Here is a 56,290-nt window from a genome sequence, read left to right on the forward strand (position 1 = left end):
ACCGCACCCGACATGCTCGGGGCGGACAACAGAACACACGCATGACGTGTGACCCAGATTTGACCACCACCACGCTTCCGAGCGGGTGGATGTGTCTGAAAGGGTTACGGCGGCCATAGCGAGAGGGAAACGCCCGGTCACATTCCGAACCCGGAAGCTAAGACTCTCAGCGCCGATGGTACTGCAGGGGGGACCCTGTGGGAGAGTAGGACACCGCCGGACACCATTTGCCGATGGCCACCCAGATTCTGGGTGGCCATCGCTGTTTAACGCGCGGTTTTCCAGGAGAGCCGGCCCACCAGCCGCGAGACGCGGCGCCGTGAGGAGTGACGATGTCCGAGGACCGCGCATCCGAAGGCGAGCGCATCGAACTCGCTGATCGCCTCGACGAGATCGAGCAGGCGCCGCTGGGCTCCCGTGCGTCGGCGTACGCCGAGGTGCAGGAGCAGCTCCGCGTCCGTCTCGAGGGCGGGGACGCAGCGCGATGAGCGACTCCGAGGATCAGCGGCTCGACACCGCACTCGCAGTGAGGGGCATCGCCCGCTCTCGAGTGCACGCGGCTCGGCTCATCGCCGACGGCGTCGTCACCGTCGACGGTGCGCCGGCCCTCAAGCCCTCCATCAGAGTGCGGGAGGAGCAGGAGATCGGCGTCGCCACGCTCGACCACTACGTCAGCAGGGCGGCCCACAAGCTGATCGCCGCTCTCGACGCCTTCGACGGCGTGGCAGTGGAGGGCGCTCACGCCCTCGACGTCGGCGCCTCGACCGGCGGCTTCTCCCAGGTGCTCCTGGAGCGCGGAGTCGCGTCGGTCATCGCGCTCGACGTCGGGCACGGACAGCTCGCGCCGCGGATCCGCTCCGACGAGCGGGTGAGCGTCGTGGAGGGCTTCAACGCCCGCGACATGACGGCGTCCACCCTCGCGGCGGCGGCGAAGACCAGCGTCGTGCCCGACCTCGTCGTAGCGGACGTGTCGTTCATCTCGCTGTCGATGGTGCTGCCGGCGGTCGCCGCCTCCGTCGCGCCGACCGCCGACTTCGTCGTGCTGGTCAAGCCGCAGTTCGAGGTCGGCCGGACCGGCATCAAGGAGGGGATCGTCCGTGATCCCGAGCTCCGCAGGGAGGCTCTGTCGGACGCCCTCTGGTCCGCCTGGGACGCGGGGCTCGGGGTGGCCGGGCTGATCGCCTCGCCCCTGCCCGGCGGCGCTGGGAATCAGGAGTATCTGGTGCACCTCCACCGCGACCGCGGAACGATTCCGACAGAATGGAGAGACGCGGTCACCGCGCTCGCCCTCGGGTGACGCGATCGTGTCCGCCGCCGTCGATCGACCCGAAGGACACCCACTCGATGCAGTCCCCTCCTGGCGAGCGCAACATCCTCGTCATCGCCCACACCGGACGGGCGGACTCCCTCGACGCGGCGATCCTCGTGGTCGGACGTCTCCGCGGGTCCGGAGCCCGGCCCGTGCTCTGCGCGGACGACAAGGGCGACATCGTCCGCGCCGCACCCGAGCTGAGCGACGTCTCGGTGCTCGGTGCCGACGTCCCGCTGGCGGAGATCGAGCTGGTCTTCGTCCTCGGGGGCGATGGCACCATCCTGCGCGCGGCGGAGATCGTCCGCAGCCGCACCGCGCCGCTGCTCGGGGTCAACCTCGGTCATGTCGGCTTCCTCGCCGAGAGCGAGCGCGACGATCTGGACGACGCCGTGGCCCGTGCCCTCGACGGCGACTACGCGGTCGAGGAGCGGATGACGCTCCAGGTCCGGGTGAAGATCGACGATGCGGTCGTCTACGAGACCTGGGCCCTCAACGAGGCGACCGTCGAGAAGGGCAGCCGCGAGCGGATGCTCGAGGTGATGGTCGGCGTCGACGGTCGCCCGCTCTCCAGCTTCGGCTGCGACGGCATCGTGGTGTCGACGCCCACCGGCTCGACCGCCTACGCGTTCTCCGGCGGCGGCCCCGTCGTCTGGCCGACGCTCGAGGCGATGCTGCTCGTGCCGCTCAGCGCCCACGCCCTCTTCGCCCGGCCGCTCGTGGTCGGACCCGAGTCCAGCCTCGCCGTCGAGGTGAAGGAGCGCACCGACGGAGTGGGCGTCCTCTGGGCCGACGGCCGGCGCACCTACGAGCTGCCACCCGGTGCTCGCGTCGTCTACCGCCGCTCACCCGTGCCCGTGCGCTTCGCGCGACTGCACGACGCCCCGTTCACCGATCGCCTCGTGCAGAAGTTCGGTCTCCCCATCCGCGGATGGCGGGGGTCGGCGGAGACGGAGTAGCCGCATGCTCGAAGAGCTGCAGATCCGCGACCTCGGCGTCATCGCCGAGGCGACCCTCCCGCTCGGACCGGGGTTCACCGCCGTCACCGGCGAGACCGGCGCGGGCAAGACCATGGTCGTGACGGCGCTGGGCCTCGTGCTCGGCGCGCGCTCGGACGCGTCCGCCGTCCGGTCCGGCAGCAAGCAGGCCTGGGTCTCGGGCCGCTGGCTCGTCCCTGAGGAGGGCGCGATCGCCGACCGCGTCCGCGACGCCGGCGGCGACCTGGACGGACCCGAGCTGCTGCTCGCCCGCTCGGTCTCCGCGGAGGGACGCGGCCGGGCCGTCGTCGGCGGGCGCAGCGCCCCCGTCAGCGTGCTCAGCGAGCTCGCCGACCAGCTCGTGGTCGTGCACGGGCAGTCCGATCAGATCCGGCTGCGCTCGGCGGCCGCCCAGCGGAACGCCCTCGACCGGTTCGGCGGTCCCGAGCTGGCCGAGGCGCTGCGCGACTACGGAAGCGCCTTCGAGCGCTGGCGTGCCAACCGGGAGGAGCTGGACGAGCTCACCGAGGCGCGCGAGGCGCGGGCCCGGGAGGCGGAGCGGCTCCGCAGCGCCCTGGCCGAGATCGAGGTCGTCGCTCCGCAGCGGGGCGAGGACGTCGAGCTTTCTGCGCAGTCCGAGCGGCTCGGCAGCATCGAGCAGCTCCGCATCGCCGCAGGGGAGGCCCGCGAGGCGGTGTCCTCCGAGGACCTCGACGGCCGGGACGCCCTCGGTCTCGTCGAGACCGCCCGGCGCGTGCTCGAGCGGGCAGCGGAGCACGACGCCGCGCTCGAGCCGATGACGCAGACGCTCACCGAGGCGTCGGTCCTGCTCGGCGACGTGGCGGCCGGCCTCTCCTCCTACCTCGCCGAGCTCGATCTCGACGGAGCGCACGACCTGGAGCTGATCGAGAACCGCCGGGCGGAGCTCTCCGCCCTCGCGCGCACCTATGGACCGACCCTGGACGACGTCCTCGACCTGGTCGACTCCTCCGGTCTCCGGCTGCTCGAGCTCGACGGCGACGACGAGCGGATCGCCGCCCTGGAGGCCGACACCGCGGCCGACGCGGATCTCGTCGAGCGCCTCGCCGACCGGCTGACGGAGCTGCGCACCGCCGCGGCTGCGGAGCTGGGGGAGCGGGTCAGCGACGAGCTGACCGCGCTGGCCATGGCCGACGCGCGGCTGCACGTCCAGGTCGGCAGCGAGGGCGAGCCGACGGCCCACGGTCGCGACACCGTCGAGATGCTGCTCCAGCCGCACACCGGCGCCACCCCGCGCGCCCTCGCGAAGGGCGCCTCCGGAGGCGAGCTCTCGCGGGTGATGCTCGCGATCGAGGTCGTGGTGGCGGCGAACGATCCGGTCCCGACGTTCGTCTTCGACGAGGTGGACGCCGGGGTCGGCGGCGCGGCGGCCATCGAGATCGGGCGCCGACTCGCCCGGCTCGCGGAGACGTCGCAGGTCATCGTGGTCACGCACCTCGCCCAGGTCGCGGCCTTCGCGACCAACCACCTCCGCGTGGAGAAGGGCTCCGACGGCTCCGTCACCTCGAGCGCGGTCACCCAGCTGGCCGCGGAGGAGCGGGTCTCGGAGATGGCGCGCCTGCTCTCGGGTCTCACCGACTCCGAGAACGCCCTGGCGCACGCGCGGGAGCTGCTTGAGACGAGCCGCCGGCCCTGAGACGGGTCGGCGCGCCGCCCCCGGACCGGTGGCAAATCGGCGGAGGCGGCGCCCGGACCCGGTTCTGCTGTTACGGTGGAACCCCGTGGTGGACAATTCGAACTCGGGCCTTTCCTCTTCTTCTTCCGACACCTCTGCGGCCGGGCGCGACACCGCCCCCGCGAAGGTCACGAAGCACATCTTCGTCACGGGCGGGGTCGTCTCCTCGCTCGGCAAGGGCCTGACGGCCGCCAGCCTCGGCAACCTGCTCACCGCGCGCGGACTGCGCGTCGTGATGCAGAAGCTCGACCCGTACCTCAACGTGGACCCGGGCACGATGAATCCGTTCCAGCACGGCGAGGTCTTCGTGACCGACGACGGCGCGGAGACGGACCTCGACATCGGGCACTACGAGCGCTTCCTCGACATCAATCTGAACCAGGCGGCGAACGTCACCACAGGTCAGATCTACTCCCGCGTGATCGCACGCGAGCGGGCCGGCGAGTACCTCGGCGACACGGTGCAGGTCATCCCGCACATCACCGACGAGATCAAGCGCCGCATGCGCCTGCAGGCCGAGGACGACCCTCAGCCCGACGTGATCATCACCGAGATCGGCGGCACGGTCGGCGACATCGAGTCGCAGCCCTTCATCGAGTCGGCGCGCCAGGTGCGCCACGAGCTCGGCCGTCGCAACGTCTTCTTCGTGCACGTGTCGCTCGTGCCGTTCATGGGCGCGTCCGGTGAGCAGAAGACCAAGCCGACCCAGCACTCCGTCGCGGCGCTGCGCTCGATCGGCATCCAGCCCGACGCGCTCGTGCTGCGCAGCGACCGGCCGGTGTCGGAGTCGAACAAGCGCAAGATCGCGCTGATGTGCGATGTCGACGAGCAGGCCGTCGTGAACGCGAAGGACGTCGCCTCGATCTACGAGATCCCCTCGATGCTCAACGAGCAGGGGCTCGACTCCTACATCATCGACCAGCTCGACCTGTCGGCCGGCGAGGTCGTCTGGGACGGCTGGTCGCAGCTGCTCGAGGCGGTCCACGAGCCCAAGCACGAGGTCACCATCGGCCTGGTCGGCAAGTACATCGATCTGCCCGACGCCTACCTCTCGGTCACCGAGGCGCTGCGCGCCGGCGGCTTCGCCCAGCAGACCAAGGTCGTCCTCCGCTGGATCGCGTCCGACGGACTCGAGGACCCGGACGCGGCCGCGAAGGCGCTCTCGGACCTCGACGGCATCTGCGTGCCCGGCGGCTTCGGCATCCGCGGGATCGAGGGCAAGCTCGGCGCACTGCGCTTCGCCCGTGAGAACGGCATCCCCACCCTCGGCCTGTGCCTCGGCCTGCAGTGCATGGTGATCGAGTACGCGCGCCACGAGGCCGGACTCGAGGGCGCCTCCTCGTCCGAGTTCGACCCGGACACCGAGTTCCCCGTGATCGCCACGATGGCGGAGCAGGTCGAGATCCTCGCCGCCGGCGACATGGGCGGCACGATGCGACTCGGGCTGTACACGGCCGATCTGGCCGAGGGCTCGATCGTCGCGGAGGTCTACGGAGCACCGCAGGCCGCCGAGCGCCACCGGCACCGCTACGAGGTGAACAACGGCTACCGCGATCGCATCGCCGAGGCCGGCCTGTGGTTCTCGGGGACGTCGCCCGACGGCAGCCTCGTCGAGTACGTCGAGCTCCCGCGGGACAAGCACCCGTTCTACGTCGGCACGCAGGCGCACCCGGAGCTGCGCTCGCGGCCGAACAACGCCCACCCGCTCTTCCGCGGTCTGGTCACCGCGGCGCTCGAGCGCCAGGAGGCCTCGCGCCTGTTCCCGGCCTCGGAGGCCGGCGCCGATGAGTGACGCGGTCGGTTCGGCCTCGGGCGAGCTGCTGTCCGATGAGCTCGTCGAGCCGGAGATCCTGACGAGCGAGCGCGTCTTCGACGGGATGGTCTGGGGTGTCCGCGCCGAGACGTTCCGCTACGGCGACGGCGAGCTGCGCCGGGAGTTCCTCGACCACACGGGCGCCGTCGCGGTGCTCGCCCTCGACGACGAGGACCGGGTCGCGCTGATCAAGCAGTACCGCCACCCGGTGCGCACCCGCGAGTGGGAGATCCCGGCCGGCCTCCTCGACATCGAGGGGGAGGACGCGCTCGTCGCCGCGCAGCGCGAGCTGGGTGAGGAGACCGATCTGCGGGCCGGCCGCTGGGACCTGCTCTCGGAGTTCGCGACGTCGCCCGGGGGGAGCGACGAGGTGATCCGCATCTACCTGGCGCGCGATCTCTCGGCGACCGACGCGGCCTTCGAGCGCGAGGCGGAGGAGGCCGACATGGAGCTGCGCTGGGTCGCCCTCGACGACGCCCTCGACGCCGTGCTCGCTCGGCGGGTGCAGAACCCGTCGCTGTGCATCGCGGTGCTCGCGGCGCACGCCTTCCGAGCGCGCGGCTGGGCGGGGCTCGGCGACGCCTCGGCGCCGTGGACGCGGCACCCGCGGGTCCGCCGGGGGTGACTCCGGCCGCGATCGCTGACGCCTTCCTCCGGCAGGCGAGCGTCGAGCGCGGACTCTCGGCGCACACGATCGCCGCCTACCGGCGCGATCTCGGGCTGTACCTCGGCTGGCTCGAGGAGCGGGGGACGGCCGACCTCGCGGAGCTGCGGCGCTCGGACGTGGGCGCGTTCGCCTCCTGGCTGGCCGCTCGCACCGAGCGGCCGCTCGCCGCGAGTTCACGGGCGCGCATCCTGTCGAGCGTGCGCGGGCTGCACCGCTTCGCTCTCGAGGAGGGGCACGTCGCCGACGACGTCGCCCACGACGTGGTGCCGCCCAAGCTGCCGATGACGCTGCCGAAGGCGATCACGGTCGAGCAGATGAGCGCGCTGCTGGAGGCGGCCCGCGGCGAGGAGCTGTCGGAGCTGCGCGATCGGGCGCTGCTCGAGTTGCTCTACGCCACAGGGGCTCGCATCTCGGAGGCGGTCGATCTGAGCGTCGACGACGTGTTCGACTCCGAGGTGGTGCGGCTGACCGGCAAGGGCTCGAAGCAGCGGATGGTGCCGCTGGGCAGCTTCGCGCGCGAGGCGGTCGAGGATTACCTGGTGCGGGCGCGCCCCGAGCTGTCGCGGCGCGGGCGGGCGACGCCGGCGCTGTTCCTCGGGGTGCGGGGGAGCCGGCTGTCGCGCCAGAGCGCGTGGCTGGTGATCCGCGCGGTCGCCGAGAAGGCGGGGCTCGACCGCGAGATCTCGCCGCACACGTTCCGGCATTCGTTCGCGACGCACCTGCTCGCCGGCGGGGCGGACGTGCGGGTGGTGCAGGAGCTGCTGGGGCACGCGTCGGTGGCGACGACGCAGATCTACACGCTGGTGACGGCGGACACGCTGCGCGACGTCTACACGACGGCGCATCCGCGGGCGCGGCGGTGAGGGGGGTCTCGATACGCCGCTGCGCGGCTACTCGACCAGCATGGAGGGGCCGCTTCGCGAATGCTCGACCAGCATGCGAGGAAGACTCTTCGCCGCTCCGCGACTGGCGGGGGCGCGGCGGGGCGCCGCGAGGAGGGGCGGGGCCGCCGGTACACTCGACGGAGGCCGCGCGGGAGCGCACGCCGACACGGGAAGCGAGGCGACGCAGGTGACACGCAAGACGGACGACAAGGCCGAGCTCACCGGTCTCGAAGCCCCGACGCTCGGCCCGACCGGCCGGCCCCTGCGAGACTTCCCCCTCCCGGTCGAGCTGACCGGCCACGGGCCCGCGCGGATCATCTCCCTCTGCAACCAGAAGGGCGGCGTCGGCAAGACGACGACCACCATCAACCTGGGTGCGACGCTCGCCGAGTACGGCCGCCGCGTGCTGGCCATCGACTTCGACCCGCAGGGCGCGCTGTCCGCCGGTCTCGGCGTCGCGACCTACGACGCGATCACGATCTACGATCTGCTGCTCGGCACCGTCAAGGACCCGAGCGAGGCGATCCGCCCCACCCGCGTCCCCGGGCTCGACATCATCCCGGCCAACATCGATCTGTCCGCCGCGGAGGTGCACCTCGTCAACGAGGTCGCCCGCGAGACGATCCTCGCCCGCGTGCTGCGCAAGGTCAGCGCCGACTACGACGTCATCCTGATCGACTGCCAGCCCTCGCTCGGCCTGCTCACCGTCAACGCGCTGACCGCGAGCCACGGCGTGCTCATCCCGCTCGAGTGCGAGTTCTTCGCCCTGCGCGGCGTCGCGCTGCTGATCGAGACGATCGACAAGGTCCGCGACCGCCTCAACCCGGTGATCGAGCTCGACGGCATCCTGCCCACCATGTACGACTCGCGCACGCTGCACTCGCGCGAGGTGCTCGACCGGGTGGTCGACGCCTTCGGCGACAGCGTGCTCGAGACGGTGATCGGCCGCACGGTGAAGTTCCCCGACGCGAGCGTGTCGGGGGTGCCGATCACGACGTTCGCACCGGAGCACAATGCGGCGAAGGCGTACCGCAAGCTCGCCAGGGAGCTGATCTCGCGTGGCGCGGTCGCCTGAGGCGCTCCTGCTCGACCAGGAGGCGGACACCGCCCCCGTCTCCCGCGGCTTCACCGTCGCGCTGTCGAACTTCGAGGGCCCCTTCGACCTCCTGCTGAGCCTGATCGCGAAGCAGCAGGTCGACATCACCGAGATCGCGCTGAGCGCGGTGACGGACGAGTTCCTCTCCTATCTGCACGGCATCGACACGGCCGAGGGCCTCGATCGCGCCTCGGAGTTCCTGGTCGTCGCGGCGACCCTGCTCGACCTCAAGATCGCCGGGCTCCTGCCTCAGGGCGAGCTGGTCGACGCGGAGGACGCGGCGATGCTCGAGGCGCGCGATCTGCTGTTCGCCCGACTCCTGCAGTACCGCGCCTTCAAGCAGGTGTCGGCGTGGTTCGCCGAGCGGATCGACGCCGAGACCGGCCGGCACGTGCGTGCGGTGCCGCTGGAGGAGGAGTTCCGCGCGAAGAAGCCGGAGCTCGTCTGGACGCTCTCGCCCGAGGACTTCGCGGCGCTCGCCGCCTTCGCGCTCGCCCCCCGCGAGATCCCCACCGTGGGGCTCGACCACCTGCACGCGCCGCTGATCAGCATCCGCGAGCAGGCGGCGTACATCGTCGGCGTCCTGCGCGAGCGCACCACCGCGACCTTCCGCGAGCTCATCGCCGATGCGGACGAGAAGGGCATGATCGTGGCGCGCTTCATCGCCGTGCTCGAGCTCTACCGGCACGCGGCGATCGCGTTCGAGCAGCCGGAGCCGCTCGGCGAGCTGACCCTGCAGTGGGTGGCGGAGAACTGGTCCGACGCGAGCCTCGCTCACCTGGGGGCCGACTATGACCAGTGAGCCCACGACCGTCGGCGCAGGCATCGACTCCGCCTCAGTCGACGGCGCCGTCGCGGGCCCCGGGACCGTCGCGTTCGAGATCGACCGCGCCGTCGAGGCGATCCTGATGGTCGCGGACGAGCCGCAGTCGCTCGCCGCGCTCGCCACGGCGCTCTCGCGGCCGATCCCCGTCGTCCGGCAGTCCGTCGAGCGTCTCGTCGCGGACTTCGACGGCGCGAACGGCGGGATCCGGCGCGGCTTCGAGCTGCGCGAGGTCGGCGGCGGCTGGCGGGTCTACGTGCGCCGCGAGTACGACTCCGTCGTCTCGGACTTCGTGCTGACGCAGAATCCGACGAAGCTGTCGCAGGCCGCCCTCGAGACGCTCGCGGTCATCGCCTACAAGCAGCCCATCTCGCGCGGCCAGGTCGCGCAGATCCGCGCGGTCAACGTCGACTCCGTCGCGCGCACCCTCCTCGGCCGCGGCCTGATCGCGGAGGTCGGCAGCGACCCCGAGACCGGCGCGGTCCTCTACGGCACCACCGAGCAGCTGCTCGTCCATCTCGGCCTCGCCTCGCTCGACGAGCTGCCGAAGATCTCCCCCCTACTGAGCGACGGACGGAACGGATTCGATGAGCGCGGCTGACCTGCCCGAGGGCGAACGACTGCAGAAGGTCCTCGCGGCCGCGGGGGTCGCCTCCCGCCGCGTCGTCGAGGAGATGATCGTCGCGCGGCGCATCCGGGTGAACGGCGAGGTGGCGAGCGAGCTCGGCCGCCGGATCGACCCGGAGAACGACCGGATCGAGGTCGACGGTGTCGCCGTGCAGCTGGACACCTCGCGGCGCTACGTGATGCTGAACAAGCCGGTCGGCGTCGTCAGCTCGCTGTCGGACGAGAACGGCCGTCCGGACCTCCGCACCTACACGCAGAACTTCGAGGAGCGGCTGTTCAACGTCGGCCGCCTCGACTCCGAGACCTCCGGGCTCCTCGTGCTGACGAACGACGGCGAGCTGGCGCACGTGCTCGCGCACCCGTCGTTCGGCGTGACGAAGACCTACATCGCGAAGGTGCACGGACAGGTGCTGCCGCAGACGATCGCGGCGCTGACCGCCGGCGTCGAGCTGGAGGACGGCACGGTCGCCGCCGACAAGGCGCGACTGCTGGGTCGCCCGGAGGGGCGCTCGAACGCGTCGCTCGTCGAGATCACGCTGCACTCGGGGCGCAACCGCGTCGTCCGGCGGATGATGGCGGCCGTCGGGCACCCGGTGCTCGAGCTGGTGCGCCGGCAGTTCGGCCCGCTGCACCTGGGCTCGCTCCGCTCGGGCGATCTGCGCGACCTGACCCGCGACGAGCTCGGCGCGCTGCTGACCATCTCGCGTCAGGGCGGCGAGACGCCGGTGGAGAAGCCGGAGCCGACGCGCCAGGCGAGTGCGGGCGCGCGGCGTCCGCGACCGCAGACAGCGGACGACCGGGGGACCGAGGGACGCGGGGAGCGGCGGACCGAGGAGCGCTCGGTGCGGCGATCGGAGGAGCGTCCTGTGCGGAGGTCGGAGGAGCGGCCCGAGCGTCGGTCCGACGACCGGCCCGCCCGTCGATCGGACGACCGCCCGGTGCGGCGCTCGGACGACCGGTCTGAGCGTCGATCGGAGGAGCGCCCCGTGCGTCGCTCGGACGATAGGTCTGTGCGTCGGGCGGACGATCGCCCGGTGCGGCGCTCGGAGGAGCGTCCTGAGCGCAGATCCGACGACCGCCCGGTGCGGCGGTCGGAGGAGCGTCCCGAGCGTCGATCCGACGACCGTGGCGATCGCCGCTCCGATGACCGCCGTCGCGACGAGCGACCGCGCGAGCGTCCCTCCGACGCGCTGCGGGCCGACGACCGGGCGACCCCGCCGCAGGATCGGCGACGCCCCTCCGCGGGCGGAGCGGAGCGGCCCGACTCCGGCGTGCGACGCAGCGGGCAGGACAAGCGCCGTCGGCCTGATCGGTAGGCTGTCGGGGTGAACGAGCTCCTGCACCCCGCCCCGCCCGCGATGCGGACGACGGGGACGGTGCGGGTGGTCGGATCGGGACTGCTCGGTGCGTCGATCGGCCTCGGCCTCGCCTCGCGCGGGGTCGACGTCGTGCTCGACGACGCCTCGCCGGCCAGCCTCTCGCTGGCGATCGACTACGGGGCCGGCCGCGCCGCCTCCGCCGAGGACCGCCCCGTGCTGGTCGTCGTCTGCGTGCCGCCGGACGTCGTCGCCGGCGTGGTCGAGCGCGAGCTCGCCGCCTTCCCCGAGGCGGTCGTCACCGACGTCGCGAGCGTCAAGATGCAGCCGCTGCGCGAGCTCCGCGCCCGGGGCCTCGACCTCAGCCGCTACATCGGCTCGCACCCGATGGCCGGTCGCGAGCGCGGCGGCCCGGTCGCGGCGCGCGGCGACCTCTTCGTCGGCCGCCCCTGGGTGATCTGCCGCGACGGCGAGACCCCGCCCGAGGCGCTCGCCCGGGTCGAGGCCCTCGCGCTCGATCTCGGCGGCTCGATCATCGAGATGGGCCCGGAGGAGCACGACCGCTCGGTCGGCCTCGTCTCGCACGCTCCGCAGGTGATCTCGTCCCTGCTCGGCCAGCGACTCGTCGACGCGCCCAACGATGCCCTGCGGCTCGCGGGTCAGGGAGTGCGCGACGTCTCGCGCCTCGCCGCCTCCGCTCCGGAGCTGTGGGTGCAGATCCTGGGCGCGAACCGCGAGCACGTCGTCGCCGTGCTCGACGCCTTCCGCGACGACGTCGCCGCGGTCGCCGACGCGCTGCGCGACCTCGACGCTCCGGGCGCCCGCCGCCTGCTCGCCGAGCACCTGGCGGCCGGCAACGCGGGCGTCGCCCGCCTGCCCGGCAAGCACGGCCAGGACCAGCGCTTCTCCACCCTGATCGTCCTCGTCGACGACACGCCGGGGACGCTCGCGCGCCTCCTCGTCGAGATCGGCGAGGCCGGAGTGAACCTGGAGGACGTGCGCCTCGAGCATGCGGAGGGGCGCCGCGTGGGCCTCACCGAGATCTCGGTGGTGCCGGAGGCCGTCGGCCCCCTGACCGAGGAACTGACCGCACGCGGCTGGAGGATCGCCGGATGAGCACGGAGCAGAACAGGCAGGAGGGCGGCCTGAACCGCATGACGCCCGCCCGTCGCGCCCAGCAGAGCATCCCGGAGGACGGGGGAGCCGCTCCCGAGCGCGCCGGCGGTGCGCGCCTCGACGACGCGCCCTCCTTCGGCGACGCGGTCGTCGTCGCCATCGACGGACCGGCCGGCAGCGGCAAGTCGAGCGTCTCGCGCGAGGCCGCCCGCCGCCTCGACTTCGAGTTCCTCGACACCGGCGCCGCCTACCGGGCGCTCGCCTGGCACGGCCTCGAGATCGGGCTCGACTTCTCCGACGAGAACGCGATCGTCGACGCGCTCGACGGCTTCGACTACTCCATCGGCACCGACCCCGAGTCGTACTCGGTCTGGGTGGGCCGCACCGAGGTGACCGCCGCGATCCGCGAGCCGCGCGTGACCGGCCAGGTGTCGGCGGTGGCGAAGGTCCCGGAGGTGCGTCGGCGCATCACACTGCTGTTCCGCCGCATCATCGGCGAGACGCGCAAGGCGGGCATCATCGTCGAGGGGCGCGACATCACCACGGTCGTCGCACCGACCGCCGGGGTGCGGATCCTCCTGACCGCGAGCGAAGAGGCTAGGATGGCGAGGCGTTCGCGCGAGGTCACCACGCAATCCGCTGAGGCGACGGGTCAGGCACTGCGGTCGAGGGACCGCGCCGACTCCCAGGTGGTGGACTTCATGAACGCCGCAGACGGAGTCACTCTTCTCGACTCCACTCACCTCGACTTCGAGCAGACCGTCGATGCGGTCATCGCCGAGGTCCGAACTTCGAGAGCAAGGGCCGATCATGGCACAGGACACGCGCGTCGGTGACGACGAGCTGAACTTCGGAGACGACGACCTCGTCGAGCGCCTCGGCGACCTCGACGAGCAGCTCGCCTCCTCGCGCGCCCAGGCGCTGCGCAGCGGACTCGAGGACTACGACCTCGACGAGGAGGACCGCGACCTCCTCGAGTACGCGAGCGAGGACCCGGACGAGGTCCGCTACCTCCCCGCGCTGCCGGTCGTGGCGATCGTCGGCCGCCCGAACGTCGGCAAGTCGGCGCTGGTGAACCGCATCCTCGGCCGCCGCGAGGCCGTCGTCGAGGACACCCCGGGCGTCACCCGGGACCGCGTCTCGTACAAGGCGGACTGGCTCGACCGCCAGTTCACCGTCGTCGACACCGGCGGCTGGGAGCCCGACGCCCGCGGCATCGACGCCTCCGTCGCGATGCAGGCCGAGATCGCGATCGACCTCGCCGACGCCGTCATCTTCGTCGTCGACGCGAACGTCGGCGCGACCGCGACCGACGAGCACGTCGTGAAGCTGCTCCGCAAGACCAAGAAGCCCGTGTTCCTCGCGGCCAACAAGGTCGACGACGTGCGCCAGGAGCCGAACGCCGCGTCGCTGTGGTCGCTCGGCCTCGGCGAGCCGTACCCGGTCTCGGCCGTGCACGGCCGCGGCGTCGCGGACCTGCTCGACACGGTGCTGGAGAAGCTGCCGCTCGAGTCGCTCGTCGCCAAGCGCGAGGTCGGCGGCCCGCGCCGTGTCGCGATCCTCGGCCGCCCGAACGTCGGCAAGTCGAGCCTGCTCAACAAGGCCGCGGGGGAGGAGCGGGTCGTCGTCAACGAGTTGGCCGGCACCACCCGCGACCCGGTCGACGAGCAGGTCGAGATCGCCGGCAAGATCTGGCGCTTCGTCGACACCGCCGGCATCCGCCGCCGCGTGCACCTGCAGCAGGGCGCCGACTTCTACGCGTCGCTGCGCACCTCGACCGCGCTCGAGAAGGCGGAGGTCGCGGTCGTCGTGATCGACGTGTCCGAGCCGATCTCGGAGCAGGACGTCCGCATCATCGACCTGGTGCTCGAGTCGGGCCGCGCGCTCGTGCTCGCCTTCAACAAGTGGGACCTCCTCGACGACGAGCGCCGCCGCTACCTCGAGCGCGAGATCGAGAAGGACCTGGCGCACGTCGCCTGGGCACCGCGCGTGAACATCTCGGCGAAGACCGGACGCCACCTCGAGAAGCTCGTGCCCGCGCTCGAGCTCGCCCTCGAGTCGTGGGACACCCGCATCCCGACCGGCAAGTTCAACGCGTTCCTCGCCGAGCTCACCGCGGCGCACCCGCACCCCTTGCGCGGCGGCAAGCAGCCCCGCGTGCTGTTCGGCACCCAGGCGTCCTCGCGCCCGCCGACATTCGTGCTCTTCACGACCGGCTTCCTCGACCCGGGCTACCGCCGCTACATCGCGCGCCGACTGCGCGAGATCTACGGCTTCCAGGGCTCGCCGGTGAACGTCAACATGCGCGTGCGGGAGAAGCGCGCGCGCTGAGGCACGTCCTCTTCGGCGGCTTCGGCTCGTCGTTCCGCGTCCGGCTCGCGGGGATCCACAGATCCCGCGAGCCGGACGCGTTTCTGCGTGCCGGAGGTTGCGTGGCGGGTGAGCTTCGGCTCGCGATTCCGGCTCGGGCTCGCCGGAATCGCCGGTTTCGGCGTGCCGGAGGCGCTTCTGCGTGCCGGAGGTCTGCTGCCGGAGGTGCCGACGACGGGTGGTCTCGATACGCCCCTTCGGGGCTACTCGACCAGCAAGACGGGGGCCGCCCTGCGAGCTGCTCGACCAGCGTGGTGGGGCCGCCCCGCGAGCTGCTCGACCAACGTGGGGCCGAGGCTGCTCGACCAGCGTGAGGGATGCCCCTACGGGGCTGGTCGGCCAGCGTGGAGGCCGAGCAGTCGGCGCACCATGCTGATCGAGTAGCCCGCGCAGCGGGCGTATCGAGATCCACCCGCCCGTGCCTCCGGAGATTGATCCGTCAGGAACGGTCGTGCTCCGCGCGCCGATCCGACCACGCGTGACGGATGGAGGCTCGCGGCCCTCAGTCCTGGGTCGCGAAGGGCCACCAGGACGGCAGCAGGCGGCGGTAGGCCGAGAGGTAGATGTCGGGAGTGCGCGGCGCGGGAAGCCGCAGCCACGCCTCCATCAGTCCGGTCGATCCGGCGGCGAGGAACGAGGCGGTGCCGTCCGCGAGGAACGGGCTGATGTCGTCGCCGTCGGGCAGCTGGAGTGTCCCCGTCTCGAGCGTGGCGAGCACCGCGGCGCGGAAGTGCAGGGCGAGCATCGCGCGGAGACCGGAGTCGCCGCCCGGCGAGTCGAACGCGCGCAGGTACAGCTCGCGGCGGGTCTCGAGGTGCGCGAGGATGCGCGCGGTGCCCTGGCGGATGGTCGCGTCGGTCGCGGCCCCGGCGCGGAGGGTCTCGAGATACTCGTCGCGGATCGCGTCGAGCTCGGCGGCGAGTGCCGCACAGAGCAGCTCGGCGGCGGACGTGGCGTGCGCGTAGAAGGTGGAGCGGTTGACGCCGGCGCGGTCGGTGATCTCGGAGACGGTGAGGCTGGAGACGTCCCTGGCAGTCGCCAGATCGATGATGGCTCGGTGCAGGGCCACCTGCGATCGCTTCTGCCGCGCGTCCACTGCTGCTGCCTCCTGTGACGGGTCGTGCCGACCGGTCCACCCGGCGGCCACCGCCCCCGAGATTCTACGGGCGTGGGGCGACGCCCGTTTTCACTCTCGGCCTCGTGATCCGCTAAGGTAGTCGAGTTGCCCGGGCCTCGGTCCGGACTGCCACGGGCTGTGGCGCAGCTTGGTAGCGCACTTGACTGGGGGTCAAGGGGTCGCAGGTTCAAATCCTGTCAGCCCGACGGAAAGCCCTGATGAGACCACGTTCTCGTCAGGGCTTCGTCGTTTCCGGGGGCGTCTCGCGGGCGTCGCCGAGCCGCTCAGCGCAGGATCGCGGCGACCTCGGCGAAGGCCGCCTCGCGTCGAGCCGCTCGCGCCGCCCGCTCGGCGGGGTCCTTCGCGAAGAGGGCCTGCGGTGACGGATGGAACGTGCGCACAACGGCCAGGCCGCGCTCGCGCTCGATGCCCGGGTGCAGCCGGAGCAGACGACGCCAGCCGTGGTCGGCATCCGCGCCCTGGAGCAGGACGACCTCGATGCGCGGCGCCAGGTCGAGCAGGTGCAGGACCGTCGGGATGCCGGCGTCGAGCTGCTCCGCGGTCGGTGCCCTGTTGATGTACCAGGGGTACGCGTTCCAGGGCAGAAGATCGAACGGGGAGAGTCCGACGTCGGTGAGCAGGCGCGACATCAGCTCGGCCGAGCCGTCGTCGTTCTCCGTGCAGAGGAAGCCGCTGCCCGCGCCGTCGCGGGTGCCCGGGCCGGGATCGCGGAGGATGCTCAGCACCCGCGCCTCGGTGCCGCCGTGCAGGGGTGCGACGTAGGGGAGCCAGCCGCGGCCGTACGGGTTCCGCAGCTCGTCGATCCAGCGGTTGATCGGGGCGATGTGGGGCGCGTAGCGCTGCTCCCACTGCTGCCGGCGGAAGTCGAGGTCGGCCATGGAGCGGGGCATGCCTGCACTCTAGGGCGGACCACCGACTCCACGGCTCGCGCCGGTGCGCAGAGACGGTATCGGGCGGCTTCACGATCCGCCTCCTCAGGCCCGGGTCCCGCCCCCGACGCGCGAGGCCGGCCGGGTGGACTGCAGGGCGGCCCAGGCGAGTCCGCTGTAGAGCAGGCAGGTGATCAGCAGCGCGCCGGTGAGCGTGAGCAGCGTCCGCGGAGCGTCGTCTCCGCCCTCGTACAGCGCAGCGATGACGACGGCGCTGACCACCGGGAGCAGGGTCAGCAGCACTGTCGCGACGACTCGGCCGAGGAGCACACCCGAGAGGGTCCGCGAGCCGATGCCCGCCAGTGCGGCGCTCGCGCAGCAGAGCGCGAGCGGAACGACCGCGAGGAGACCGTGACCGATGCTCCAGAAGTGGACGGACGCCCAGAGCACGACCGCCGGGAGCGCCATGGCCAGGGAGACGAGGGCGTGCAGGGCCATGCCCGCGAAGCCGACTCGACCGATCGAGACGTCGGCGAGCGGCAGGTGCTGGTGGTCGAGATCCTCCCCGATGGGCTGCGAGGGTCCGGGCAGAGCGAGGATCACCACGATGAGGATCGCGGTCAGCGGCATCGGCACGGTCTCGCGGAGAAGGGCGGAGAGGGCGGCCAGGGCCAGGAGGGCGATCGCGGTGCCCGGGTCCTGCAGGCGCCGGCGGCGGGTCTGCGCGAGGTGGCTCGCGAGAACGGCGCCCACGGCCGACTTTGGCCACCGCGTCCATGAGGGGACGCCGCCGGCGAATCCCCGTCCGCTCAGCCCGCTCCTCCCGTCGCCCGAGACGGCTCGAGCCAGCTGGCGAGCGAGGATGCTCTCCTCCACCGCGGGCTCGACGAAGGCATCCGCTCGGCGGACGAGCACGCCGACCGCGACGCTCGAGAGCACTGAGATCGCGAGGACGGCGGTGGCGTGAGCGGGTCCGCTCGTCATCGGCGCGAGGACCACCTCGAAGGGGAGGCCGGCGATCCCCGGGGCGGTCGATCCGATGGTCTCCCCTCCTTCGAGGAGCGACTGGGCGAAGGCACCGATCCACGCCGCTCCGGCCGCGAGGACACCGACGAGCGCATACCGACGACGACCCGGTCGGATCCGCCGGCCGAGAAGGTGGCTCATCAGGGACGTCGTCCGCACGAGGAGAAGGACACCGCCCATCGAGCACCCGGAGAGAGCGGCCCACAGGACCGGCTCGCCGCGCAGCAGCAACGCCGTCGCCGACGCCGCAGTGGTCCCGAGGAACGCGATCGGCGCGCTCCCGATCGAGTGCACGAGCAGGACGATCCGCGGTCCGCTCGCACTCTGCAGCACCCAGGAGACGTCAGCCGGCTGCAGCCGGAGTGGCGAGCCTCGCTGCGCGGTCAGCATCACCACGAGAAGGACGAGGCCGAGGACGAACCCCGCGATGCGTGCGGCGGCCGCACCCGGGTGCTCGACGGCGGCGTCGCCCCGGGTCGACAGAACCTGGACCGAGAACGATCCGGCGATCAGCAGCGCGATGATCGCGAGCGGATGGGTGAGGAGAGCCGTCAGGGTCCTCGCCCGGAGACGGACGTACGTCGCGGCGAGAGCGAGAGCGCCCCCGACGAGGACGTGCCGCCGGATCTCAGTCGCCGTCATCGCCGAGAGCTCCCACGATCCGCAGATAGACGTCTTCCAGCGGCGGCTGATCGGCTCGGTGCTCCGGTCGGAGGGAGGCGGTATGCGCGATCCTTCCCGCGTACAGGATCAGCGCCCGATCGGCGATCCGCTCGAGCTCGCCCAGCCCGTGCATCGAGAGCAGGACGCCGCAGCCGTCGTCGGCCAGCCGGCGGATCTCCCCGCGGAGCTCGCGAGTGGACACCGGATCGAGACCGTTGAACGGCTCGTCCAGCAGGAGCAGTCCGGCACCCTTGAGCAGCGCCAGCACCAGAGCGAGCTTGCGGCGCATGCCCTGCGAGAGCTGATGGGGCAGGAGGTCCTGCTTGTCGATGAGCCCGTAGCGCGCGAGGAGCGAGGTCGCGGCCGCCGGCTCCGGACGCGAGGAGCTCAGCCGCTCGATCAGGCGGACGTGCTCGAGGACGCTCAGACCCGGATACAGATCCGGTTCCTCCGGCATGAGGCTGAGGGCCGCACGCGCTTCCGAGGACCCGACGTGTCGACCATGGAAGACCGCGCTGCCGCGGGACGGCTCGTACAGTCCCGCGAGGATGCGCATCAGAGTCGTCTTGCCGGCGCCGTTCGGCCCGACCAGCCCGACCACCTCTCCGGCGCCGATCGTGAACGAGACGTCGTCGAGGACGTCGAGCGCGCCCATCCTCTTCCCGAGGGACCGGACGTCGAGCAGCGCGGGGTCGGCGGCGTCCTCAGGCATCAGCGGCGAGCCAGCGGGTGAGACTGCCACCGGCCTGATCGACCGGTCCGCGCAGTGCATCGAGGCCGCCCTCCGCCAGCATCACCGCGAGCATCGCCCGGATGTCCGGAGAGCCGTTCGTCGCCGCCCTCTCGACCGCGCGGCGGACGGCGGGGTCGTACTGCACCGGTCGGCGGCGGAGGATCCGATCGAGCAGGGACACCGGCGGAGCCGCACCCCAGCCGCGCTCGTCGCCGTACTTCCGGATCGCGCGGGCAGTGCTGTCGCTCGGCACGGAGATCGACGCGCGAGCGAAGGCGACATGCAGCGCCGAGACCGGCTCGTCCTGCTGGCGAGCCGCCTGCCCGGCGATCGTCATGATCCTGCGGAACTGCGCGGTGCCGTCCATGCCCTGCCTCCTCGACGTCATCGAGGAGCGTAGATTCGCGTCGCTCCTGAGACAAGAGGGATCCTCGGGTTGACGCGCGAGGCGGCGGGCCGAGCCGGGTGGGGACCCGGCCTCGGCCGCCCTACTTCGTGAGCTTTCCGAGCTTCGCGTGCGAGCGGGAGTAGGCGAAGTAGATGGCGAAGCCGATGGCCAGCCAGATCAGGAAGCGCAGCCACGTCTCGAGGCTGAGGTTGAGCATCAGGTAGGTGCAGATCAGGGCGGAGAGGCCGGGGAGCCAGGGATTGAGCGGGACGCGGAAGCCGCGCTTGAGCTCGGGGCGCTTGCGGCGGAGGACGATGACGCCGACGGAGACGAGGACGAAGGCGGAGAGGGTGCCGATGTTGACCATCTCCTCCAGGACGCCGATCGGGGTGAAGCCGGCGAGCAGCGCGACGATGGCCGTCACGACGACCGAGGTGACCCACGGGGTGCGCAGGCGCGGGTGCACGGTGGCGAGGCGCTGGGGGAGGAGGCCGTCGCGCGACATCGCGAAGATGATGCGGGTCGCGCCGATCAGCAGGGTCAGCACGACGGTGGTGAGACCGGCGACGGCGCCGGCCGAGATGACCGTCGCCATCCAGGTCTGACCGTGGTACGCGAAGGCGTTCGCGAGGGCGGCGGACGGGTCGAGCTCGCGGTAGGGGACCATGCCGGTGACGACGAGGGCGACGGCGCAGTAGAGCACGGTGCAGATGATCAGCGAGGCGATGATGCCGATGGGCAGGTCGCGCTGCGGGTTGCGGGTCTCCTCCGCGGTGGTCGCGACGACGTCGAAGCCGATGTAGGCGAAGAAGACGAGCGAGGCGCCGGCGATGATGCCGCCGACTCCGAAGGTGGCCGGCTCGATGCCCGAGAGGAACTGCAGCAGCGGCTGGGCGAGGCCGGAGGCGGCCTGGGACGCCTCGGCCGGGGGGATGAACGGGGAGTAGTTGCCGCCGTCGATGAACTGCAGCCCGGCGATGATGACGAACAGGACGATGAAGAGCTTCACGGCGACGAGCACCAGGTTCACGCGCAGCGACTCCTTGATGCCGAAGGTCATCAGGCCGCCGAGCACCAGCACGAGCAGGATCGCGGGGAGGTCGACGACGCCGCCGTAGGAGAGCGCCTCGGGCAGGACGATGCCGAGCTGCCCGAGGAAGGAGCCGAGGTAGGCGCTCCAGCCCTGGGCGACCACGCTCGCGCCGAGGAACAGCTCGAGGATGAGGTCCCAGCCGATGATCCAGGCGAACAGCTCGCCGAGCGACGCGTAGGAGAACGTGTAGGCCGAGCCCGACACGGGCACCGTGGAGGCGAACTCGGCGTAGCACATGGCCGCGAGCGCGCAGGCGAAGGCGGCGACGACGAAGCTCAGGACGATCGCCGGGCCGGCGATGTCGTGCGCGGCGCGACCGGTGAGCGTGAAGATGCCGGCGCCGATCACCACTCCGACGCCGAAGACGGTGAGGTCGAGGGCGCTCAGCGACTTCTTGAGGCGGAACTCGGGCTCGTCGGTGTCGGCGATGGACTGCTCGACGGACTTGGTGCGGAGAAGGCTCACGGTGGTTCTCTCTGGTGAGGTGACGCGGTGTGCAGCGATTCGCGACGCGACGGCACTCCGGGAGGATAGCGGCGCGGCGGGCATCGGCGGTGCGGCGTGCCGATCGCGGCCGCCGAGCCCTGGAGGAGGGCCCGGACGGAGGGCTACCCTTCCACGCATGCACAGGATCTTCTCGACGAGCGTCGCCTCCGTGTATCCGCACTACGTGGCCAAGGCCGAGCGCAAAGGGCGGACGCGGGAGGAGGTCGACGAGGTCATCGGCTGGCTGACCGGCTTCTCCGAGGCGGAGCTGCGCGGCCACCTCGATGCCGGCACGACGTTCGAGGACTTCTTCGCCGCTGCCCCGATGAATCCGAGCGCGGTCCTGATCACGGGGGTGGTCTGCGGCGTGCGCGTCGAGAGCATCGAGGACCCGCTGATGCAGAGGATCCGCTGGCTGGACAAGCTCGTCGACGAACTGGCGAAGGGCAAGGCGATGACGAAGGTGCTGCGCGCCTGACCCTCGTGCCCGACGGCTAGCGGTCGGGCCCGGGCGGTGAGGTCTCCGCGCAGGCGTCGAGGAGCCGCCCGAGGTGCTCGCCCCAGCCCGCCTCGTGCTCGAGTCGGAGCGCGTCCGGCGTGCCCAGCCGGCGGAACCCCTGCTCCGTCACGGTCACCGTCGATCCCTCCGGCGCCGGGCTGACGCTCACCGAGACCGTCAGGACGTCGTCCCAGCCCGGCTCGGTCCACTCGAAGGACAGGTGGGACGGCGCGTCGACGGCGAGGACCTGTCCGGTCGCCTCGAGGGTTCTGCCGCCCTCCGTCCAGGTCTCCCGGAGCGGCGCGCCGGCTCGCGGGTCGAACTCGAGCTCGGGCCACCACGACGAGCGATCGACCAGGAGTCGCCACACCTCTGGAGGAGTCGCCGGAACGGTGACCGCGGCCCGGGCGACGTCGTCTCCGGCCGGGGAGTCATCCATCGGAGCCCGTGCTCCCGCCGGCGCCCTCGCGCGCAGCCGTGCCGGACCGGTCGGCCGTCGCACGCGCCTCGGGGGGCCCGCGGCGGCGGCGGATCGTCACGACGACGAGGGCGATCACGGTGGCGACGAGGAGCCAGGGGAGAAGGAACCCGATGCCGATGAGCGCGCCGTTCCCGGCCACGACCAGTCCGTTCCAGCCGGCGAGGAGACCGTCGAGGAAACCGGTCGGCTGGGCGGACGCGGGCGACGCACCGGGCAGTACCGTCACCGTGAGGGTCGCCAGCGACACCTGACCCTCGAGGGCGGCGAGCTGCTGCTGGGAGGACTCGAGCGACGCCTGACGATCGGCGAGGGCGGACTCCGCGGCGAGGAGATCGGGGAGGCTGCCGGCCTGCGCGATCAGCTCGGTCAGCCGGTCGACGGACGCCTGAGCGGCGTCGACCTGCGCGCGCAGGTCGATCGCCTCGGTCGTGACGTCGCGCCGCTCGATCGACGAGGCGGTCACCCTGCCGACGGTGGACAGAGAGTCGTGCGCGTCGGCGAGCCGGTCGGCGGGGACGCGGATCGAGACGGAGCCGGCGCCCTCGGGGAGGGGCGCCGGGAGGGACGGGTCGTACGGATCGGCTCCGGCCGTCGTCTCGGACGTGCGGGAGCTCTCGACGTAGCCGCCGAGCTCGACGGCGATCGCGCTGAGCGCCGCGATCGCGTCGGGGACGCTCTCGGCCTCGAGCGTCGCGCTCGCCGTGGAGACGATCTCCCGGCCCGTCGCCTGCTCGGACGAGTCGCCGGGCGCCTCCGCGGAGCCCTGCGCGGCGCCGCCGGCGAACTGCGGCGCGGATTCCGCCCCCGACTCCCCGAGGTCGAGGCCACCGGCCTCGCTCGACGACCCCGCTGCGCTCGAGGCCGCCCCCGAGCCGGCAGCGCCCCCGACCAGCGGACCTACGACGACCGCGAGCGCGAGGAGGCCCGCGGCGACGCTCCCCACCGTCGTGATGCGTCGGCGACGGGCGCTCCGCTCGTGTCGTGCGGCGCCGATGGAGCGGAAGACGCGCGCCTCGAGTGCCGAGACTCGGTCGTCGTCGAGGGCCTCGAGCTCGGGCGCCGGGCGATCGGAGTGCTCGTGCTCGCGGCTGCGCACATCGCTGGGTTCGGTCATGACGTCTCTGCTCCTCGGAAGTCGTCGACCACCAGGCGGAGGCGCCGGCGGACGCGCGACAGGCGGTTGCGGACGGTGGCGTGCGAGACGCCCAGGGTGACGGCGGCCTCCTCGTAGCCGCGCCCCTCCGTGGCGCACAGGCGGAAGATCGCGCGATCGAGCTCGGCGAGTCCGGCCGTCTCGCGGAGGATCGCCTCGGCGAGAGCGGCGGTGACGATCTGCTGCTCGAGGTCGTGCGGGGAGGGTGTCTCGTCGTCGGCCTCGACGGTCCGCTCCCGATCGCGACGGCGGGCGCGGAGGTGGTTGGCCGCCTGGAAGCGGCAGATCGTCGCGAGCCAGGGGAGCAGGGAGTCGCTCGCGAGCTCGAGCGCGCCGAGCCTTGTCCAGGCGACGACGAAGGTCTCCTGCGTCACGTCCTCCGCATCGCGCGAATCGCGGAGGAGGCCGTGAGCGAGCCAGTAGACCGGCCGGACGTAGGCGCGGTAGAGGCTGCGGAAGGCGAGCTCGCTGCCCGCGGCCGCGCGACGCACGAGCTCGGCGTCGGTCTCTCCCGGAGCCGTCCTCGACGCGGGCCCTGTGCCGGGCTGCCCTGTGCCTGGCTGCGCGGTGGTTGGCGGCACAGTGCCTTCGTGCGTGGGTGTCATCCGCCGACCTCCTCTCCCTCTCACTGTGACAGTGTCGGGCGGGCGCCGATCGTCTCAGAAGTCGATCGGGCGGGCGCGGCGAGTGCTGGGGCGGGCGCCGTGCGCGGTGCCGTCCTGGATTGGGCGCGCGCCCTCCACAGGGCGGAGGAGCACCCGGCTCTCCCCGGATCCGTCGGTCGCCGCCCACGGAGCTCGCGAAGACGACGACCGTAGCCGCCATGACTGGAACCGATCGCCTCACCACCACCCGCCACCACCCGCACCGGGAGCCGGAGATCCTCCGGGCGAGCGGCCTCGCCGACCTGCTCGCCGCCGTGCCCTCGATGATCGGCGTGCAACCGGACGACGCCCTCGTGGTCGTCCCCTTCCTCGGGAACCGGGCGGGCGGCGGCTTCCGCTTCCCGCTCCCGGCCAGGCTGCGCCGGGCCGAGATCGACCAGCTGGCCGGCCGGTGCGTGCGCTTCGCCGCGTCGATGCCGCGGGCGACCGCGGTGCTCGCGATCGTCTACACCCGGCAGACCTACGCGGACGCGCGCGGAGTCCCGCTGCTCGACCTCGGGCGCGCCGTCCTGCGGAGGCTGGAGCGCACCGACCTCGGCATCGTGGATGTCGCCTGCGTCGCCGGTGACGGCTGGGGCCGCTACACCTCGACCGTCGAAACCCGCGAGCCTCGGCCTCTCGCGGAGATCGAGGGCAGCGAGACCGGGATCCTGGCCCGAGCGGCCGCGCCGGAGCCGCTCGACGCGACGGCGCTCGCCGTGCTGCCGAAGGTCTCGGACGCGGACCGCGCGATCGCCGCCGCGATCGTGCGCCATCCGGCGGCGGGGGTCCGGGACGTGGTCGGACTCGTCGAGCGCTGGCTGCACGGTCCGCCGGCACCGCGTCAGGAGGCGGCGCTCATCCAGGTGCTGCAGTCGCCGCCGCTGCGCGATCAGACGACCCTGCAGATCGCGCTCGGCAGTGGGTCCGCGATCGAGGAGCGCAGGCGGCAGCGGGACCTCGAGGTCGAGATGGCGCGCTCGAGCCGGACGATGGACGAGGTGGTGCAGGAGCAGGCGGAGGCGGGTCCGACGGACGCGCACGACCTCGCCTCCGCATCGCTGATGATGGGGACCGGGCCCTGCCCCGACCTCGAGCGGGTGGAGCAGGCGACCGCACGGCTCGCGCGAGCGGCAGCGCTCGCGCCCGTCTCGGCCCGGCCGCCGGTGCTGACCGTCCTCGCCTGGTGCTGGTGGGCGCTCGGGGTGTCCACCGTCGCGGCCCGCCACCTCGAGGAGGCGCTGCGGATCGACCCGCACTACTCGATGGCGAAGCTCTACTGGACCGTGTTCGAGATGCGGGCCGTCCCCGACTGGGCGATCGAGGCGGCGGCGCGGGCGCTGGACCGGGCGGCGGCCCGCCCTTGAGGGAGAGGCCGCAATCGGTCCCCGGGCCGATCCACCTGAGGAGGGTCTTCCCTCGCACTCGCGGGACCGGTAACGTGCAACCTGATGGTTGTAGATGTGGAGAACGAGATCGACGTCGACCGCGTGTTCCGGGCGCTCGCCGACAGCACGCGACGCGACATCGTGGCGCGGGTGCTCGAGAAGGAGCAGTCGGTGACGGAGCTCGCGGCGCGGTACGAGATGTCGTTCGCCGCGGTGCAGAAGCACGTCGCCGTCCTGGAGCGCGCGGAGCTCGTCCGCAAGCGCCGGAGCGGGAGGGAGCAGCTCGTGCGAGGGGAGGTCGCGCCGCTCGGAAGGGCGTCGCGGCTGCTCGCGTCGTACGAGCTGCTCTGGCGCGATCGCATCGACCGCATCGCCGACGTCCTCGCCGAGGACGGGGAGCGACCATCGGAGGACCGAGGGAAGGGACCAGCACGATGACCGTTGTGGAGTCTGCCAAGGACGTCGAGGAGCTGACGCTGACCATCACCGCCGAGTTCGCGGCGCCCGTCGAGCGGGTGTGGCGGATCTGGGCGGATCCCCGTCAGCTCGAGCGCTGGTGGGGTCCGCCGACCTGGCCGGCGACGTTCGAGGAGCACGAGGCGACGGTGGGTGCCCGCAGCAGCTACGTGATGACCGGTCCGGACGGCGAGAAGGCCCGCGGGTACTGGCGGGTCACCAGGGTCGACGAGCCGACGCGGCTCGAGTTCGACGACGGCTTCGCAGACGACGACGGGAATCCCGTCGACTCCCTGGGGATCACTCACGCCGTCGTCACCCTCGCGGAGGTCGACGGGCGCACCCGGATGATCGTCCGATCGAGCTTCGAGTCGCTCGAGCAGCTGGAGCAGATGGTGCAGATGGGCATGCAGGAGGGCATGACGCAGGCGATGGGCCAGATCGACGCACTGCTCGCGGAGTGAGAGCGCTGAGCGGGTCCCTCCGCCGCGTCAGTCCTGCGGCGCCGGGTCGGTGAGGTCGGCGGCGTAGGCCGCCACCGATCGGCGGTAGCGCGGCAGCGTCGGAGCGAGCGCCTCGAGGGCGGTCCGCAGCGCCTCGTCGGTCCGGCCGGCGCTGTGCAGGGCGAGAGCGAGGAAGACCTCGCGGGCCGCGCCGGTCGCCGGGTGCGGCTCGGTCGCCGCGAGGATCGCGACGGCCTCGTCGGGGCGGCCGAGATTGCGCAGGGTCGAGGCGTACTGGATGCTCAGCCGGGCGAGGCGCTCGCCGTCGAGTCCTGCGGCGACAGCGCGCTCGTACTCCTCCGCGGCCTCCGCCTCGTGCCCGGCGCTGTCGAGGGCGCCGCCCAGCTCGAAGTGCGCGACGCCGTCCGTGCCGGGGTAGCGCGCGGCGAGGACGCGCATGCGCTCGACGACCCCGTCCGGGTCGTCGAGGCCGTCGAGGCGGTCGACCGCCCGCTGCCAGAGGACCGAGGCGTCGTCGTCGGGGAGGCGGAGCGCCCCCTCGGCGTCGTCCGCCGACGCGACGGAGGCGGGCTGCGGGTCGGGGGAGGGCGGGGAGGAGGTCATGCCACGACCGTATCGGGGACTCGCCGAGCCGTCCGGCTGACCTCTCCCCGCCGCGTCAGGAGGCGCTGTCGGCGGATGCGGTGGGGGAGTCCGGGGCCGTGAGGGTCTCGCTGCCGGTCCCCTCCACCTCGGCCGCCTTCGCGCGGCGTCCGGCCTCGACCACGACGGTGGAGGCTGCGGCGCCGGCGGCGAGGGCGAAGAGCGCCCATCCGGCGCCCCACTTTCGCTTGCCGACGAGCCCGTCGAAGGACAGGGCTCCGGGACCGTCGGCGACGATCGCCGCGGCCGCCGCGGACAGGACGCCGTTGTACTCCCAGCCGCCGCCGGCGTTCCAGAGCCCGTTCGACCAGTGCACCTTGCGGACCGCCGTGACCATCGTCGCGATCAGTCCGGCCGCCGCGATCGGCGTCGCCATCCCGAGGGCGAGCGCGGCCCCGCCGGCCGTCTCGGTGACGGCGGCCGCGACCGCGTTCCGGCGCGCCGGGTGCAGCTCGAGGCTCTTCATCATCTCCTCCGTCCCGTCGAGTCCCGGTCCGTCGAACGAGCCGCGGAGCTTCTGCAGACCGTGTCCGACGAACAGACCGCCGACGGCGAGACGGAGAATGAGCGAGCCGACCTTCATGGTGACCTCCGGGAGGGGTGGGGTGGTGGGGACGTGTAGAGCGAGCGTCGCCGCTCGGGCGGGCCGGGTCAAGGGGTCGCGCGGGCGCCTCTCCCGGCGCAGGAGACCGCTAGGCGGTCAACCGGTTCGCCTCCTATGATCGGAGCGGATCGACTCGAAGGAGAGCACGCATGACCGGACGCCTCACTGGCAAGACCGCCCTCGTCACCGGAGCCGGCTCCGGCATCGGCCGGGCCGTGGCGGAGCGCTTCGCGCGGGAGGGCGCCCGCGTCGCCTTCACCGACCGCGACCTCGCCGCCGCCGAGGTCGCCGCGGGCGCCTTCCCGGACGCGGTCGCCGTGCGCCTGGACGTCTCGGACGAGAGCAGCGTCGAGCAGGCGTTCGCCCGGCTCGCGAGCGACGGGCTCGCGGTCGACGTTGTCGTCGCGAACGCCGGCGTGCAGCTGTTCGGCCAGGACGCGCGGATCGCCGACCTCGACCTCGACGTCTGGCGCCGCACGATCGACATCAACCTCACCGGCACCTTCCTCACCGTCAAGCACGCGGTCCGCGCGCTCCTCGGTCGCGGCGGCTCGATCGTCCTCACCGGCAGCCCGACCGGGCTCAACGGCGAGGGGCAGGACTTCACCGCCTACAGCAGCTCCAAGGCCGGCATGCACGGTCTCGCCCGCACCGTCGCCGCCGCGTACGCCGGCGAGGGGATCCGAGTGAACACGGTCGTCCCGGGCTACACCGAGACTCCGCTGGTCACCGCGATCTCCGGTGACGCCGAGGCCCGGGCGGCGATCACCTCGCGAATCCCGCTCGGTCGGCCCGGCTCCGCGGCGGACGTCGAGGGGATCATGGTCTACCTCGCCAGCGACGAGTCGAGCTACGCCACCGGCGCGCTCTTCCGCGTCGACGGCGGCATGACCACCCTCTGATCGTGCCCGAGATCGAGATCCGGCCGGCGGCTCCGACGATCCCGGCCGGTCTGCTCGCGCGCGAGGAGCGCGACGAGCGCGCCCTGCGCTGCGGCCCCTGGTCGGTGCGGTGCTCGGACGGGAGGCTGGACGACCTCCGGTTCGGTGCGGCGCGGATCCTGCGCGGTGTCCGCTTCGTCGTCCGCGACGAGGACTGGGGGACCTTCGAGACCGTGCGCGCGGCCGTCGAGGTGCGCGACGACGAGCTGATCGTCGAGGGCGAGAGCGCCCGGGACGGCGCGCGGGTCGGCTGGACCCTCCGCGCCGTCTTCTCGGCCGACGCGCTGCAGATCTCGCTCGAGGCGCGCGCGATCACCGACGTCCTCCGCAACCGCCTGGGCCTGATCGTGCTGCACGGTCCGGAGAGCGCCGGAGCGCCGTTCGAGGCGCGCCACCCCGGCGGCGGCGTCGACCGCTCCGCCTTCCCCGAGCGGATCGCGCCGCACCAGCCGGCGCAGGACCTCGCCGGTCTCGCCTGGACCGCGGACGGCGTGCCGGTCGAGCTGTCGCTGGAGGGCGACGTCTTCGAGACGGAGGATCAGCGCAACTGGACCGACGCGTCCTTCAAGACCTACTCGACGCCGCTGAGCCTGCCCTTCCCGGTGCGCGTCGCGGCCGGCGAGGTCGTCCGGCAGAGCCTGCGGATCGTCTGCGCCGGCCCGCCGCCGGTCGCCCCCGAGGACGCGCTCCCGCTCCGCTGCGTCCTGGGCACCGGGGGCGTCGGCGGCCCGCTCCCCGAGATCCGCACCTCCGCCTCGAGCGCGCCGACGGGTCTCCGACCGGACGCGCGGCCCGGGCTCGACCTCCTGGTCGAGTGCGACCTCCGGTGGGCGGGCTGGCGGCGCGCCCTGCGTCGTGCACTCGAGGACGCCGGCGGACGCCCGATCGATCTGCGCATCGTCGCCTCGGTGCCGGAGGAGGTCCGGACAGTCCTCGACGAGCTCGGCGACGCCTCGATCGCCCGCCTCGGGGTCTTCGCCGCCCGGGGCCACCGCAGCACGCCCGAGCTGCTCGAGGAGGCCCGGCGCGCGGCCGCCGAGCGCGGTGCCGAGGTCGTCGGCGGGGTCCGCTCGCACTTCACCGAGCTCAACCGCGGCGCCGACGCGCTCGCCGACGGCGACGCTCCGCTCGCCTTCAGCATCACCCCCTTCATGCACGACCGCTCGGGGCACCAGCTGGTCGAGTCGATCGCCGTCGAGCACACGGTGGTCCGCGACGCGACGGCGACCGCGCGGGGCCGCCGTCTGCACATCGGCCCGATCACCCTCGGGGCGCGCATGAACGCCGTCTCGACCTCGCCGTTCGATCCCGGCGACGCCGACATCGACCGGTCCGGCTACGGTCCGCACGCCGTCCCCGGGGCGACCGACGAGCGCCAGCACGCGCCGGAGCTGGCGGCCTGGGTCGTCGGGAGCCTCGCCGCGCTGGCGGCGCCGGCCGTCGCCTCCCTCGCCTACTTCGAGCAGTGGGGTCCCCGGGGGATCGTCGGTCCGGAGGGGCTGACGGCCGCCGGAACGGTGCTCGAGTGGGCTGCGGCGCTCGCCGGATCACCGCGGCTGGACGTCGATGCGGCGGGACTGGTCGCGCTCGGGGCTGCCACGACGAGCGGTCCGGTGGTCCTGCTCGGCAACCTCGGCGGTGCGCCGGTGCCGGTCGATCCGATCGGGATCGCGCGATGGGAGGCGGCCGGGGAGGGGCGAGGGACGCCGTTCGTGCTCGCACCGGGCGAGGCCGCGCGGGTGACGCCGGCCGTCTAGGGCCGCTCGGAAGCCGTGCCCGCGGTGTGCCCGTCCGAGGTCTCGAACGGGCCGTCGGGCGTGCCGCGCCAGCTCTCCGCGCACGCCACATGATGATGAGGATCCGTCGGTAGCGTCGTCGACGGCGCGCGAGCGCGGGACCCCCCGCCCGCGCCGCGCGCCCCTGATCGAGAGGGACCTCCGTGAAGCACCGACGCCTCGCCCATCCGTTCACCCGCACCTCGCTCGCGCGGACCCCGCACGCGAGGACGCTGTCCGGCCTGACGCTCGCCGGCCTGGCGCTGTCCGGCCTCCTGGCGCTCTCGGCCTGCTCGCCCGCCGCGGAGGACACCGGGCCCGCCGAGAAGACCTCGCCGCTGTCGGAGTACTTCGGAGCGCTCTACGGCGGCGATCTGTCCCCGGAGGAGCAGGAGGCCCGCTTCGCGGAGCAGGACCGGGCCCGCGAGGAGCTCATCGCGACCTGCATGCAGGAGGCGGGCTTCGACTACATCCCGAACGTCCAGCCGGCGTCGCTCTCGCCCGGGGCCGACGAGTACGAGCCCGACGATCGGGAGTGGGTCGCCCAGTACGGCTACGGCATCCTGGACTCGCCGGGCCGCAACGACGACCCGGCCGCGGGCGAGGAGTACGTCGACGCCAACGCCGACCACGTCGACAGCCTCTCGGAGTCCGAGCGGGCCGCCTGGTCCGAGGCCCTCCACGGCCCGTCCGAGCCCGAGGACGCCGCCGCCGCCGAGGACGGGTCCTACGAGTACGACTGGACGACCGCCGGCTGCTTCGGTGCCGCCCAGCACGAGATCGACGGCGACGACCCGGCCTCGGACGAGAAGCACAAGCCGGTGATGGATGCGCTGAACGAGTTCTACTCCGGCCTGCAGTCGGTCCCCGAGCTGGCGGATCTCGACGCGGCGTGGTCCTCCTGCCTGTCGGACGCGGGCTACCCGGGCTTCGCGACCCGGTACGACGCCATCGGCTCGATCAGCGAGGAGATCACCGCGATCCACGAGACGGCGGGTGACGCACCGGTCGGGCCGACGGACCCGACCTTCGTCGCCCTGAAGGAGAAGGAGATCGAGCTCGCCCTCGCCGATCTGGAGTGCCGGGAGAAGACCGGCTACACCGCGGCGTTCGAGAAGGTGCAGAACGAGCTCGAGCAGCGCTTCATCGACGACCACCGCGCGGAGCTCGAGGCCCTCAAGGCCGACGCCGAGCAGGGCGAGTAGATGAGCGGCCCGGAGCGACCGCCGTCGAGGGACGCGACGCCGACCGATCCGCTCGACGTCCTCGTGCCCGCCGTCTCCGGCGGTGAGGCGGAGCGGACTCCCGGCACCGCGCCCGGGGACGACCGTGCGCGACCCCTCCGCGGCCGGTTCGCGGCGCTGACCGCCGTGCTCGCGCGCAACCGCGTCCTCTGGATCGTGGCCGCCGCCGCCCTGCTCAGCCTCGTCGCGGGCCTGCTGGTCGGGCGGTTCGTGGTGTCGCCCGCCGAGGCGGCCGCGCAGGCGGAGCCCCCGGCCGCCGGTCTGATCACCGCGCCGGTCGAGTTCGGCGAGCTGAGCAACGACGTCACGCTCCGTGGCGAGGTCCGCTACGCGGACGCGGTCGAGGTGAGGATCGACACCACGTCGATCCAGGGCGCGGCGGTGGTGACCGGCCAGGTCCCCGCGACCGGCGCCGTGCTGTCGCCCCTCTCGATCGCCCTCGAGATCGCCGGGCGGCCCGTCATCGTGCTCCCCGGAGAGCTTCCCGCCTACCGCACCCTGCGGTTCGGCGTGTCCGGTCCGGACGTCGTGCAGTTCAAGACGGCGATGCGCAGCCTGGGGATCGACGCGGGCGACCCGGCCGACGACGTCTTCGACGAGACGGCCGCGAACGCGGTCACCGAGCTCTACGCCCAGGCCGGCTACGGGGCCCCGGCCGCGCAGGAGGACGGCGAGGACGTGGTCCGCGGCGCCCAGGAGGCGCTCCGATCGGCCGAGCAGGGGCTCGTCGCCGCCCGGAAGGACCTCGACGCCGCACGCGCGGGCGCCTCTCCGGTCGAGATCCGCGAGGCCGACAACGCCGTCGCGACCGCACGACGCGAGCTGGAGGCCGCCCGCTCGGCCGACCCTCAGGACGGCCTCCGGATCGCCGACCTCGACGACGCTCTCGCCCTGGCCGAGCTCCGGCGCGCGCAGCTGGGCACGAGCACCGACACCGGGGCTCAGCAGGACGCGGTCGAATCGGCGCAGTCGCAGGTGACCCGGGCGCAGGAGGATCTGACCCGGGCCCGCCGGTCGGTCCTGCCCGCCTTCCCGGCGGGCGAGGTGCTGTTCCTCACCTCGCTCCCGCGCCGGGTGGACGCGGTCACCGCCGAGCGGGGCGCCGTCCTCTCCGGGCCCGCGATGACGGTGTCCGGCGCGCAGGTCGAGCTCTCCGGCTCCGCCGCCGAGGCCGACGCCCGACTGCTGACGGTCGGGCAGAAGGCCTCGTTCGAGCTCCCGGACCGGGCGCAGCACGGCGCCGTCGTCTCGGGGGTCGACCCCGCGAAGGACGGGAAGGGGCGCTGGACGCTGACGCTGACGCCCGATCCGCTCTCGCCGGAGCAGATCGAGCAGCTGCGCGGCACCAACGTGAAGGTCTCCGTCGCCGTCGGTGCGACCGAGGGTGCGGTGCTCTCGGTCCCGCTCGCGGCGCTGTCCGCGGGCTCCGGCGGGGAGAGCCGGGTCGAGGTGGTGGACGGCGATCCGCGCGACGCCGACGCGCCCACGCGCCTCGTCGTCGTCACCACCGGGCTCGCCGCCGAGGGTGCGGTCGAGGTGGTGCCCGTGGACGGAGCGCTCGACGAGGGCGATCTGGTCGTGGTCGGCCGGTGACCGCGCCACTGGTCGAGCTGCGGGACGTCACGCGCTCCTTCCCCGGCCCGCCCGAGGTGCAGGCGCTCAAGGGGGTGAGCCTGCGGATCGAGGAGGGCGACTACGTCTCGATCGTCGGCCCCAGCGGCTCGGGGAAGTCGACGATGCTGAACATCCTCGGACTGCTCGATCGTCCGAGCGTCGGCGAGTACCGCCTCGACGGAGCGCTCACCGGGGCCCTCGACGAGAACACGCGGGCGGCCGTGCGCGCGCAGCGCATCGGCTTCGTCTTCCAGTCCTTCCACCTGCTGCCCCGGCGCACCGTGCTCGAGAACGTGATGCTGCCGATGCTCTACAGCGGGACCCCGCGCTCCGACCGCGAGGCGCGCGCCCGCGACGCCCTGCTCCGGGTCGGCCTCGGACACCGGCTCGGCTTCCTGCCGACCACGCTCTCGGGCGGCGAGCGCCAGCGCGTCGCCGTGGCCCGCGCCGTGGTCGCCCGCCCCAGCCTGCTCCTCGCCGACGAGCCGACGGGCAACCTCGACGGCTCGACGACCTCGGAGGTGATGCGGCTCTTCGAGGAGCTGACGGACACGGGGCTCACCCTCGTCGTGATCACGCACGACCTCGCCGTCGCGAGGCGGGCCCGCCGCTGCCTGCGGATCGCGGACGGGCGCATGCAGGAGGTCACCGCGTGAGCGCGCGGCTCGCGGCGCTCCGCTCCCGGCTCGGGCGCCGACGACCGGGAGCGGTCGCGGCGTCGCCGCTGCTGCGGCCGGTCTCGCGCGCCGACCGCTTCGGTGCGGCCGACCTCCTCGCCGAGGCCACCTCCGACATCGGCACGCGGCCGGCCCGGCTGGTGATGACCCTCCTCGGCACGGTGCTGGGCATCGGCGCTCTCGTCGCCACGATCGGCTTCGCCCAGACGACCGCCGACCAGCTGGCCCGTCGCTTCGACGCCTTCGCCGCCACCCAGGTCGTGGTGCAGCCGGCGAAGGCGGAGGACTCCTCCGGCGCGAGCGTCGCCACCGGACGGCTGCCCTGGGACGCGGTCGACCGCGTCCGCCGTCTCGCCGGCGTCGAGCAGGCGGCCGTCGTCGGCGAGGTCGCCCTGCGCGAGGGGGCGGGCGTCACCGCGGTGCCGGTGAACGACCCCTCCGCCCCCGCCGCAGCGCCGCCGCGGGTGTTCGCCGCCTCCGCCGAGCTCCTCGACACCCTCGAGGGTCGCGTGAGCGTCGGGCGGATGTTCGACTCCGGTCACGACGCGCGCGCCGATCGCGTCGTCGTGCTCGGCACCCGGGCGGCGGAGCGGCTCGGCGTCGAGCGCGTCGACTCCCGGCCCTCGATCCTGATCGACGGCGTCGCCTACTCGGTCGTCGGGATCTTCGCGGACGTCCACGCGCGCGCCGAGCTGCTCGACGCCGTGGTCCTCCCCACAGGGACCGCTCGCGCCGACTTCGCTCTCGCCGCCCCCGGCGATCTCCAGGCGCGGATCGCCATCGGCGCCGGCCCTCAGATCGCGGCGCAGGCGCCGTCGGCGCTCGCCCCCGACGCGCCCGACACCGTCTCCGTCTCGGCGCCCGGCGGCCGCTCGGAGCTCGCGGGCGACGTCCGTGCCGACGTCGACCTGGTGTTCCTCATCCTCTCGGTGGTGGTGCTCCTCGCCGGCGGCGTCGGCATCGCGAACGTCACGTCGCTGTCGGTGATGGAGCGCGTCGGCGAGATCGGACTGCGGCGGGCCCTCGGCGCCACCCGGCGCAGCATCGCGCAGCAGTTCGTCGTGGAGTCGGCGGTCATCGGTCTCCTCGGCGGCCTCCTCGGAGCGGCGACGGGCGTCGTCGCGGTGCTCGCGGTCTCGCTCGTGCAGCAGTGGACGCCGGTCCTCGATCCCGTCGTGGCCTTCGGCGGCGCGCTCCTCGGAGCGGTCATCGGGCTGCTCGCCGGCAGCGTCCCGGCTCGGCGCGCCTCGCGGATCGAGCCGATCGCGGCCCTGCGCGGGACGTGAGACCGGGCCGGCCGCGCCGGCGGCCGGCGCTCCGGTGATCCGCTCCGCCGCGGCTCAGCTGCCGGTGTCGGCGAGGCGCCGGGAGGCGGTGCTCATGTGCGCCTCCATCGCCCGCGCGGCGGCCGACGGGTCGCGCGCCTCGATCGCCTCGAGCACGGCGCGGTGCTCGGTGAAGGCGTCGCGCGCCTGCTCGGGACTGCTGAGCGCGCGCTCGACCCAGAGGCGCAGCAACGAGCGGATGGTCTGCAGCAGATCGCGCAGCACGACGTTCTCCGCGCTGAGCGCGATCTGCAGGTGGAAGCGCACGTCGGCCTCGACGAAGGCCGCGATGTCGTCGAGGTGCGACTCCATCGCCGCCAGATGCGCGCGGAGGCGCTCCAGCCCCTCGTCGTCGATCCGCAGCGCCGCCAGCATCGCGGCCTGCACCTCGAGGCCGCTGCGCACCTCGATCAGCTCGGCGGTGCGGCCGGCGGAGAGCATCAGCCCCCAGCTCAGCGTCGTGGGCAGCAGCTCGGAGGTGCTGTCGCGCAGATAGGTGCCGGAGCCGGGCCGCACCGTGACGATGCCCAGGATCTCCAGCGCTGCGAGTGCCTCGCGCACCGCCGAGCGGCCGACGCCCAGGCTCTCGGCGAGCTGGCGCTCCGGCGGGAGGCGGGAGCCGGGCACGAGATCGCCGCGGGTGAGCAGCGAGGTCAGCTGCTTCGCGACCTCGGCGACGGCGGTGCCGCGGGGGAGGACCTGCAGCTCCAGGCGCACGAGGGACGGGTCGTCTTCGGGGTACGCCGGCATGCTCCGACCGTAGCAACCGCGCCCGCGCGGGGACGGCAGCGACGCGACCGCCGAACCGGTTGACAGCTCCACCAGGGAGAGGGCATCATCGGATTGGTCAACCGGTCAGCCAATTCATCAGGCGATCGGGACAGCCCAACACAGTCGTTGACATGGATCAGGAGATCGACGTGGACCTTCCCTCCCGCACAGGCGGTACGACGGCCGACGCCGCCGTCGAGAAGAGCGCCATCAGGAAGGTGTCGATCCGGCTCGTGCCGTTCGTCGCCCTGATGTTCTTCATCAACTACCTCGACCGCACCGCCATCGGCTTCGCCGCCCCGAACGGCATGGAGGCCGATCTCGCCCTCTCGGCGGCCCAGTTCGGCTTCGCCTCCGGCGTCTTCTTCATCGGCTACATCCTGCTGGAGGTGCCGAGCAACCTCGCGCTGCACCGCTTCGGCGCTCGCCGCTGGCTGGCCCGGATCATGGTCAGCTGGGGCATCGTCGCGCTCCTCTTCACCTGGGTGCAGAACTTCGAGCAGCTCGTCGCCCTGCGCTTCCTGCTCGGCGTCGCCGAGGCCGGCTTCTTCCCCGGCGCGATCCTCTTCCTCAGCCTCTGGGTGCCGGCGAAGCACCGCTCGAAGATCCTGGCGCTCTTCTACCTGGCGCAGCCGCTCACCACGGTCATCGGCGCCCCGCTCGCCGGCTTCCTGATCGAGCAGGACGGCATCCTCGGTCTCGAGGGCTGGCGCTTCATGTTCCTCGGCGTCTCGCTGCCCGCGATCGTCGTCGGCGTCATCGCCTGGTTCTACCTCAAGGACAAGCCCTCCGACGCGAAGTGGCTGACCCGCGAGGAGCAGGTCTGGCTCACCACCGCGCTCAAGCGCGAGGAGGACGTCAAGACCCAGGGCGTCACCACGCACCCGAAGATGTCGACGGCCTTCACGAGCGGTCGCGTCTGGATGCTGAGCTTCGTCTACTTCGGCTTCATCTACGGCCTGTACGCGCTCGCCTTCTTCCTGCCCACGATCATCGAGGGCTTCCAGGAGCAGTACGGCACCACCTTCGGCATCTTCGAGAAGGGCCTGATCACCGCGATCCCCTACGTGCCCGCGGCCATCGCCCTCTACCTCTGGTCGCGGGACGCCACCCGCCGCGGCGTCCGGACCTGGCACATCGTGATCCCCGCGATCGCCGGTGGCCTCAGCATCCCGCTCGCGCTCTTCGCCGGCTCCCCGGCGGCGACGATCGCCGTGATCACCGTCACCGCGATGGCGATCTTCTCGGCGCTGCCCAACTTCTGGACCTTCCCGACCCGGTTCCTCACCGGTGCGGCGGCCGCGGCCGGCATCGCGCTGATCAACACGGTCGGCAACCTGGCGGGCTTCTCCGCTCCGTACATCACGGGCGCCCTCCGCGACGCGACCGGCGGCTACGAGGTCCCGATGTTCATCGTCGGCTTCTTCCTGCTGCTCTCGGCCGTCCTGATGGCCCTCCTCGCGCGCCGCTACAAGGACGCTCCGCTCGACGCGCCCAGCGTCGACGTGATCGCCCACTGACGTCGCACGCGCCGACGTCGCCGGCTCCGCCGTCGCCCGCCCGCTGATCCCCGCTCGCACCGTGAACCCTCCCGAACAGGACCCCCGATGACCCGGCTGTACAACGACCCGTCCGACTTCGCCGACGAGATGATCGACGGCTTCGTCGCCGCGAACCGCCGCTTCGTGCGGCGGGTGCAGGGCGGCGTGGTGCGCTCGACCGTGAGCGCCCCCGGCTCGGTCGCCCTCGTCGTGGGCGGCGGCTCCGGCCACTACCCGGCGTTCGGCGGACTCGTCGGGCAGGGCCTCGCGCACGGCGCGGCGATGGGGAACCTCTTCGCCTCGCCGTCCGCGCAGCAGGTGCACTCGGTCGCCCGGGCGGCCGAGCACGGCGGCGGCGTGCTGCTCAGCTACGGCAACTACGCGGGCGACGTGCTCAACTTCGACGCGGCCGAGCGGCGCCTGCGCGACGAGGGGATCGACGTCCGCACCGTCACGGTGACCGACGACGTCTCGAGTGCGAGCGTCGCCGAGAAGCACAAGCGCCGCGGCATCGCCGGCGACCTGACGGTCTTCAAGGTCGCCGGCGCCGCGGCGGAGGAGGGCGCGTCGCTGGACGAGGTCGAGCGCATCGCGCGCCTCGCCAACGAGCGCACCCGCTCCTTCGGCGTCGCCTTCTCGGGCTGCTCGCTGCCCGGTGCCGCCGAACCGCTCTTCACGGTGCCGGAGGGCCGCATGGCGGTCGGCATGGGCATCCACGGCGAGCCCGGGATCCGCGAGGACGACGTGCCGTCGGCCGACGGACTCGCCGAGCTGCTCGTCTCGTCGCTGCTGGCCGAGCTGCCCGACGGCGTCGACGCGGCCGAGGGGTCGCGCCTGGTCGTCGTGCTGAACGGCCTGGGCTCGGTGAAGTACGAGGAGCTGTTCGTCGTCTACTCGGGCGTCGAGCGGCGCCTGCGCGAGAGCGGCATCGAGGTGCTCGAGCCCGAGGTCGGCGAGCTCGTCACGAGCTTCGACATGGCCGGCGTCTCGCTCACCTTCTTCTGGGTCGACGACGAGCTGGAGCGGCTGTGGAGTGCTCCGGCCGAGGCGCCCGCGTACCGCAAGGGCGCCGTCCGCGCCGCCGAGCAGGCCGAGGTGGCGGAGCAGGAGCGGGCCACGGTCGTCATCGGCGACGCGAGCGACGACTCCCGCACCGCCGCCGTCACGATGCTCGCCGCCCTCGAGGCGACGCAGAGCACGATCGACGACCACGCCGACGAGCTCGGGCGGATCGACGCGGTCGCCGGCGACGGCGACCACGGCATCGGCATGCAGCGCGGAGTGCACGCGGCGGTCGCCGCCGCCCGGGCCGCGCTCGAGGCCGGCGCCGGAGCGGGCACCGTGCTCGCCCACGCGGGCGACGCCTGGTCGGACCGCGCAGGCGGCACCTCCGGAGCACTCTGGGGCGCCGCGCTCGCCGCGGTCGGCTCGGCGCTCGGCGACACCGCTGCACCCACCGCCGCCGCCGTCCGCACGGGCGTCGACGGCGCGCGGGAGGCGATCCTGCGCTTCGGTGCGACGCCGGGCGACAAGACGATGGTCGACTCGCTCGTCCCGTTCGCCGACACCCTCGGCGCGGCCGTCGACGCGGGGGAGGAGCTGCCCGCCGCCTGGACCCGCGCGGCCGCCGCCTGCACCGAGGCCGCCGCCGCGACCGCGCAGCTGCTGCCGCGGATGGGCCGCGCCCGTCCCCATGCCGAGAAGAGCCTCGGCACGCCCGACGCGGGTGCGCACTCGCTCGCGCTGATCGTCACCGCGATCGGCGCGGTGCTCACGTCGGGCGATGCCCCCGCTCCCACCGCCCCCGTCGGCACCGGCGCGTAGCGTCGACCCCGTCCCCACGACCCCGACCCGCAAGGAGAGAACACCCATGAGCGCACCCTTCCGCCTCGTCGTCGGCTCCGACGACGCCGGTCTCGACTACAAGGAGATCGTCAAGGCCGACCTCGAGAAGGACTCCCGCGTCGCGAGCGTCGTCGACGTCGGCGTGGACGCCCAGTCGCACACGCCCTACCCGAGCGTCGCCATCGCGGCGGCCGAGATGGTCGCCCGCGGCGAGGCCGACCGCGCGATCCTGATCTGCGGCACCGGACTCGGCGTCGCGATCGCCGCCAACAAGGTCTCCGGCATCCGCGCGGTCACCGCGCACGATTCCTTCTCGGTCGAGCGCTCGATCCTCTCCAACGACGCGCAGGTGCTCTGCATGGGCCAGCGCGTCGTCGGCATCGAGCTGGCCCGCCGCCTCGCGAAGGAATGGCTCGGCTACGAGTTCGACACGTCCTCCGCCTCCGCCGAGAAGGTGCGCGTGATCGAGGAGTACGAGGCCGGGAACCCGGTCGCGGACGACGCCGGGTCGGTCGGCTCGTGCTGAGCCGCGCCGCCGGGGACGCCCCGGCGTTCACCGTCGGCGTGAGCCTCAAGATGTACTTCGGCCACGCGCGGACGATCGAGTGGATGCGGCGCATCGCCGAGATCGCGAGGAGCCACGAGGCCGTCGCGTCCGGGGCCGTCGAGCTGTTCGTGGTGCCGACGTTCCCCGCGCTGGTGCCGGTCGGCGCCCTGGCGGCCGAGGCCGGTGTCGCGCTCGGCGCGCAGGACCTGTTCTGGGAGGACGCGGGAGCGTTCACCGGCGAGGTCAGCGGCGCGGAGGTGCGCGAGGTCGGCTGCCGCCTCGTCGAGATCGGCCACGCCGAGCGGCGCGCGCTGTTCGGCGACGACGACGAGCGCGTGCGTGCGAAGGTCGCCGCGGCGTTCCGCAACGACCTCGTCCCGCTGCTCTGCGTCGGCGAGACCGAGCGCGGCTCCGTGGAGGACGCCGTCGAGCTCGTGCTCGCGCAGATCGCCTCGGCGCTCGAGAGCGCGGACGAGGCCGGCGCGGTCGGCCCGATCCTCGCCGCCTACGAGCCGGTCTGGGCGATCGGCGCCCCCGAGCCCGCCGAGCCGGCCTTCATCGCCGGTGTCGTCACGGCGCTCGAGGCGGCCCTCGCGGAGCTGCCCGGCCGCGCCGGCAGCCGCGTGATCTACGGCGGCAGCGCCGGACCTGGGCTGCTGACCGCGCTCGAGGGCCGGGTGCCCGGCCTCTTCCTCGGCCGCTTCGCGCACGACCCGGAGGCGGTCGGCGCGATCCTCGACGAGGCGCTGGCGCTCACCCGCTCCGCCGGGGAGGCCCGGTCGTGATCGGGCTCAGCAGCTACGCCTTCTTCTGGCGCTCCTCCGACCGCGTCCCCGAGCCGCTCGGCGTCGAGGACATGGTCCGCGAGACCGCCGCGCTCGGCGTCGAGCTGCTGCAGCTCTGCGACGTGCCGGTGCTCGAGGAGTACTCGGACGAGTCACTGGCGTCGCTTCGCTCGCTCGCCGCGGCCGAGGGGGTCGCGCTCGAGCTCGGCACCCGCGGGACCGACCCCGCGCACCTGCGGCGCTGGCTCCGCCTGGCCCGTGCTCTCGACGTCGTCCTGCTGCGCAGCATGTGGACGTCGGGGGAGGACCGGCCGGGCCGCGAGGAGACGCTGCGGCGCCTGCGCGAGATCGCCCCCGAGCTCGAGGAGGCCGGCGTCACCCTGGCCTTGGAGACCTACGAGCAGGTGAGCACCGCCGATCTCGTCGACGTGGTCGCGACGCTCGATCACCCGCGGATCCGCATCTGCCTCGACCCGGCGAACACCGTCGCGAACCTCGAGCTGCCCCAGGACGTCACCGCCCGGTGCGCCCCGTACGTCGCGAACTGGCACGTGAAGGACTTCGACTTCAGCCGGAATCCCGGCTGGGTCGGCTTCGTCTACACCGGCACGGCGCTCGGCGACGGCCGCCTCGACTACGACGGCATGCTCGCGCTGCTCCGGCCCGCCGAGCGCGGCATCACCCAGATCATCGAGTTCTGGCTCCCGTGGCAGGACACCGTCCCCGCCGCGGAGCAGGCACTCGCCACCACCCGGCTCGAAGCCGAGTGGACCCGCACCACCCTCGACCAGCTCAGGAGAAGGAACTCATGACCGACACCACCACCACCACCGCCTCGGGCACCGCCGCCTCCGCCCTGACCGTCGCCGTCATCGGCGCCGGCGGCAAGATGGGTATGCGGGTCTCGAACAACCTGCAGAAGTCCGACTACACGGCCCTCTACAGCGAGGCCTCGCCCGCGGGCCAGGAGCGCACCCGCGAGGCGGGCCGCGAGATCACCGCGACCCCCGACGCGGTGAAGGACGCCGACGTCGTCATCCTCGCGGTTCCGGACGTCGTGCTCGGCGCGGTGTCGGAGGACGTCATCCCGCAGATGAAGTCGGGCGCGATCATCCTCACCCTCGACCCGGCCGCCGCCTACGCGGGGCTGCTGGCGAAGCGCGAGGACATCCACTACGCCGTGGCGCACCCGTGCCACCCGTCGGTGTTCCTCGAGCGCACCACCCCGGAGGAGTGGGCCGACACGTTCGGCGGCATCGCCGCTCCCCAGGAGGTCGTCGCGGCCCTCGAGGACGCGGACGACGACGTGCGCGCCATCGCGGAGAAGGTCATCTCGACCATCTACGCGCCCGTGATCGCGGTGCACTGGGTCACCGTCAAGCAGTTGGCCGTCCTCGAGCCGACCCTGGTCGAGACCATCGCCTGCATGGTCGGCGAGTTCCTCAAGGAGGCGCTGGACGAGACCGTCAACGGCGTCGGCGTGCCCTACGAGGCTGCGCGCGCCATGCTCTACGGCCACACCTGGATCGCGCTCACCAACGGCCTGCGCGGGTCGAACCCGTTCTCCGAGGCGTGCCACATCGCCATGGGCTACGGCCGCGAGTCCCTGATCAAGGACGACTGGAAGAAGATCTTCGACGACTCCGAGCTCGACTCGGTCATCGCGAAGATGCTGAAGATCGACGCCGTCAAGCGCTGACGCTCCGGCGTCACCGGGTCTCGATACGCCGCTGCGCGGCTACTCGACCAGCATGTGCGGCTGCTCACCTGACGTGCCGGCGCGGGGCTGGCTCATGCTGATCGAGTAGCCCTCGGAGAGGGCGTATCGAGATCCACCGCCCGATCGTCGAGTGGGCCGGATCATGCTGATCGAGTAGCCCTCGGAGAGGGCGTATCGAGATCCACCGTCGATCGTCGGGTGGGTCTCGATACGCCGCTGCTCGGCTACTCGACCAGCATGGTCCGGCTGCTCGCGTGGAGCGTCCGGGCGGAGCTCACCATCGAGATCCGGCCCTAGAGGCGGACGATCATCTTCCCGGTGTTGCCGCCGCGCATCATCGAGAGGAACGCGTCGACCGCGTGGTCGATGCCGTCGACGACGGTCTCGTCGTAGGCGATGCGCCCCTCCTGGAACCAGCCGCCCATCAGGCGGTTGAACTCCGGCGCGTGGTCGAGGTACGCCGCGAGCGTGAAGCCGCGCAGCGTCAGCGCGCGGGTGATGATGTTGGCCATGTTGTCCGGGCCGGCCGGCTTCTCGGTGCTGTTGTAGCCCGCGATCGCGCCGCAGAGCGCTGCGCGTCCGCCGTCGTTGAACGCGTCGAGCGCCGCCTCGAGGTGGTCGCCGCCGACGTTGTCGAAGTAGACGTCGATGCCGTCCGGTGCCGCCGCGGCGAGCTGCTCGCGGACGGGGCCGGCGTGGTAATCGAACGCGGCGTCGTAGCCGTACTTCTCGGTGAGCAGCGCGACCTTCTCCGCCGAGCCGGCGGAGCCGATGACGCGCTTCGCTCCCAGCAGGCGCGCGATCTGACCGACGGCCGAGCCGACGGCTCCCGCGGCGCCGGAGACGAAGACGGTGTCGCCCTCCTTCAGCCCCGCGATGGTGGTGAGGCCGACGAAGGCGGTGAGCCCCGTCATGCCCAGGACGCCGAGCCGCAGCGACAGCGGGGCGCCGGGGATCTCGGGGACGACGCGGAACGCCGCGGTCTCCGCCTGGACGATGTCGCGCCAGCCGAGCTGGTGCAGGACCACGGCCCCGACGGGGAACTCCGGGTCGTCCGACACGGTGACCCGGCCGATCGCGCCGCCGGTCATGGTCTCGCCGAGGGCGTACGGCGGGGTGTAGCTCTTGACGTCGTTCATCCGCCCGCGCATGTACGGATCGACGGAGAGGAAGGCGTTCTCGACGCGGATCTCGCCCGCGGCGGGCTCGTCGTACTCGACCCGCGCGGTGCGGAAGTCCTCGGTGACGGGCCAGCCGACGGGGCGGCGGACGAGCTGGATCTGGGTGCTGGTGACGGTGCTCATGGAGCCTTTCGCGGGTCGTGGAACGGTGGTGTCGGGGGCGGTGCTCAGGAGGCGGCGAGGCCGATCGCCAGCGCGAGGACGGCGAGCAGTCCGGGCGCCATCTGCGTGAGGGCCGCGCGGCGCTTGCCGGGGGAGGACAGCAGCAGCACGAGGGCGGCCGCCACCATCGAGCCGGTGCCGGTGAAGACGAGCGCGGCGCCGACGGCGGTCGCTCCCGAGGCGAAGGCGATCACGCCGATGACGGTCACGATCGCGAGGAACAGGTTGTAGAAGCCCTGGTTGAACGCGAGCTCCTTCGTCGCCTCGGCCTCGCCCGCGGTGGTGCCGAAGGTGGAGCGGGCTCGCGGGGTCGTCCAGAGCAGGGACTCCAGCAGGAAGATGTAGACGTGCAGCAGGGCCGCGAGGGCGGCGAGCACGAGTCCGATGACGATCACGACGGGACCTCCTGATTGTGTAACGCTCGGTTCACTATAGAACGCACTCACTCTAGACTGGAACGACCGGTTCACAACAGTCCCGGTCGCCGGCTCGTCCGGAGCAGTCAGCAGAGGGGGTCGCCGTGGGTCGCACGCAGAGCTTCGACACCGACCAGGTCGTCCGGTCCGCCCGCGCCGTCTTCTGGGACCGCGGCTTCGAGGAGGCGTCGCTGCCCGAGCTCGAGGCGGCGACCGGACTCGGCCGCTCCAGCCTCTACCACGCGTTCGGCAGCAAGCGCGGGCTCTTCGACGCGGCGGTGCAGAGCTACCTCGACGAGATCGTGCGGCCGAGGCTCGCACCACTGACCCGCGAGGACGTGCATCCCGCGGGCCTCGGCGAGTACTTCGCGGGGCTGCGGGACGCGCTCGCGGATCCCCGGACCGTGTCCGCGCAGAGCGGGTGCCTGCTCCTGAACGCGGCGGGTGCGCCGATCGCGCGCGACGACGCGGTCCGCGAGGTGATCGCGGAGTACCGGGCCGAGCTGCAGCGGGCGATGCTCGCGGGGGCGGCCGCGCGGTGGCCGGAGGCGCCGGCGGAGTGGTGGGAGCGGCAGGCCGGGGTGCTCGTGTCGCTGCTGGTGACGGCGCTGGTGCTGGCGCGGGTCGATCCGGCGCAGTCGGTGGCGACGGCGGAGTCGGCGCTCGGGCTGGTGCGGGGGGACTGACTCCGGCGCTCTCGTCGTTCTGCGACGTCGTCTTCGGGGGCGGGAGGGACGCGGCACCTCGTCGCGGCTCCTTCCCGCGCGCCTGCGGCGCGCCCGCCAGGCCCGAGCCAGGAGCCGCGACGAGGTACCGCGTCCCTCCCTCGGTCCGATCGGGGCGGGGTGGTGGGGCGAGCCTGCGGCCGTCGGTGGTCGTCGTGGGACGGCGGCCTGCGCGTCGGTTCGGCTCGTGAAACGGGCCTGGGCTCGTGGGATCGGGCGGTTTTCGCGAGCCGGAGGTGATTCGGCGTGCCGGGGGTGGGGGCGGCGGAGGCTCGGCTCGTGAAACGGGTCTGGGCTCGTGGGATCGGGCGGTTTTCGCGAGCCGGAGGTGATTCGACGTGCCGGGGGTGGGGGCGGCGGAGGTTCGGCTCGTGAAACGGGCCTGGGCTCGTGGGATCGGGCGGTTTTCGCGAGCCGGAGGGGAATCTGCGTGCCGGAGGTGGGGCGAGGAAGGTTCGGCTCGTGGAACGTGCTCGGGCTCGCAGGATCGCGACGGGTTCCACGTGCCGGAGGAGATGTCGCGTGCCGTGGGTGCGGGCGGTGGAGGTTCGGCTCGTGAAACGTGCTCGGGCTCGCGGGATGGGCCGGTTTCCGCGAGCCGGAGGTGATTCGGCGTGCCGGAGGTGATTCCGCGAGCCGGAGGTGAGTCCGCGTGCCGGAGGTCGGCCGGACGGGTGCCCGCGACGCACGAAGGGCCGGCGGGGGCAGCCCCGCCGGCCCTTCGAGGGGTGGTGTCAGTCGGTGCCGGCGTCGAAGGCGGCGCCCTCGGAGGCGAGGTCGGTCGCGCGGCCGAGCGCGTCCGCGGCGGCCGAGCCGTTGCCCTCGGTGATCGCCTCGGACTCGCCGATCTCGAGCTTGCCGACCAGCTCGGCGGTCGAGCCGCCGACCAGGCCCGCGGCGGCGTACTGCTCGAGGCGCGAGCGGGAGTCGGCGATGTCGAGGTTGCGCATGGTCAGCTGGCCGATGCGGTCCTCGGGCCCGAACGCGGCGTCGCCCACGCGCTCCATCGACAGCTTGTCGGGGTGGTAGCTCAGGGCGGGGCCGGTGGTGTCGAGGATCGTGTAGTCGTCGCCGCGGCGCAGGCGCACGGTGACCTCGCCGGAGACGGCCGAGCCGACCCAGCGCTGGATGGACTCGCGGAGCATCAGCGACTGCGGGTCGAGCCAGCGGCCCTCGTACATCAGGCGGCCGAGGCGGCGGCCCTCGGAGTGGTACTGCGCGATCGTGTCCTCGTTGTGGATCGCGTTGAGCAGGCGCTCGTAGGTCAGGTGCAGCAGCGCCATGCCGGGCGCCTCGTAGATGCCGCGGCTCTTCGCCTCGATGATGCGGTTCTCGATCTGGTCGGAGTTGCCGAGGCCGTGGCGTCCGCCGATCGCGTTCGCCTCGAGGACGAGGGCGACCGGGTCGGAGTACTCGACGCCGTTGAGCGCGACCGGGCGGCCCGCCTCGAAGCGGACGCTGACCGTCTCGGCCGCGATCTCGACGTCCTCGCGCCAGGCGGCGACTCCCATGATCGGCTCGACCAGCTCCATGCCGCTGGAGAGCTCCTCGAGGCGCTTCGCCTCGTGGGTCGCGCCCCAGATGTTCGCGTCGGTGCTGTACGCCTTCTCGGTGGCGTCGCGGTAGGGGAAGCCGCGGGCGACGAGCCACTCCGACATCTCCGTGCGGCCGCCGAGCTCGTTGACGAACTGCACGTCGAGCCACGGCTTGTAGATGCGCAGGCGCGGGTTGGCGAGCAGTCCGTAGCGGTAGAACCGCTCGATGTCGTTGCCCTTGTAGGTGGAGCCGTCGCCCCAGATGTCGACGCCGTCCTCGCGCATCGCGCGGACCAGCAGGGTGCCGGTGACGGCGCGGCCCAGGGGAGTGGTGTTGAAGTAGGTCTTGCCGCCGGAGCGGATGTGGAAGGCGCCGCACTGCAGGGCCACGAGCCCCTCCTCGACCAGCGCGCTCTTCGCATCGACGAGGCGCGAGATCTCGGCGCCGTACTGCGCGGCGCGCGCGGGCACGCTGTCGATGTCCGGCTCATCGGCCTGGCCGATGTCGGCGGTGTAGGTGCAGGGCACCGCACCCTTCTCGCGCATCCAGGCGACCGCGACCGATGTGTCGAGCCCTCCCGAGAATGCGATTCCGACGCGCTCGCCCACGGGCAGACTGTTCAACACCTTCGACATGGCTCCGATTTTAGGAGACTCGCGGGGCCGCTCGTGACGCGGCCGGTCGCGCGGCATCTGTCGGGTAATTCTGCTCAGGGGGATGGACGCGCCGATGCGCCGCATGGGAGGCTCCGGCTGGCCCGCTCGACGATGAGCGGGCTCCTCTGCATCCGCACTGCGAAAGGCGCTCCATGCCACTGCCCCCCGCCCGCCGCCTCGCGGCCCTCACGCTCGCGTGCCTCCTCGCCTCGGGAGGTGCCGCCGCGCTCGCTCCGTCCGCATCGGCGCTCTCGTCCGCCGTGGTCCGGACGCTCGACACCCCCGGCGCGACCGCCGAGGACGTGTCGACCCTCGACGTGACGGACCGCCTCACCTCCGGCTCGACCCTCTACGCCGACCAGCAGATCACCTCGTCCGACGGCGGATCCCGCTTCGTCATGCAGGGCGACGGCAACGCGGTCGTCTACGACGCCTCGGGCCGCCCGACCTTCAGCACCGAGACCGCTGGTGTCGGCTCCCGCATCGAGATGCAGTCGGACGGCAACCTCGTCGTCTACACGGCCTCGGGCCGCCCCGTCTGGCAGTCCGGCACCGCCGGCAGCTACGGCGCCTCGCTCGTGATGCAGAACGACGGCAACCTCGTCGTCTACCGCACCGACGGCTCGGCCGCCTGGTCGTCGTTCGGCCAGGCCGCCCCGCCGGCAGTCTCCGGCGACACCCTCACCGGCGGCTCGGCCCTGCGCTCCGGCCAGCAGCTCACCTCGCGCGACTCCCGCTCGCGCGCCGTCATGCAGGGCGACGGCAACTTCGTCGTCTACAGCAACGGCTCGGTCCGCTGGAGCTCCGGCACCTCGGGCGCGGGCAACCGCCTCGAGATGCAGGGCGACGGCAACGCGGTCGTCTACTCGGGCAGCCGCTCCCTCTGGCAGTCGAGCACCGCGGGCAACCCGGGCGCGCGCATGGTGATGCAGGACGACGGCAACCTGGTGATCTACTCGGGCAGCCGCCCGGTCTGGTCGAGCACGGCACCGCCGGCCCCGCCCGCTCCGACCCCGCCGCCGTCCGGCAACGGGCAGAGCCAGCTGAACGGCGGCACGACGCTGTACGGGAACGAGAGCCTGCTGGCCGGCGAGTTCCGCGCTCCGATGCAGTCGGACGGCAACTTCGCCGTCTACGGCGCGGGTCCCCGCCTGCGCTGGGCCGCCGGCGTCTCCGGACAGGGCAACCGCCTGGTGATGCAGACCGACGGCAACGCCGTGATCTACTCGGCCGGCGGATCCGCCCGCTGGCAGTCGGGCACGTCCGGCAACCCGGGCGCGCGCATGGTGATGCAGACCGACGGCAACCTCGTCATCTACAGCGCCGGTGGGCGAGCCCTCTGGCAGACGAACACCATCCGGCTGTCGTTCCCGGGCGACACCAGGAATTGCCCGGACTTCGCGACCCAGCGAGATGCGCAGGCGGAATTCAACCGTTACTACCTCGACTACGGGGACGTCTTCATGCTCGATGAGGACAACGATCGAATCGCATGCGAGAGCAACCGCCCGTGACCTGCAGCTAGTTCGAGAGCCGCGATTGTCGAAGGGCTCGCCTTCCCGCTTCGGGGGCGGGCCCTTCGTCGATTCCAGGTCATCTGCAGAGCCCTGACTCGCCAGGGTCGGGCGCGGTCGACCCGAGTCCTCGAGCGGACCCGTCTCGGGCCTCGAAGCAGATGAAGACCCCAGTTCGCGTCCACTGGAGACCGCGGATGAGCGCGAGAGGACGCCCAGCGGGCCTGGCGTCTCCGTCGGACCCCGTCTCGAGTCCAGTCGCCCCAGATCGACCCCGCGCTGGGCAGATGCTTCCGCAGGTCATCCCGAGCGTGGAGGCTGCTTCGCAGCTCGGAAGCCGGGAGAGCACGCATCAGTGCGCGATCGTGCTGGCCGAGTGGCCCCGAAGGGGCTCATCGAGACCTGGCTCGGAGGGTCAGGGGGCGGGGACGCCGCCGCGCAGGCCGACCGCCGGGCGCGGCACGTTGTCGACGAGGGAGATCAGGTAGTCGCGGTCGACGGGCTCGCGCATCAGGAGGACGCGGTAGGTGACCATCGACGGCGTCAGCACCGCGAGCATCTCGACGTCGATGTCGGCCGGGATCTCGCCGCGGTCGATGGCGCGGCGCAGGAGCGTGCGGTTGGCGCGGGCGCGCGGCTCGACGATGGCCTGGCCCTCGGCGCGGTGCTCTCGGTGCTGCTGTTCCGCCGCCGCTCGGCGGGCCTCGCGGTCTCGGCTGGAGCGTCCGCGGAGCCTGTGCTCGCGCACTGATCGGCGGACACGAGTCCGATCGACGCACTCGTCCGGCCGGGACTCCCGCATCAGCGGGGGGTCCGGCCGTTCGCCGTTCCCCGGACGTGTCGGCGTGTTGCGCCGCGGGTCGCCCCAGGTCGCCCCGGGTCGGCCGGCTGCGTAGCGTCGGGGGATGCCCGAGACCCTCGACATCGTCCACCTGCGCACGCTCGTGGCGATCGCCGACTGCGGGGGCTTCGGCCGGGCGGCGGTGGCGCTGCACATCAGCCAGCCGACGGTCTCGCAGCACGTGCGCACCCTCGAGCGGCGGCTCGAGCGCACCTTCATCGAGAAGGTCGGGCGCAGGGCCCGCTTCACGCCGGCCGGCGAGCGCCTCCTCGTGCAGGCCCGGCGCATCCTCGCCGTGCATGACGACGCGCTGGAGCTGCTCGACGCGGCGAGCGAGAACCCGCTCGTCCTCGGCCTGACCGAGCCGGCCGCGGAGCAGCTGCTGCCGCGCCTGCTCGAGACGCTGCACCGCGCTTTCGACGACCGACCGCTCACCTTCACACTCGACCGCTCCACCCACCTGGCGGAGGCGGTGGCGCGCGGCGTCGTCGATCTCGCGGTCATCCTGGGCGTGGGCGGCGACCTGCCGGGCCGCCAGGTCGCGACGCTGCCGCTCGACTGGTACTCGACACCCGGCTGGCAGCCGCCGGAGGGGGCGCCGATCCCGCTCGTCGCCTACTCCGAGCCGTGCGGGATGCGCCAGCGCGCGCTGCAGCAGCTCGGCGCCTTCGGTCACGAGGTGCGGGTGGTCGCCGAGTCGGCGGGGCTGGAGGGCGTGATCGCGGCGGCCCGCGCCGGTGTCGGAGTCGCGGTGCTGCCGACCGCGCACCGCGGCACGGTCGCCGAGGGGCTCGTCGTGCGGCACGATCTGCCGGCGCTGGGCTCGGTCAACCTCCGCTTGGTCTCCAGGCGCGGCCTGGCCCCGGACGTCGAGGACACGGCGCTCGCCGCCCTCGCCGAGGTGTTCGGGACGGTGCGGGCGAGGCCGGTCGCGGTGCCCGCGGGCGCGCGAGTGTGACGTCCGCCGCCACCCTCCGACGCGAGGATGACGAATCGTTACCAACGATCGGGATCGCCGATCGGAACGCATCCGGAATCGTCGTTGGACGCCCGGAGCACCACGCCCGTAGCGTCGGAGCCATGACCTTCCCGCCCGCCCTCACCGCCGCCGCGCCGCTCGGCGCGACCGGTGCAGCGAGCCGCGGGACCGCCGGCGAAGGCTCCGCCGCGCGGACGCCCGGCACTCGAATGTCCTCGGACGGGAACCCCTTCGCGCCGGTGCGCGGATGTTCCTGTCCGGTCTCCCGCTGACGTCTCCGCGTCGCCCGACTCCTCCGCCCGACGGCCGGCTTCCGCTTCCGTCCCGGCCCCTGCGCGCCGCGGCCCGCCTCCGCGGCCGCCGCGCGTCACTCTCTCCGCGCCCTCCCGCGCTCCTGCGGCGTGCCCGCGCTCCTCCGGCGTGCCTGCGCCCCCTCTCGAAAGGACCTCCCATGACCGTCGAGTTCATCTCCGCGATCAACGTCAACCACTCCAACGAGGTCAACGGCCTGGCCGACCCGGCCATCGACGTCGCCTACCTGCGCCGCTACTCCCGGATCCTCGAGGACGGCGGCTTCGACTACACGCTGGTGCCCTACGGCTCGGCCGGGCACGACCCGTTCACGATCGCCGCCGCGGTGACCCAGTACACCGAGCACCTGAAGCCGATCGTCGCGCTCCGGCCCAACACGGTCTACCCGACCGTCGCCGCGAAGGCTCTGGCCACCCTCGACCAGCTCTCGGGCGGCCGGGCCGTCGTGCACTTCATCGCCGGCGGGAACGACCACGAGCAGGCCCGCGAGGGGGACCGGCTGAGCAAGGTCGAGCGCTACGCGCGGCAGGAGGAGTACCTCCGCATCCTCCGGAAGGTCTGGTCGGCGACCGAGCCGTTCGACTACGAGGGGGAGCACTACCGCTTCGAGGACTTCGTCTCGCGGGTGCGGCCGGTGCGCGGCACCATCCCGATCTCGGTCGGCGGCTCGAGCGACGAGGCCTACCGCCAGGGCGGCGCGCTCGCCGACATCTTCGGCCTGTGGGGCGAGCCGCTGGCCGACACCCAGCAGCAGATCGACCGCATCGCGGACGCGGCGCTCGCCGCGGGCCGCGCCGACACCCCGCGCACCTGGGTCACCTTCCGGCCGATCATCGCGCCGACAGAGGACCTCGCCTGGGAGAAGGCGCACCGGATCCTCGGCATCCTGCAGAGCCGCGGCGGCACGACGAACCCGCGCAAGGGCGAGAAGGGGCTCTGGGTGCAGACGCCGAGTGCCACCGGCCCGGCGAACGTCGGCTCGCAGCGCCTCCTCGACATCGCACGGCGGAAGGATCTGCACGACAGGGCGCTGTGGACGCCGACCGCGACCGCCACCGGAGCGGCCGGCGCCTCCACCGCGCTCGTCGGCACGCCGGAGACGGTCGCCGCCGCGATCCTCGACTACGTCGACCTCGGCGCCGACCTGATCTCGATCCGCGGCTACGACAACCTGAACGACGCGGTCGACTACGGCCGGTACGTCATCCCGCTGGTCCGCGAGGAGCTCGCGCACCGCGAGGCGACCGGGCGCCGCGGCGAGATCGTCGCGCAGCCGCCGCTCGAGGCCGAGCTCGCCGGGGCGATCGCGTGACGCTGCTCACGCGACCCGCCGCCGCGGTCGTCCCCGCGCCCGACCTCTCGGACCGCGCGCTCGCCCGGGTCACCGCCCGCCTCGCCGAGACGGCCGAGCACTACGACCGCACCGCCGAGTTCCCCTGGCGCGGGATCCAGGCCGTGCACGAGGCGGGACTGCTCTCCCTCGGAGTCGGCACGCGCTACGGCGGCACGCCCGCCTCCACCGTCGACCTCGTCCGCGTCTTCGGCGCGCTCGGCGAGGGCGACCCGGCGGTCGCGCTGATCTCGGCGATGACCGTGCTGCAGCACGCCGCACAGGACCGCGCCGCGCTCTGGCCCGAGGAGCTCTACCGCTCGGTGCTCGCCGACTCCGCCGAGCGCCCCGTGCTGCTCAACGCGGTGCGCGCCGAGCCCGAGTGGGGCGCTCCGGCCCGGGGCGGCTTGCCCGCCACGACGATCCGCCGCGACGGCGACGGGTGGCTGCTCGAGGGCCGCAAGGGGTTCGCCACCGGCTCGGAGGGGCTCGCGTACCACCTGGTCTGGGCGGTCGACGAGCGGGGGCCGTCGGGCGAGCCCGAGCTCGCGCACGCGATCGTGCCCGGCGACGCCCCTGGCGTCCGGATCGAGCGGTCCTGGGACCACCTGGGCCAGCGGGCCTCGAGCACGCACGACGTGGTCTACGAGCGGGTCCGCCTGCCGCTCGGGCACTTCCGAGGCACGCCCCGCTCGCAGCTCGTGCCCGAGGCCGGGGCGGCCGGCGGCTTCGGCCTCGCCGTCGCTGCCCTCTACGTCGGCGTCGGGCGGGCGGCGCAGAGCTTCTTCGTCCGCTTCGCGAACGACCGCGTGCCCACCTCGCTCGGCCGGCCGATCGCGACGACGGAGCGGATCCGCTCGGTCGCCGGCGAGATCCAGGCGCAGCTGGTGCAGGCCGAGGAGGTGCTGCTCGCACTGGCCGCGCGGGTGGACGCGGACGACCCTCGCGCCGCCGAGCGCCTCGTCGTCGGCAAGCTGCTCGCCACCCGCTCGGCCGTCACCGCGGTCGAGACGGCCGTCGCCGCGCTCGGCAACCCCGGCCTCACCCGGCACCACCCGCTCGAGCGGCATCTCCGCGACGTCCTCGCCTCCCGGGTGCACCCGCCGCAGGACGACGCCGCCCTCCTGATCGCCGGCACGCGCTCGCTCGCCGCCGCCCTCTGACACCGTGCACTTCGACTTCTCTTCACGGGAGACCACAGCCATGACGTTCCACCGCTCACGCCCCCTCCGACGATCGGGCACCGCCACCGCCGCGCTCGCCCTCGCCTCCGCGCTGGCCCTCTCCGCCTGCTCGGGTGCCTCGGGCGCGGGCACGGCCGCCGACGACGCGACCCCGGTCGACGGCGGCCGGCTCTCGCTCGCCTTCTTCCCCGACAACGCCGCGTTCTCCTGCGTCGACCCGTTCCAGACCTACTGGATCGAGCACCGCACCGTGATCCGCAACGTCGCCGACTCGCTGACCGACCAGGACCCGGAGACCGGCGAGATCCAGCCCTGGCTCGCGACCGAGTGGAGCGTCAACGACGCGGGCACCGAGTACACCTTCGACCTGCGCACCGACGTCACCTTCTCGGACGGCACGCCCTTCACCGCGGAGAGCGTGAAGACCTCCTTCGACAACGACGAGGCGACCCTCGCGGAGCTGCCCTCGGCCTACGGAGGCGTCTACCTCGCCGGCTACTCGGGCACGGAGGTCGTGGACGCCGACACCGTGAAGGTCGTCTTCTCCACGCCGAACGCCGCGTTCCTGCAGGGCACCTCGACCACCAACCTCGCGATCCTCGCCGCCTCCTCCTACGAGAAGACGCCCGAGGAGCGCTGCCTCGGCGGGATCGTCGGCTCCGGCCCGTTCACGCTGACCGGCTACACGCCCGGCACCGGCATCACGCTGGACAGGCGTTCGGGCTACGCCTGGGGCTCGGCCCTCCGCGAGAACACGGGGGAGGCGCACCTCGACGGGATCGACATCAGCTACGTCGCGGAGGACAGCGTCCGCGTCGGACAGCTGACCAGCGACGAGATCGACATCGCCTGGCCGCGGAACCCGATCTCGGAGAACGACCAGGCCGTGATCACCGGCTCCGGCGACACCGTCGAGAGGCGCTCGCTGCCGGGCCCGGCGAGCAACTACTACCCGAATGTCGCCGAGGGGAGGATCCTCTCGGACGAGAGGGTGCGGCAGGCCGTGCAGAAGGCGATCGACCGCGAGACCTACGCCACGACGGTCTTCGGCGCCGACTACCCGGCCGCGACCAGCATCTACGACACGACCACGCCCTTCTACACGGACGAGTCCTCGAAGCTCGCCTTCGACGCCGAGGGCGCGAGCGAGCTGCTGGACGAGGCGGGCTGGGAGCTCGGCGACGACGGCTACCGCTCGAAGGACGGCCGGCGGCTGACGCTGTCGGTGCCGATCGTCACCCAGTTCGGTGCCGGCGATCAGCTGATCCAGGACCAGCTGAAGCAGGTCGGCATCGAGCTCGAGCTGAACGTGATCACCAACGCCCAGCGCGCCGACGTGCTGAACAGCGGCGACTACGACCTGATCTCGACCTACTACACGCGGGCCGATCCGGGAGTGATCCAGTGGATCATCGACTCCCGGTACGCCGGCTCGAAGGCGCAGGCGACGAACGGTCTCGACGCCGAGCAGGCCGCGACGGTGCAGGCCCTGCTCGACCAGGGCGTGCAGACGGTCGACACCGCGGCCCGCGCCGAGGTCTACGCCGAGCTGCAGGACTACCTGATCGACGACGCGCTGGTCTTCCCGTTCGCCGAGCGGGTGCAGCTGGCGGGCGTCTCGTCGGCGGTGCACGGCTTCCGCTTCACCTCGGAGGCGTTCGGCGACTTCGCCGACACCTGGATCCAGCCGTGACTGCGCTCGGCTCGGTGTCGGCCCCGGCAACGGCACCGGGGACGGCACCGGGGAGGCCGGGCACCCGCTCGGCCCCCTCGGGCCTCGGCCGCTACCTGCTCGGCCGGCTCGGCCAGGCGGTGCTGGTGCTCTGGGCCGCCTACACGGTGACCTTCGCGGTGCTCTGGCTGCTGCCGAGCGATCCGCTGGCGCTCCTGCTGTCGGCCAACAACGTCGAGGTGGACTCGCTCACCTCGCAGCAGCTCGCCGAGGCTCAGGCGCGCTACGGCCTGGACCAGCCGGTCTGGCAGCAGTACGCGACCATGCTCGGCGACGCGCTGCGGGGCGACTTCGGCACCTCGATCACCAAGGGGATCCCGGTCACCGACCTGATCGCCGAGAAGCTGCCCGGCACCCTGCAGCTCAGCGCCCTGGCGATCGGCCTCGCGCTGATCGGCGGCACCGTGCTCGCCTACCTCGCCGCGTACGTCCGCTGGGCGCCGCTGAAGACGGTGCTCGGCCGGCTGCCCTCCGCGGGCGTGGCGTTCCCCGGCTTCTGGATCGGCCTGCTGCTCATCCAGCTCTTCGCCTTCTCGCTGCACCTGCTGCCCTCCACCGGCAGCGCGACCCCGGCCAGCCTGATCCTGCCGGCGGTCACCATGGCGATCCCGACCTCGGCGATGCTCGCCCAGGTGCTGATCCGCAGCTTCGCCGATGTCGAGGCGGAGGCGTACATCACCACGGCCCGCGCCAAGGGCCTCTCCCGCGGCGCGGTGCAGTGGCGGCACGCCTTCCGCAACGCCTCGCTGCCGACGCTGACGATCCTCGGGATCCTGGCCGGCAACACCGTGACGGGAGCGATCGTCGCCGAGACGATCTTCGCCCGGCAGGGGATCGGCACGCTCGCGCAGGAGTCGGTGCTCACCCAGGACGTGCCGGTCGTCCAGGCGATCGTCGTGCTGGCCGCCGTCGTGTTCGTCGGCATCAACCTCCTGGTCGACCTGCTCTACCCCCTCCTCGATCCGCGCATCACCTCGACACCGAAGGCGAGCCGACCATGACTCTCGAACTCACCCGGCCCGAGGCGCTCGTCGTCCCCGAGCCGCTCACCCGCGCGGCGCACGGCCGAGGCGCCCGCCGCGTGCGGATCCTCCGCCTGCTGCTGCGCCGCCCGGGCTTCGTCCTGGCGCTGATCTTCGTGCTCTTCGTCCTGGTCTCGGCGATCGCTCCCGCGCTCTTCACCGGCGTCGACCCCACGGCGACCGCGCCGGCCGACAAGCTGCAGGCGCCGAGCCTCGTGCACCTCTTCGGTACCGACGAGCTGGGCCGCGACCTCTTCGCGCGGGTCCTGCACGGCGGGGCGCTGACGGTGCAGGCGACGGTGATCGCCCTCGCGATCGCCCTGGTCGGCGGGCTGACGCTCGGCGTGGTCTCCGGGTCCGCGGGCGGAGTGGTGGACGCGGTGATCATGCGCGTGGTGGACGTGCTGCTCGCGATCCCCGGGCTGCTGCTCGCCCTGGCGATCGTGACCGCGATCGGCTTCGGCACGCTGCCGGTG

Annotated in this window: 53 protein-coding genes, 1 tRNA gene, 1 rRNA gene and 1 pseudogene (1 of these 56 cut by a window edge); 40 read left to right on the top strand and 16 right to left on the bottom strand. The window is 72.8% G+C overall.

The window, feature by feature from the left end:
- Positions 1-105 precede the first annotated feature (105 nt).
- The 15 genes and pseudogenes from rrf to der all read left to right on the top strand — a co-directional run bounded on the left by rrf (position 106) and on the right by der (position 14,673).
- A 5S ribosomal RNA gene (rrf, locus tag HQQ82_RS17195) occupies positions 106-222 on the top strand.
- Between the two features lie 110 nt (positions 223-332).
- On the top strand, positions 333-488 hold the full coding sequence (locus HQQ82_RS17200; protein ID WP_173235303.1) for a hypothetical protein: 156 nt from the start codon (positions 333-335) through the stop codon (positions 486-488).
- Positions 485-1,297, top strand: a complete 813-nt coding sequence (locus HQQ82_RS17205; protein WP_173235304.1) for a TlyA family RNA methyltransferase — start codon at positions 485-487, stop codon at positions 1,295-1,297. The genes HQQ82_RS17200 and HQQ82_RS17205 overlap by 4 nt, the downstream gene beginning before the upstream one ends.
- A 47-nt stretch (positions 1,298-1,344) precedes the next feature.
- Positions 1,345-2,268 (top strand): NAD kinase, encoded by a 924-nt coding sequence (locus HQQ82_RS17210; RefSeq protein WP_173235305.1) that lies wholly within the window; start codon positions 1,345-1,347, stop codon positions 2,266-2,268.
- A 4-nt stretch (positions 2,269-2,272) separates the two neighbouring features.
- A complete protein-coding gene (recN, locus tag HQQ82_RS17215; RefSeq protein WP_173235306.1) occupies positions 2,273-3,961 on the top strand; it encodes a DNA repair protein RecN in 1,689 nt (562 codons plus the stop codon).
- An 85-nt stretch (positions 3,962-4,046) separates the two neighbouring features.
- Positions 4,047-5,792 carry a CTP synthase gene (locus HQQ82_RS17220; RefSeq protein WP_173235307.1) on the top strand — a complete coding sequence of 582 codons (1,746 nt, stop codon included), beginning with the start codon at positions 4,047-4,049 and terminating at the stop codon, positions 5,790-5,792.
- The gene (locus HQQ82_RS20135) at positions 5,785-6,438 is read left to right on the top strand and encodes an NUDIX hydrolase (protein WP_173235308.1); all 654 of its coding nucleotides are present in this window, start codon (positions 5,785-5,787) and stop codon (positions 6,436-6,438) included. Before HQQ82_RS17220 ends, HQQ82_RS20135 begins: the two co-directional genes overlap by 8 nt.
- Positions 6,405-7,343 (top strand): site-specific tyrosine recombinase XerD, encoded by a 939-nt coding sequence (xerD, locus tag HQQ82_RS17230; protein WP_367947993.1) that lies wholly within the window; start codon positions 6,405-6,407, stop codon positions 7,341-7,343. Before HQQ82_RS20135 ends, xerD begins: the two co-directional genes overlap by 34 nt.
- Before the next feature lie 208 nt (positions 7,344-7,551).
- Positions 7,552-8,439: a ParA family protein gene (locus HQQ82_RS17235; RefSeq protein WP_123446039.1), complete on the top strand. Its 888-nt coding sequence runs from the start codon at positions 7,552-7,554 to the stop codon at positions 8,437-8,439.
- Complete coding sequence (locus HQQ82_RS17240; RefSeq protein ID WP_173235309.1) at positions 8,423-9,262, top strand: ScpA family protein; 840 nt, start codon at positions 8,423-8,425, stop codon at positions 9,260-9,262. Before HQQ82_RS17235 ends, HQQ82_RS17240 begins: the two co-directional genes overlap by 17 nt.
- Positions 9,252-9,884, top strand: a complete 633-nt coding sequence (gene scpB / locus HQQ82_RS17245) for an SMC-Scp complex subunit ScpB (protein ID WP_173235310.1) — start codon at positions 9,252-9,254, stop codon at positions 9,882-9,884. The genes HQQ82_RS17240 and scpB overlap by 11 nt, the downstream gene beginning before the upstream one ends.
- Positions 9,871-10,620 (top strand): annotated as a pseudogene (locus tag HQQ82_RS20140) (pseudouridine synthase); the annotation flags it as partial. The gene scpB and the pseudogene HQQ82_RS20140, both read left to right, overlap by 14 nt.
- Before the next feature lie 648 nt (positions 10,621-11,268).
- Positions 11,269-12,342 (top strand): prephenate dehydrogenase, encoded by a 1,074-nt coding sequence (locus HQQ82_RS17255; protein WP_173235830.1) that lies wholly within the window; start codon positions 11,269-11,271, stop codon positions 12,340-12,342.
- Positions 12,339-13,178, top strand: coding sequence for a (d)CMP kinase (gene cmk / locus HQQ82_RS17260; protein ID WP_254071623.1), 840 nt, complete (start codon positions 12,339-12,341; stop codon positions 13,176-13,178). Before HQQ82_RS17255 ends, cmk begins: the two co-directional genes overlap by 4 nt.
- The gene (der, locus tag HQQ82_RS17265; protein WP_173235312.1) at positions 13,153-14,673 is read left to right on the top strand and encodes a ribosome biogenesis GTPase Der; all 1,521 of its coding nucleotides are present in this window, start codon (positions 13,153-13,155) and stop codon (positions 14,671-14,673) included. The genes cmk and der overlap by 26 nt, the downstream gene beginning before the upstream one ends.
- 541 nt (positions 14,674-15,214) lie before the next feature.
- Here der and HQQ82_RS17270 read toward each other — a convergent pair.
- Positions 15,215-15,781 (bottom strand): TetR-like C-terminal domain-containing protein, encoded by a 567-nt coding sequence (locus tag HQQ82_RS17270; protein WP_173235313.1) that lies wholly within the window; start codon positions 15,779-15,781, stop codon positions 15,215-15,217.
- Positions 15,782-15,961: 180 nt separating this feature from the next.
- Here HQQ82_RS17270 and HQQ82_RS17275 point away from each other — a divergent pair.
- A tRNA-Pro gene (locus HQQ82_RS17275) sits at positions 15,962-16,035 on the top strand.
- 78 nt (positions 16,036-16,113) lie between these two features.
- Here the strand turns inward: HQQ82_RS17275 and HQQ82_RS17280 are convergent.
- The 5 genes from HQQ82_RS17280 to HQQ82_RS17300 form a co-directional block, all read right to left on the bottom strand.
- Positions 16,114-16,740, bottom strand: a complete 627-nt coding sequence (locus HQQ82_RS17280; RefSeq protein WP_173235314.1) for a uracil-DNA glycosylase — start codon at positions 16,738-16,740, stop codon at positions 16,114-16,116.
- Between the two features lie 84 nt (positions 16,741-16,824).
- Positions 16,825-18,387, bottom strand: coding sequence for a hypothetical protein (locus tag HQQ82_RS17285; RefSeq protein WP_173235315.1), 1,563 nt, complete (start codon positions 18,385-18,387; stop codon positions 16,825-16,827).
- The gene (locus tag HQQ82_RS17290; RefSeq protein WP_173235316.1) at positions 18,374-19,120 is read right to left on the bottom strand and encodes an ABC transporter ATP-binding protein; all 747 of its coding nucleotides are present in this window, start codon (positions 19,118-19,120) and stop codon (positions 18,374-18,376) included. Before HQQ82_RS17290 ends, HQQ82_RS17285 begins: the two co-directional genes overlap by 14 nt.
- Positions 19,113-19,508, bottom strand: a complete 396-nt coding sequence (locus HQQ82_RS17295; RefSeq protein WP_173235317.1) for a hypothetical protein — start codon at positions 19,506-19,508, stop codon at positions 19,113-19,115. The genes HQQ82_RS17290 and HQQ82_RS17295 overlap by 8 nt, the downstream gene beginning before the upstream one ends.
- Before the next feature lie 121 nt (positions 19,509-19,629).
- Positions 19,630-21,087 (bottom strand): amino acid permease, encoded by a 1,458-nt coding sequence (locus HQQ82_RS17300; RefSeq protein ID WP_367947994.1) that lies wholly within the window; start codon positions 21,085-21,087, stop codon positions 19,630-19,632.
- 157 nt (positions 21,088-21,244) lie between these two features.
- Here HQQ82_RS17300 and HQQ82_RS17305 point away from each other — a divergent pair, with 157 nt between their 5' ends.
- Complete coding sequence (locus HQQ82_RS17305) at positions 21,245-21,586, top strand: DUF2200 domain-containing protein (RefSeq protein ID WP_173235319.1); 342 nt, start codon at positions 21,245-21,247, stop codon at positions 21,584-21,586.
- A 16-nt stretch (positions 21,587-21,602) separates the two neighbouring features.
- Here the strand turns inward: HQQ82_RS17305 and HQQ82_RS17310 are convergent, their stop codons facing one another.
- Genes HQQ82_RS17310 through HQQ82_RS17320 form a run of 3 tightly spaced genes read right to left on the bottom strand, consistent with a single transcriptional unit; the run spans position 21,603 to position 23,732 of the window.
- Positions 21,603-22,046: an SRPBCC domain-containing protein gene (locus HQQ82_RS17310; protein WP_173235320.1), complete on the bottom strand. Its 444-nt coding sequence runs from the start codon at positions 22,044-22,046 to the stop codon at positions 21,603-21,605.
- Complete coding sequence (locus HQQ82_RS17315; RefSeq protein WP_173235321.1) at positions 22,039-23,202, bottom strand: DUF4349 domain-containing protein; 1,164 nt, start codon at positions 23,200-23,202, stop codon at positions 22,039-22,041. The genes HQQ82_RS17310 and HQQ82_RS17315 overlap by 8 nt, the downstream gene beginning before the upstream one ends.
- Positions 23,199-23,732 (bottom strand): RNA polymerase sigma factor, encoded by a 534-nt coding sequence (locus HQQ82_RS17320; RefSeq protein WP_367947995.1) that lies wholly within the window; start codon positions 23,730-23,732, stop codon positions 23,199-23,201. Before HQQ82_RS17320 ends, HQQ82_RS17315 begins: the two co-directional genes overlap by 4 nt.
- 332 nt (positions 23,733-24,064) lie before the next feature.
- On the opposite strand from HQQ82_RS17320, the gene HQQ82_RS17325 reads away from it, so the two are divergent.
- From HQQ82_RS17325 to HQQ82_RS17335, 3 genes are all read left to right on the top strand, one after another.
- Positions 24,065-25,252, top strand: a complete 1,188-nt coding sequence (locus HQQ82_RS17325; RefSeq protein ID WP_173235323.1) for a DUF4192 family protein — start codon at positions 24,065-24,067, stop codon at positions 25,250-25,252.
- An 84-nt stretch (positions 25,253-25,336) separates the two neighbouring features.
- Entirely contained in the window at positions 25,337-25,711 is a 375-nt protein-coding gene (locus HQQ82_RS17330) for a helix-turn-helix transcriptional regulator (RefSeq protein WP_173235324.1), read from the top strand.
- A complete protein-coding gene (locus HQQ82_RS17335; protein ID WP_173235325.1) occupies positions 25,708-26,193 on the top strand; it encodes an SRPBCC domain-containing protein in 486 nt (161 codons plus the stop codon). Before HQQ82_RS17330 ends, HQQ82_RS17335 begins: the two co-directional genes overlap by 4 nt.
- A 27-nt stretch (positions 26,194-26,220) precedes the next feature.
- Here HQQ82_RS17335 and HQQ82_RS17340 read toward each other — a convergent pair whose 3' ends face one another.
- Both HQQ82_RS17340 and HQQ82_RS17345 read right to left on the bottom strand, forming a co-directional pair.
- Complete coding sequence (locus HQQ82_RS17340) at positions 26,221-26,796, bottom strand: tetratricopeptide repeat protein (RefSeq protein ID WP_254071624.1); 576 nt, start codon at positions 26,794-26,796, stop codon at positions 26,221-26,223.
- A gap of 55 nt (positions 26,797-26,851) precedes the next feature.
- Complete coding sequence (locus HQQ82_RS17345; RefSeq protein ID WP_173235326.1) at positions 26,852-27,418, bottom strand: DoxX family protein; 567 nt, start codon at positions 27,416-27,418, stop codon at positions 26,852-26,854.
- A gap of 170 nt (positions 27,419-27,588) precedes the next feature.
- Between HQQ82_RS17345 and HQQ82_RS17350 the strand changes: the two genes are divergently transcribed.
- The 6 genes from HQQ82_RS17350 (at position 27,589) to HQQ82_RS17375 (ending at position 34,976) form a co-directional block, all read left to right on the top strand.
- Positions 27,589-28,341, top strand: a complete 753-nt coding sequence (locus HQQ82_RS17350; protein ID WP_173235327.1) for an SDR family NAD(P)-dependent oxidoreductase — start codon at positions 27,589-27,591, stop codon at positions 28,339-28,341.
- A 2-nt stretch (positions 28,342-28,343) separates the two neighbouring features.
- Entirely contained in the window at positions 28,344-30,137 is a 1,794-nt protein-coding gene (locus HQQ82_RS17355; protein ID WP_173235328.1) for a hypothetical protein, read from the top strand.
- A gap of 182 nt (positions 30,138-30,319) precedes the next feature.
- The gene (locus HQQ82_RS17360; RefSeq protein ID WP_367947996.1) at positions 30,320-31,360 is read left to right on the top strand and encodes a hypothetical protein; all 1,041 of its coding nucleotides are present in this window, start codon (positions 30,320-30,322) and stop codon (positions 31,358-31,360) included.
- Positions 31,361-32,992, top strand: a complete 1,632-nt coding sequence (locus HQQ82_RS17365; RefSeq protein ID WP_254071625.1) for a hypothetical protein — start codon at positions 31,361-31,363, stop codon at positions 32,990-32,992. It begins immediately after the preceding gene.
- Positions 32,989-33,669 (top strand): ABC transporter ATP-binding protein, encoded by a 681-nt coding sequence (locus HQQ82_RS17370; protein WP_173235329.1) that lies wholly within the window; start codon positions 32,989-32,991, stop codon positions 33,667-33,669. The genes HQQ82_RS17365 and HQQ82_RS17370 overlap by 4 nt, the downstream gene beginning before the upstream one ends.
- Positions 33,666-34,976 (top strand): ABC transporter permease, encoded by a 1,311-nt coding sequence (locus HQQ82_RS17375; protein WP_367947997.1) that lies wholly within the window; start codon positions 33,666-33,668, stop codon positions 34,974-34,976. Before HQQ82_RS17370 ends, HQQ82_RS17375 begins: the two co-directional genes overlap by 4 nt.
- A 54-nt stretch (positions 34,977-35,030) precedes the next feature.
- Here HQQ82_RS17375 and HQQ82_RS17380 read toward each other — a convergent pair whose 3' ends face one another.
- Positions 35,031-35,765 (bottom strand): FadR/GntR family transcriptional regulator, encoded by a 735-nt coding sequence (locus HQQ82_RS17380; RefSeq protein WP_173235330.1) that lies wholly within the window; start codon positions 35,763-35,765, stop codon positions 35,031-35,033.
- 272 nt (positions 35,766-36,037) lie between these two features.
- Here HQQ82_RS17380 and HQQ82_RS17385 point away from each other — a divergent pair, with 272 nt between their 5' ends.
- The 6 genes from HQQ82_RS17385 (at position 36,038) to HQQ82_RS17410 (ending at position 42,203) form a co-directional block, all read left to right on the top strand.
- The gene (locus HQQ82_RS17385) at positions 36,038-37,306 is read left to right on the top strand and encodes an MFS transporter (protein ID WP_254071638.1); all 1,269 of its coding nucleotides are present in this window, start codon (positions 36,038-36,040) and stop codon (positions 37,304-37,306) included.
- Between the two features lie 87 nt (positions 37,307-37,393).
- On the top strand, positions 37,394-39,151 hold the full coding sequence (locus tag HQQ82_RS17390) for a dihydroxyacetone kinase family protein (RefSeq protein ID WP_173235332.1): 1,758 nt from the start codon (positions 37,394-37,396) through the stop codon (positions 39,149-39,151).
- Positions 39,152-39,197: 46 nt separating this feature from the next.
- Entirely contained in the window at positions 39,198-39,698 is a 501-nt protein-coding gene (locus tag HQQ82_RS17395; protein WP_173235333.1) for a ribose-5-phosphate isomerase, read from the top strand.
- Complete coding sequence (locus HQQ82_RS17400; RefSeq protein WP_367947998.1) at positions 39,692-40,504, top strand: triose-phosphate isomerase; 813 nt, start codon at positions 39,692-39,694, stop codon at positions 40,502-40,504. Before HQQ82_RS17395 ends, HQQ82_RS17400 begins: the two co-directional genes overlap by 7 nt.
- On the top strand, positions 40,501-41,316 hold the full coding sequence (locus HQQ82_RS17405; protein WP_367947999.1) for a sugar phosphate isomerase/epimerase family protein: 816 nt from the start codon (positions 40,501-40,503) through the stop codon (positions 41,314-41,316). The genes HQQ82_RS17400 and HQQ82_RS17405 overlap by 4 nt, the downstream gene beginning before the upstream one ends.
- Positions 41,313-42,203: a phosphogluconate dehydrogenase C-terminal domain-containing protein gene (locus HQQ82_RS17410; RefSeq protein ID WP_173235334.1), complete on the top strand. Its 891-nt coding sequence runs from the start codon at positions 41,313-41,315 to the stop codon at positions 42,201-42,203. Before HQQ82_RS17405 ends, HQQ82_RS17410 begins: the two co-directional genes overlap by 4 nt.
- A 314-nt stretch (positions 42,204-42,517) precedes the next feature.
- On the opposite strand, the gene HQQ82_RS17415 is transcribed toward HQQ82_RS17410, so the two are convergent.
- On the bottom strand, positions 42,518-43,528 hold the full coding sequence (locus HQQ82_RS17415; protein ID WP_173235335.1) for an NADP-dependent oxidoreductase: 1,011 nt from the start codon (positions 43,526-43,528) through the stop codon (positions 42,518-42,520).
- A gap of 44 nt (positions 43,529-43,572) precedes the next feature.
- Positions 43,573-43,962 (bottom strand): DUF1304 domain-containing protein, encoded by a 390-nt coding sequence (locus HQQ82_RS17420; protein WP_173235336.1) that lies wholly within the window; start codon positions 43,960-43,962, stop codon positions 43,573-43,575.
- A gap of 125 nt (positions 43,963-44,087) precedes the next feature.
- On the opposite strand from HQQ82_RS17420, the gene HQQ82_RS17425 reads away from it, so the two are divergent.
- Positions 44,088-44,669: a TetR/AcrR family transcriptional regulator gene (locus HQQ82_RS17425; protein WP_173235337.1), complete on the top strand. Its 582-nt coding sequence runs from the start codon at positions 44,088-44,090 to the stop codon at positions 44,667-44,669.
- Positions 44,670-45,442: 773 nt separating this feature from the next.
- Here the strand turns inward: HQQ82_RS17425 and argG are convergent.
- A complete protein-coding gene (argG, locus tag HQQ82_RS17430) occupies positions 45,443-46,879 on the bottom strand; it encodes an argininosuccinate synthase (RefSeq protein WP_173235338.1) in 1,437 nt (478 codons plus the stop codon).
- A gap of 173 nt (positions 46,880-47,052) precedes the next feature.
- Here argG and HQQ82_RS17435 point away from each other — a divergent pair, with 173 nt between their 5' ends.
- Positions 47,053-48,414, top strand: a complete 1,362-nt coding sequence (locus HQQ82_RS17435; RefSeq protein ID WP_173235339.1) for a hypothetical protein — start codon at positions 47,053-47,055, stop codon at positions 48,412-48,414.
- Positions 48,415-48,829: 415 nt separating this feature from the next.
- Here the strand turns inward: HQQ82_RS17435 and HQQ82_RS17440 are convergent, their stop codons facing one another.
- A complete protein-coding gene (locus HQQ82_RS17440; RefSeq protein ID WP_173235340.1) occupies positions 48,830-49,162 on the bottom strand; it encodes a TetR-like C-terminal domain-containing protein in 333 nt (110 codons plus the stop codon).
- Between the two features lie 157 nt (positions 49,163-49,319).
- Here HQQ82_RS17440 and HQQ82_RS17445 point away from each other — a divergent pair, with 157 nt between their 5' ends.
- The 6 genes from HQQ82_RS17445 to HQQ82_RS17470 form a co-directional block, all read left to right on the top strand.
- Positions 49,320-50,213: a LysR family transcriptional regulator gene (locus HQQ82_RS17445; RefSeq protein ID WP_173235341.1), complete on the top strand. Its 894-nt coding sequence runs from the start codon at positions 49,320-49,322 to the stop codon at positions 50,211-50,213.
- A 472-nt stretch (positions 50,214-50,685) separates the two neighbouring features.
- Positions 50,686-51,858, top strand: a complete 1,173-nt coding sequence (locus HQQ82_RS17450; RefSeq protein WP_173235342.1) for an LLM class flavin-dependent oxidoreductase — start codon at positions 50,686-50,688, stop codon at positions 51,856-51,858.
- Positions 51,855-53,039 carry an acyl-CoA dehydrogenase family protein gene (locus HQQ82_RS17455; RefSeq protein WP_173235343.1) on the top strand — a complete coding sequence of 395 codons (1,185 nt, stop codon included), beginning with the start codon at positions 51,855-51,857 and terminating at the stop codon, positions 53,037-53,039. The genes HQQ82_RS17450 and HQQ82_RS17455 overlap by 4 nt, the downstream gene beginning before the upstream one ends.
- A gap of 40 nt (positions 53,040-53,079) precedes the next feature.
- Positions 53,080-54,753 (top strand): ABC transporter substrate-binding protein, encoded by a 1,674-nt coding sequence (locus HQQ82_RS17460; RefSeq protein ID WP_173235344.1) that lies wholly within the window; start codon positions 53,080-53,082, stop codon positions 54,751-54,753.
- On the top strand, positions 54,750-55,793 hold the full coding sequence (locus tag HQQ82_RS17465; protein WP_367948000.1) for an ABC transporter permease: 1,044 nt from the start codon (positions 54,750-54,752) through the stop codon (positions 55,791-55,793). The genes HQQ82_RS17460 and HQQ82_RS17465 overlap by 4 nt, the downstream gene beginning before the upstream one ends.
- Positions 55,790-56,290, top strand: the 5' portion of a protein-coding gene (locus tag HQQ82_RS17470; protein WP_173235345.1) for an ABC transporter permease. It continues 396 nt past the right edge of the window; only the first 501 of its 897 coding nucleotides appear in the window; its start codon is at positions 55,790-55,792; its stop codon lies beyond the right edge, outside the window. The genes HQQ82_RS17465 and HQQ82_RS17470 overlap by 4 nt, the downstream gene beginning before the upstream one ends.

The organism is Rathayibacter sp. VKM Ac-2856, assembly GCF_013205055.1.
In the GTDB taxonomy this organism is placed as follows: Bacteria; Actinomycetota; Actinomycetes; order Actinomycetales; family Microbacteriaceae; genus Rathayibacter.

Coding starts and splice junctions, on each gene's coding strand:
- HQQ82_RS17200 (WP_173235303.1), top strand. CDS start 333: ATGTCCGAGGACCGCGCATCCGAAGGCGAGCGCATCGAACTCGCTGAT.
- HQQ82_RS17205 (WP_173235304.1), top strand. CDS start 485: ATGAGCGACTCCGAGGATCAGCGGCTCGACACCGCACTCGCAGTGAGG.
- HQQ82_RS17210 (WP_173235305.1), top strand. CDS start 1,345: ATGCAGTCCCCTCCTGGCGAGCGCAACATCCTCGTCATCGCCCACACC.
- recN (WP_173235306.1), top strand. CDS start 2,273: ATGCTCGAAGAGCTGCAGATCCGCGACCTCGGCGTCATCGCCGAGGCG.
- HQQ82_RS20135 (WP_173235308.1), top strand. CDS start 5,785: ATGAGTGACGCGGTCGGTTCGGCCTCGGGCGAGCTGCTGTCCGATGAG.
- scpB (WP_173235310.1), top strand. CDS start 9,252: ATGACCAGTGAGCCCACGACCGTCGGCGCAGGCATCGACTCCGCCTCA.
- HQQ82_RS17255 (WP_173235830.1), top strand. CDS start 11,269: ATGCGGACGACGGGGACGGTGCGGGTGGTCGGATCGGGACTGCTCGGT.
- cmk (WP_254071623.1), top strand. CDS start 12,339: ATGAGCACGGAGCAGAACAGGCAGGAGGGCGGCCTGAACCGCATGACG.
- der (WP_173235312.1), top strand. CDS start 13,153: ATGGCACAGGACACGCGCGTCGGTGACGACGAGCTGAACTTCGGAGAC.
- HQQ82_RS17280 (WP_173235314.1), bottom strand. CDS start 16,740: ATGCCCCGCTCCATGGCCGACCTCGACTTCCGCCGGCAGCAGTGGGAG.
- HQQ82_RS17285 (WP_173235315.1), bottom strand. CDS start 18,387: ATGACGGCGACTGAGATCCGGCGGCACGTCCTCGTCGGGGGCGCTCTC.
- HQQ82_RS17290 (WP_173235316.1), bottom strand. CDS start 19,120: ATGCCTGAGGACGCCGCCGACCCCGCGCTGCTCGACGTCCGGTCCCTC.
- HQQ82_RS17295 (WP_173235317.1), bottom strand. CDS start 19,508: ATGGACGGCACCGCGCAGTTCCGCAGGATCATGACGATCGCCGGGCAG.
- HQQ82_RS17305 (WP_173235319.1), top strand. CDS start 21,245: ATGCACAGGATCTTCTCGACGAGCGTCGCCTCCGTGTATCCGCACTAC.
- HQQ82_RS17310 (WP_173235320.1), bottom strand. CDS start 22,046: ATGGATGACTCCCCGGCCGGAGACGACGTCGCCCGGGCCGCGGTCACC.
- HQQ82_RS17315 (WP_173235321.1), bottom strand. CDS start 23,202: ATGACCGAACCCAGCGATGTGCGCAGCCGCGAGCACGAGCACTCCGAT.
- HQQ82_RS17325 (WP_173235323.1), top strand. CDS start 24,065: ATGACTGGAACCGATCGCCTCACCACCACCCGCCACCACCCGCACCGG.
- HQQ82_RS17330 (WP_173235324.1), top strand. CDS start 25,337: ATGGTTGTAGATGTGGAGAACGAGATCGACGTCGACCGCGTGTTCCGG.
- HQQ82_RS17335 (WP_173235325.1), top strand. CDS start 25,708: ATGACCGTTGTGGAGTCTGCCAAGGACGTCGAGGAGCTGACGCTGACC.
- HQQ82_RS17340 (WP_254071624.1), bottom strand. CDS start 26,796: ATGACCTCCTCCCCGCCCTCCCCCGACCCGCAGCCCGCCTCCGTCGCG.
- HQQ82_RS17345 (WP_173235326.1), bottom strand. CDS start 27,418: ATGAAGGTCGGCTCGCTCATTCTCCGTCTCGCCGTCGGCGGTCTGTTC.
- HQQ82_RS17350 (WP_173235327.1), top strand. CDS start 27,589: ATGACCGGACGCCTCACTGGCAAGACCGCCCTCGTCACCGGAGCCGGC.
- HQQ82_RS17365 (WP_254071625.1), top strand. CDS start 31,361: ATGAGCGGCCCGGAGCGACCGCCGTCGAGGGACGCGACGCCGACCGAT.
- HQQ82_RS17380 (WP_173235330.1), bottom strand. CDS start 35,765: ATGCCGGCGTACCCCGAAGACGACCCGTCCCTCGTGCGCCTGGAGCTG.
- HQQ82_RS17385 (WP_254071638.1), top strand. CDS start 36,038: ATGTTCTTCATCAACTACCTCGACCGCACCGCCATCGGCTTCGCCGCC.
- HQQ82_RS17390 (WP_173235332.1), top strand. CDS start 37,394: ATGACCCGGCTGTACAACGACCCGTCCGACTTCGCCGACGAGATGATC.
- HQQ82_RS17395 (WP_173235333.1), top strand. CDS start 39,198: ATGAGCGCACCCTTCCGCCTCGTCGTCGGCTCCGACGACGCCGGTCTC.
- HQQ82_RS17410 (WP_173235334.1), top strand. CDS start 41,313: ATGACCGACACCACCACCACCACCGCCTCGGGCACCGCCGCCTCCGCC.
- HQQ82_RS17415 (WP_173235335.1), bottom strand. CDS start 43,528: ATGAGCACCGTCACCAGCACCCAGATCCAGCTCGTCCGCCGCCCCGTC.
- argG (WP_173235338.1), bottom strand. CDS start 46,879: ATGTCGAAGGTGTTGAACAGTCTGCCCGTGGGCGAGCGCGTCGGAATC.
- HQQ82_RS17435 (WP_173235339.1), top strand. CDS start 47,053: ATGCCACTGCCCCCCGCCCGCCGCCTCGCGGCCCTCACGCTCGCGTGC.
- HQQ82_RS17445 (WP_173235341.1), top strand. CDS start 49,320: ATGCCCGAGACCCTCGACATCGTCCACCTGCGCACGCTCGTGGCGATC.
- HQQ82_RS17450 (WP_173235342.1), top strand. CDS start 50,686: ATGACCGTCGAGTTCATCTCCGCGATCAACGTCAACCACTCCAACGAG.
- HQQ82_RS17460 (WP_173235344.1), top strand. CDS start 53,080: ATGACGTTCCACCGCTCACGCCCCCTCCGACGATCGGGCACCGCCACC.